Source organism: Pseudoxanthomonas taiwanensis (assembly GCF_010093135.1).
Lineage (GTDB): Bacteria > Pseudomonadota > Gammaproteobacteria > Xanthomonadales > Xanthomonadaceae > Pseudoxanthomonas > Pseudoxanthomonas taiwanensis.
Genome location: NZ_PDWK01000005.1, coordinates 1 through 55,905 on the forward strand (window position 1 = coordinate 1; position 55,905 = coordinate 55,905).

Annotated in this window: 48 protein-coding genes and 2 pseudogenes (1 of these 50 only partly in view); 33 read left to right on the top strand and 17 right to left on the bottom strand. The window is 71.6% G+C overall.

Annotation, left to right across the window (positions count from 1 at the left end; genetic code table 11):
* Nucleotides 1-164 (top strand): annotated as a pseudogene (locus tag CR938_RS01815) (IS1595 family transposase); the annotation flags it as partial.
* Nucleotides 165-247: 83 nt separating this feature from the next.
* Here CR938_RS01815 and CR938_RS01820 read toward each other — a convergent pair.
* Together CR938_RS01820 and CR938_RS01825 are read right to left on the bottom strand one after the other, a co-directional pair.
* The gene (locus CR938_RS01820; protein WP_162123378.1) at nt 248-1,099 is read right to left on the bottom strand and encodes an endonuclease/exonuclease/phosphatase family protein; all 852 of its coding nucleotides are present in this window, start codon (nt 1,097-1,099) and stop codon (nt 248-250) included.
* Nucleotides 1,096-2,892: a M14 family metallopeptidase gene (locus CR938_RS01825; RefSeq protein WP_162123379.1), complete on the bottom strand. Its 1,797-nt coding sequence runs from the start codon at nt 2,890-2,892 to the stop codon at nt 1,096-1,098. Before CR938_RS01825 ends, CR938_RS01820 begins: the two co-directional genes overlap by 4 nt.
* Before the next feature lie 128 nt (nt 2,893-3,020).
* Here CR938_RS01825 and CR938_RS01830 point away from each other — a divergent pair, with 128 nt between their 5' ends.
* The 3 genes from CR938_RS01830 to CR938_RS01840 all read left to right on the top strand — a co-directional run bounded on the left by CR938_RS01830 (nt 3,021) and on the right by CR938_RS01840 (nt 5,991).
* On the top strand, nt 3,021-4,589 hold the full coding sequence (locus CR938_RS01830; RefSeq protein ID WP_162123380.1) for a POT-type proton-dependent oligopeptide transporter: 1,569 nt from the start codon (nt 3,021-3,023) through the stop codon (nt 4,587-4,589).
* A 9-nt stretch (nt 4,590-4,598) separates the two neighbouring features.
* Complete coding sequence (locus tag CR938_RS01835; protein ID WP_162123381.1) at nt 4,599-5,216, top strand: rhomboid family intramembrane serine protease; 618 nt, start codon at nt 4,599-4,601, stop codon at nt 5,214-5,216.
* Between the two features lie 250 nt (nt 5,217-5,466).
* Nucleotides 5,467-5,991: a hypothetical protein gene (locus CR938_RS01840; RefSeq protein WP_162123382.1), complete on the top strand. Its 525-nt coding sequence runs from the start codon at nt 5,467-5,469 to the stop codon at nt 5,989-5,991.
* 44 nt (nt 5,992-6,035) lie between these two features.
* Here CR938_RS01840 and CR938_RS14365 read toward each other — a convergent pair whose 3' ends face one another.
* A complete protein-coding gene (locus CR938_RS14365; protein ID WP_170296512.1) occupies nt 6,036-6,197 on the bottom strand; it encodes a hypothetical protein in 162 nt (53 codons plus the stop codon).
* A 158-nt stretch (nt 6,198-6,355) separates the two neighbouring features.
* Here CR938_RS14365 and CR938_RS01845 point away from each other — a divergent pair, with 158 nt between their 5' ends.
* From CR938_RS01845 to cfa, 3 genes are read left to right on the top strand one after another with little or no spacing between them, the layout of a single operon-like run.
* Nucleotides 6,356-6,637 (top strand): GNAT family N-acetyltransferase, encoded by a 282-nt coding sequence (locus tag CR938_RS01845; protein ID WP_162123383.1) that lies wholly within the window; start codon nt 6,356-6,358, stop codon nt 6,635-6,637.
* A 60-nt stretch (nt 6,638-6,697) separates the two neighbouring features.
* Nucleotides 6,698-7,546, top strand: coding sequence for a DUF3298 and DUF4163 domain-containing protein (locus CR938_RS01850; RefSeq protein WP_162123384.1), 849 nt, complete (start codon nt 6,698-6,700; stop codon nt 7,544-7,546).
* Nucleotides 7,547-7,552: 6 nt separating this feature from the next.
* Nucleotides 7,553-8,674 carry a cyclopropane fatty acyl phospholipid synthase gene (cfa, locus tag CR938_RS01855; RefSeq protein ID WP_162123385.1) on the top strand — a complete coding sequence of 374 codons (1,122 nt, stop codon included), beginning with the start codon at nt 7,553-7,555 and terminating at the stop codon, nt 8,672-8,674.
* A 60-nt stretch (nt 8,675-8,734) separates the two neighbouring features.
* Here cfa and CR938_RS01860 read toward each other — a convergent pair whose 3' ends face one another.
* Nucleotides 8,735-10,909, bottom strand: a complete 2,175-nt coding sequence (locus CR938_RS01860; RefSeq protein WP_162123386.1) for a M3 family metallopeptidase — start codon at nt 10,907-10,909, stop codon at nt 8,735-8,737.
* A 126-nt stretch (nt 10,910-11,035) separates the two neighbouring features.
* On the opposite strand from CR938_RS01860, the gene CR938_RS01865 reads away from it, so the two are divergent.
* A complete protein-coding gene (locus CR938_RS01865) occupies nt 11,036-11,530 on the top strand; it encodes a glutathione peroxidase (protein ID WP_162123387.1) in 495 nt (164 codons plus the stop codon).
* Between the two features lie 15 nt (nt 11,531-11,545).
* Here CR938_RS01865 and CR938_RS01870 read toward each other — a convergent pair whose 3' ends face one another.
* From CR938_RS01870 to CR938_RS01890, 5 genes and pseudogenes are all read right to left on the bottom strand, one after another.
* On the bottom strand, nt 11,546-12,328 hold the full coding sequence (locus CR938_RS01870) for a ferredoxin--NADP reductase (protein ID WP_162123388.1): 783 nt from the start codon (nt 12,326-12,328) through the stop codon (nt 11,546-11,548).
* A 119-nt stretch (nt 12,329-12,447) separates the two neighbouring features.
* Nucleotides 12,448-13,662, bottom strand: a complete 1,215-nt coding sequence (locus CR938_RS01875) for a PQQ-dependent sugar dehydrogenase (protein WP_162123389.1) — start codon at nt 13,660-13,662, stop codon at nt 12,448-12,450.
* Between the two features lie 35 nt (nt 13,663-13,697).
* Nucleotides 13,698-15,571, bottom strand: a pseudogene (locus CR938_RS01880) (ABC transporter ATP-binding protein).
* Nucleotides 15,572-15,671: 100 nt separating this feature from the next.
* Nucleotides 15,672-16,115, bottom strand: coding sequence for a c-type cytochrome (locus CR938_RS01885; protein ID WP_162123390.1), 444 nt, complete (start codon nt 16,113-16,115; stop codon nt 15,672-15,674).
* A 9-nt stretch (nt 16,116-16,124) separates the two neighbouring features.
* Nucleotides 16,125-16,484: a c-type cytochrome gene (locus CR938_RS01890; protein ID WP_162123391.1), complete on the bottom strand. Its 360-nt coding sequence runs from the start codon at nt 16,482-16,484 to the stop codon at nt 16,125-16,127.
* A gap of 267 nt (nt 16,485-16,751) precedes the next feature.
* Between CR938_RS01890 and CR938_RS01895 the strand changes: the two genes are divergently transcribed.
* Genes CR938_RS01895 through CR938_RS01905 form a run of 3 tightly spaced genes read left to right on the top strand, consistent with a single transcriptional unit; the run spans nt 16,752 to nt 24,510 of the window.
* Nucleotides 16,752-17,897: an efflux RND transporter periplasmic adaptor subunit gene (locus CR938_RS01895; protein WP_425502405.1), complete on the top strand. Its 1,146-nt coding sequence runs from the start codon at nt 16,752-16,754 to the stop codon at nt 17,895-17,897.
* A 50-nt stretch (nt 17,898-17,947) separates the two neighbouring features.
* Entirely contained in the window at nt 17,948-21,418 is a 3,471-nt protein-coding gene (locus CR938_RS01900) for an efflux RND transporter permease subunit (protein WP_162123429.1), read from the top strand.
* Nucleotides 21,415-24,510: an efflux RND transporter permease subunit gene (locus CR938_RS01905; RefSeq protein WP_162123392.1), complete on the top strand. Its 3,096-nt coding sequence runs from the start codon at nt 21,415-21,417 to the stop codon at nt 24,508-24,510. The genes CR938_RS01900 and CR938_RS01905 overlap by 4 nt, the downstream gene beginning before the upstream one ends.
* Nucleotides 24,511-24,576: 66 nt before the next feature.
* On the opposite strand, the gene CR938_RS01910 is transcribed toward CR938_RS01905, so the two are convergent.
* The 5 genes from CR938_RS01910 to ykgO form a co-directional block, all read right to left on the bottom strand.
* Nucleotides 24,577-25,794 (bottom strand): TraB/GumN family protein, encoded by a 1,218-nt coding sequence (locus CR938_RS01910; protein WP_162123393.1) that lies wholly within the window; start codon nt 25,792-25,794, stop codon nt 24,577-24,579.
* Between the two features lie 32 nt (nt 25,795-25,826).
* Complete coding sequence (locus CR938_RS01915; protein ID WP_162123430.1) at nt 25,827-26,711, bottom strand: carbon-nitrogen hydrolase; 885 nt, start codon at nt 26,709-26,711, stop codon at nt 25,827-25,829.
* An 84-nt stretch (nt 26,712-26,795) separates the two neighbouring features.
* The gene (locus CR938_RS01920) at nt 26,796-27,827 is read right to left on the bottom strand and encodes an agmatine deiminase family protein (RefSeq protein ID WP_162123394.1); all 1,032 of its coding nucleotides are present in this window, start codon (nt 27,825-27,827) and stop codon (nt 26,796-26,798) included.
* Between the two features lie 113 nt (nt 27,828-27,940).
* Nucleotides 27,941-28,264, bottom strand: a complete 324-nt coding sequence (locus tag CR938_RS01925) for a hypothetical protein (RefSeq protein ID WP_162123395.1) — start codon at nt 28,262-28,264, stop codon at nt 27,941-27,943.
* Nucleotides 28,265-28,440: 176 nt separating this feature from the next.
* The gene (gene ykgO, locus CR938_RS01930; RefSeq protein WP_010342887.1) at nt 28,441-28,566 is read right to left on the bottom strand and encodes a type B 50S ribosomal protein L36; all 126 of its coding nucleotides are present in this window, start codon (nt 28,564-28,566) and stop codon (nt 28,441-28,443) included.
* A 175-nt stretch (nt 28,567-28,741) separates the two neighbouring features.
* Between ykgO and cmk the strand changes: the two genes are divergently transcribed.
* From cmk to galU, 8 genes are all read left to right on the top strand, one after another.
* On the top strand, nt 28,742-29,419 hold the full coding sequence (gene cmk, locus CR938_RS01935; protein ID WP_162123396.1) for a (d)CMP kinase: 678 nt from the start codon (nt 28,742-28,744) through the stop codon (nt 29,417-29,419).
* A 148-nt stretch (nt 29,420-29,567) separates the two neighbouring features.
* Complete coding sequence (gene rpsA, locus CR938_RS01940; RefSeq protein WP_162123397.1) at nt 29,568-31,244, top strand: 30S ribosomal protein S1; 1,677 nt, start codon at nt 29,568-29,570, stop codon at nt 31,242-31,244.
* A gap of 79 nt (nt 31,245-31,323) precedes the next feature.
* Complete coding sequence (locus CR938_RS01945) at nt 31,324-31,638, top strand: integration host factor subunit beta (protein WP_162123398.1); 315 nt, start codon at nt 31,324-31,326, stop codon at nt 31,636-31,638.
* 73 nt (nt 31,639-31,711) lie between these two features.
* Complete coding sequence (locus CR938_RS01950) at nt 31,712-32,002, top strand: hypothetical protein (RefSeq protein ID WP_162123399.1); 291 nt, start codon at nt 31,712-31,714, stop codon at nt 32,000-32,002.
* Between the two features lie 3 nt (nt 32,003-32,005).
* Nucleotides 32,006-33,184, top strand: a complete 1,179-nt coding sequence (lapB, locus tag CR938_RS01955) for a lipopolysaccharide assembly protein LapB (RefSeq protein WP_162123400.1) — start codon at nt 32,006-32,008, stop codon at nt 33,182-33,184.
* Nucleotides 33,184-34,161, top strand: coding sequence for an MraY family glycosyltransferase (locus CR938_RS01960; protein ID WP_162123401.1), 978 nt, complete (start codon nt 33,184-33,186; stop codon nt 34,159-34,161). Before lapB ends, CR938_RS01960 begins: the two co-directional genes overlap by 1 nt.
* An 11-nt stretch (nt 34,162-34,172) precedes the next feature.
* Nucleotides 34,173-36,086 (top strand): polysaccharide biosynthesis protein, encoded by a 1,914-nt coding sequence (locus tag CR938_RS01965; RefSeq protein ID WP_162123402.1) that lies wholly within the window; start codon nt 34,173-34,175, stop codon nt 36,084-36,086.
* Nucleotides 36,083-36,985, top strand: coding sequence for a UTP--glucose-1-phosphate uridylyltransferase GalU (gene galU / locus CR938_RS01970; RefSeq protein WP_162123403.1), 903 nt, complete (start codon nt 36,083-36,085; stop codon nt 36,983-36,985). Before CR938_RS01965 ends, galU begins: the two co-directional genes overlap by 4 nt.
* A gap of 78 nt (nt 36,986-37,063) precedes the next feature.
* Here the strand turns inward: galU and CR938_RS01975 are convergent, their stop codons facing one another.
* From CR938_RS01975 to CR938_RS01985, 3 genes are all read right to left on the bottom strand, one after another.
* On the bottom strand, nt 37,064-38,272 hold the full coding sequence (locus tag CR938_RS01975) for an acetyl-CoA C-acyltransferase (protein WP_162123404.1): 1,209 nt from the start codon (nt 38,270-38,272) through the stop codon (nt 37,064-37,066).
* A gap of 86 nt (nt 38,273-38,358) precedes the next feature.
* Entirely contained in the window at nt 38,359-40,731 is a 2,373-nt protein-coding gene (locus CR938_RS01980) for a 3-hydroxyacyl-CoA dehydrogenase/enoyl-CoA hydratase family protein (protein ID WP_162123405.1), read from the bottom strand.
* Between the two features lie 25 nt (nt 40,732-40,756).
* The gene (locus CR938_RS01985; protein WP_162123431.1) at nt 40,757-41,386 is read right to left on the bottom strand and encodes a TetR/AcrR family transcriptional regulator; all 630 of its coding nucleotides are present in this window, start codon (nt 41,384-41,386) and stop codon (nt 40,757-40,759) included.
* Nucleotides 41,387-41,604: 218 nt separating this feature from the next.
* Between CR938_RS01985 and ndk the strand changes: the two genes are divergently transcribed.
* The 14 genes from ndk to guaA all read left to right on the top strand — a co-directional run.
* Nucleotides 41,605-42,030 carry a nucleoside-diphosphate kinase gene (gene ndk, locus CR938_RS01990; protein ID WP_162123406.1) on the top strand — a complete coding sequence of 142 codons (426 nt, stop codon included), beginning with the start codon at nt 41,605-41,607 and terminating at the stop codon, nt 42,028-42,030.
* Nucleotides 42,031-42,060: 30 nt separating this feature from the next.
* Nucleotides 42,061-43,272, top strand: coding sequence for a dual-specificity RNA methyltransferase RlmN (rlmN, locus tag CR938_RS01995; RefSeq protein WP_211365153.1), 1,212 nt, complete (start codon nt 42,061-42,063; stop codon nt 43,270-43,272).
* Nucleotides 43,259-44,071, top strand: a complete 813-nt coding sequence (gene pilW / locus CR938_RS02000; RefSeq protein WP_162123407.1) for a type IV pilus biogenesis/stability protein PilW — start codon at nt 43,259-43,261, stop codon at nt 44,069-44,071. The genes rlmN and pilW overlap by 14 nt, the downstream gene beginning before the upstream one ends.
* Complete coding sequence (locus tag CR938_RS02005) at nt 44,068-44,898, top strand: RodZ domain-containing protein (RefSeq protein ID WP_425502406.1); 831 nt, start codon at nt 44,068-44,070, stop codon at nt 44,896-44,898. Before pilW ends, CR938_RS02005 begins: the two co-directional genes overlap by 4 nt.
* Before the next feature lie 72 nt (nt 44,899-44,970).
* Nucleotides 44,971-45,594, top strand: a complete 624-nt coding sequence (locus CR938_RS02010; RefSeq protein WP_162123409.1) for a YfgM family protein — start codon at nt 44,971-44,973, stop codon at nt 45,592-45,594.
* Between the two features lies 1 nt (nt 45,595).
* Nucleotides 45,596-46,810 (top strand): outer membrane protein assembly factor BamB, encoded by a 1,215-nt coding sequence (gene bamB, locus CR938_RS02015; protein ID WP_162123410.1) that lies wholly within the window; start codon nt 45,596-45,598, stop codon nt 46,808-46,810.
* A gap of 18 nt (nt 46,811-46,828) precedes the next feature.
* The gene (gene der, locus CR938_RS02020) at nt 46,829-48,229 is read left to right on the top strand and encodes a ribosome biogenesis GTPase Der (RefSeq protein ID WP_162123411.1); all 1,401 of its coding nucleotides are present in this window, start codon (nt 46,829-46,831) and stop codon (nt 48,227-48,229) included.
* Nucleotides 48,226-48,783, top strand: coding sequence for a molybdenum cofactor guanylyltransferase (locus CR938_RS02025; protein ID WP_162123412.1), 558 nt, complete (start codon nt 48,226-48,228; stop codon nt 48,781-48,783). The genes der and CR938_RS02025 overlap by 4 nt, the downstream gene beginning before the upstream one ends.
* A gap of 23 nt (nt 48,784-48,806) precedes the next feature.
* A complete protein-coding gene (locus tag CR938_RS02030) occupies nt 48,807-50,027 on the top strand; it encodes a molybdopterin molybdotransferase MoeA (protein WP_162123413.1) in 1,221 nt (406 codons plus the stop codon).
* A gap of 72 nt (nt 50,028-50,099) precedes the next feature.
* A complete protein-coding gene (gene moeB / locus CR938_RS02035; RefSeq protein ID WP_162123414.1) occupies nt 50,100-51,239 on the top strand; it encodes a molybdopterin-synthase adenylyltransferase MoeB in 1,140 nt (379 codons plus the stop codon).
* Between the two features lie 48 nt (nt 51,240-51,287).
* A complete protein-coding gene (locus tag CR938_RS02040) occupies nt 51,288-53,126 on the top strand; it encodes a monovalent cation:proton antiporter-2 (CPA2) family protein (protein WP_162123415.1) in 1,839 nt (612 codons plus the stop codon).
* A gap of 79 nt (nt 53,127-53,205) precedes the next feature.
* Complete coding sequence (gene folD / locus CR938_RS02045; RefSeq protein ID WP_211365151.1) at nt 53,206-54,063, top strand: bifunctional methylenetetrahydrofolate dehydrogenase/methenyltetrahydrofolate cyclohydrolase FolD; 858 nt, start codon at nt 53,206-53,208, stop codon at nt 54,061-54,063.
* A gap of 125 nt (nt 54,064-54,188) precedes the next feature.
* The gene (gene guaB / locus CR938_RS02050) at nt 54,189-55,649 is read left to right on the top strand and encodes an IMP dehydrogenase (protein ID WP_162123417.1); all 1,461 of its coding nucleotides are present in this window, start codon (nt 54,189-54,191) and stop codon (nt 55,647-55,649) included.
* Nucleotides 55,650-55,785: 136 nt separating this feature from the next.
* Nucleotides 55,786-55,905, top strand: the start of a protein-coding gene (gene guaA / locus CR938_RS02055) for a glutamine-hydrolyzing GMP synthase (protein WP_162123418.1). The gene runs 1,449 nt beyond the window's last position; the window shows 120 of its 1,569 coding nt (coding positions 1-120); it begins with the start codon at nt 55,786-55,788; its stop codon lies off the right edge, out of view.

The following is a 55,905-nucleotide window of genomic DNA, read 5'->3' on the forward strand; positions in this document are numbered from 1 at the left end:
TCCGCCAGGCCAAGTACGCGCGGCGCTACCTGGCCGAAGCCGCCTACCGGTTCAACCGTCGCTTCCGCCTGCATGAGATGCTGCCGCGACTGGCCACCGCCATGCTGCGCTGCAAGCCTTGCCCCGAGCCGGTCTTGCGCGCTGCGAGCAATTTTCATGGCTGAGGGTCGGGGCTAATCAGGAAACATTAAGCACCGGATGCTCCTGCGGGCGCGGAACGCGCGGCGCCGGCCATGCCGGCGCGCGGTCAGTCCGCCGGTTCGGGCAGCACGCGGAAGCGCACGTACAGGCCGAAGTGGTCGGAGGCCCACACGCCCCCGGCATCCGGCGCGGTGAACAGTCGCCGCGCCTCGACCGGCTGCAGGCGGCCGCGCTCCAGGAACACGTGGTCGATGCGGGCGCGGCGCTCGAAGTAGTGCGGGTTGAGCGTGGTGGCGCCGTCCGGCCGGGTGTGCGGATGCAGCGCCTGCCAGGCGTCCACGTGGCCGCGGTGCAGAGCGGCCAGCTCCGGCGCGTCGCTGGTGGCGTTGAAGTCGCCTGCGATCACCACGGGCAGGCCTTCGGAGGTGGCTTCGATCCAGGCCAGCAGGTCCTGCACCTGGCGTTCGCGGATGGCGCCGCCTTCGGGCGTCCAGTGCAGGTGGGTGACGTACAGGTTGAGCGGCCGGTCGCCGGCCAGCACCCGCACCAGGCCGGCCGTGCGATGGTCCTCGAGCGGGTGCAGCAGGGTTTCGCCGCGATCGAGCACGGTGCCGCGCACCAGCAGGGCGTTGCCGAAGCGGCGCGGGCTGCTGGGCGGATCGGTGGTGGTGAAGTGCCAGTCGTAGCCCAGCTCGCGCGCCAGCCAGACCGCCTGGTTGGGCAGGTCCTCGTGCTGCAGCACCTCCTGCAGGGCGATGGCGTCCGGCCGCAGGCGGCGCAGTTCCTCGACGATCTGCACGCGCCGCCGCGGCCAGTCGTCGCGGTCGTGGTAGAGGTTCAGCGTGACCAGGCTGAACTCGTGCGCCGGCACCCGGCCTCGCTGGCCGTCGTCCGCCGGCGCCGCGCCGGGGGCGGTGGCGATGGCCAGGAGGACCAGCAGGCGGCGCAGCGTGTTCATGGCGTCGGCGGCGGCGTGTCCAGGCGCAGCACCGGGTACAGGCCGTAGCGCTCGTCCCAGGCCGGGTGCAGGCGGTAGAAGAAGTCCAGGCGCGCCTGCGGGCTGGGGGCGAAGGCCGGGTCGCTGGCCAGGCGCTGCTCGAAGCGTGCGCGCAGGCCTGGATCGGCGGCCAGCATCTCCCGGGCCACGGCCTCGGCCACGTACGGCTCCATGTATTCCTTGCGCTCGAAGGCGTTGTTGAACAGTCCCCAGGCGGCCAGCGAGTCGGGTGCCTGCGGTTCCAGCAGGGCCACGGCCAGGCGCGACAGCGGCTGCTGCAGCGGCACGTACAGGGCGCCGGCGCCCACGTCGCGCGGCTCGGCCTGCCAGCGGCCCTGCAGCGCCAGGCGCTGGTGGCCCTCGGTGGTGCGGGCGGCGAAGCGGATCTCCTCCGCGCGGAAGGCCTGCACCGGCGCCTGCGGCCAGGCCGCGTCCAGGCGCCGGAAGCGCACGCCGTGGGTCTCCAGCAGCGGCTGCACCACCGGCACCCAGGCCGGCGGCACCAGGTAGCCGGCGCGCGGGGCGGTGACGGTGAGCGAGGGCACCACCTGGTCGCGCAGCGGCACCCGCCAGACTTGCGGGGTGGATTCGTCGTAGCGGGTCATCAGCGCGCCGGAGATTTCCGAGGGCGTGCGCGTGTAGGCGTAGCCGCGGAACTCGACCGTGCGCGCCTGCTCCGTGGCCTCGTATTCCAGTGCCACCTCGCTGCCGCCCAGGGCCGCGGCGCGACGGTCGGCGGCCTGCGCCTCGCGCAGCCAGTCCGCGCCGTGGCGGGCCACCTGCTCCAGCACCGCGACCACCGTGTTGCGGGTGGTGCGCACGCGCTCCGGGTACGGTTTCCAGGAGTGGGTTTCCACCAGCATGCCGAAGCGGTTGCGCAGCAGGAAGTAGCCGTGCGAGAAGCGCGGCGGGGAGACGTCGTCGGCGAAGCCCGAGGCCGGATCGTCCTCGACCACGAAGGAGGGGTAGTAGGGCAGCGGCAGCGAACCCTGCCGCTCCAGCTGCGCCAGCACCGCGTCGCGCAGCTTGCGGCCGATCCGGCCCAGCGCCGGGTCGCCGGCGCGCACCGGCTCCACCTGCACGGCGATGTCGTGCTCGAACTGGGCGCCGTCGGTGGCGTGCAGGTCCACATGGACCAGCGGATCCCAGGCGCGCACCAGGGCGAGCATGGCGCGCATCTCGGCCGAGTCGGCCTTCATGTAGTCGCGATTGAGGTTGTAGCCCTGGGCGGTGGTGCGCCAGCCCATCTCCTCCGGACCACGCTGGTTGGGCCGGTTCCAGGCGCCGAAGCGTTCGTGGCCGTCCACGTTGAACACCGGCACGAACAGCCACACCAGCTTCTCCAGCGCGCCGGGCGCGGCCCGGCCTTCGAGCACCTCGCGCAGGGCCAGGAAGCCGGCGTCCTTGCCGTCCACCTCGCCGGCGTGGATGCCGCCCTGGACCAGCACCACCGGCAGGCCGCGGCGGCGCGCCTCCTCCGGATCGAACACCCCGGTGGCGGTGGCCTCCAGCAGCTGCATCGGCCGGCCCTCCGGGGTGGTGCCGAAGCTGAGCGTGCGCACCTTGTCCGGCCATCGGGCCTGGAAGGCGGCAGCCAGCGCCGACACCTCGTCGTAGCGGCCGGTGCGGGCAAAGCCGGTCCGCTCGGCCAGTGTGGCCAGGCCGTCCTCCGTGGGCGCCGCGGCGGCCGCAGCGGGTACCGACAGGGCCAGGAGCAGGGGCAGGTGGCGGAGCGGCAGGGGGCGCAGGGGCATGCGGGGCTGAACGGGCAAAGAGACTACATGATGCCAGCGCCGCGCGCGGCCGTATGCGGGCCGGCCGGGTTCCGGTCGCCGCCGCGGATCGGGTACGCTCGCCTCTTTTGCGACGGACCCACAGAGCGATGACCGACACCGCCGCCGCCCAGGCGCGCATGCCGCGCCAGATCGCCAACATCATCGGCAACGAGGCCTGCGAGCGCTTCAGCTTCTACGGGATGCGCAACATCCTGGTGCAGTTCCTGATCACCTCGACGCTGCTGCAGTACATCGCCGAGGGGCCGGAGCGGGAACTGGCGGCCAAGGACGTGATGCACACCTTCATGATCGGTGTGTACTTCTTCCCGCTGCTGGGCGGCTGGCTGGCCGACCGCTTCTTCGGCAAATACCACACCATCCTCTGGTTCTCGCTGGTCTACTGCGCCGGCCACGCCTGCCTGGCGCTGTTCGAGCACAGCCGCGCCGGCTTCTTCACCGGCCTGGCCCTGATCGCGCTGGGCGCGGGCGGCATCAAGCCGCTGGTGGCCTCGTTCATGGGCGACCAGTTCACCCAGGCCAACAAGCACCTGGCCAGGGTCGTCTTCGACGCCTTCTACTGGATCATCAACTTCGGCTCACTGTTCGCCTCGCTGACCATGCCGCTGTTCCTGAAGAACCACGGCCCGGCGGTGGCGTTCGGCATCCCCGGCCTGCTGATGTTCGTGGCCACCTTCGTGTTCTGGCTGGGTCGCAAGCGCTACGTGATGCTGCCGCCGGCGCGCCCCGACGAGGATCCGCACGCGTTCTCGAAGGTGATCCGCACCGCGCTGCTGGCACGGGCGCCGGGGCAGGGCCGCCCGGGCCTGTGGCTGGCCTGGGCCGGCCTGGCGCTGGCGGCCGGCGCGCTGGCGCTGGCGCCGGCGCTGGGCATCGTCATCGCCCTGTGCCTGGCGCTGGTGCTGGTGCTGGCCGGCGTCGGCGGTGGCGCCTGGGTGCAGCTGGAGCGCGTCCGCGGCGTGCACCCGGACGCGGCGGTGGACGGGGTGCGCAACGTGCTGCGGGTGCTGGTGATCTTCGCCCTGACCACGCCGTTCTTCTCACTGTTCGACCAGAAGGCCTCGACCTGGGTGATCCAGGGCAACGCCATGACCAGGCCGGACTGGTTCGTGTCCTCGCAGATGCAGGCGCTGAACCCGGCGCTGGTGATGATCCTGATCCCGTTCAACAACCTGGTGCTGTACCCGCTGCTGCGCCGGCTGGGCTGCGAGCCGACCGCGCTGCGACGCATGACCGCGGGCATCGCCTTCAGTGGCCTGGCCTGGATCGTGGTCGGCACGCTCCAGGTGGTGATGGACGGCGGCCAGCCGATGAGCATCGCCTGGCAGATCCTGCCGTACGCGCTGCTGACCTTCGGCGAGGTGCTGGTCTCGGCCACCGGCCTGGAATTCGCCTACAGCCAGGCGCCGACGGCGATGAAGGGCGTGGTGATGAGCTTCTGGAACCTCACCACGACCATCGGCAACCTGTGGGTGCTGCTGGCCAACGCGGCGGTGCGCAACGAGGCGGTGCTGGAGGGCATCGCCGGCACCGGCCTGAGCACCACCGCCTTCCAGATGTTCTTCTTCGCCGCCTTCGCCCTGGTCGCGGCGCTGGTGTTCGGCCTGTACGCGCGCGGCTACCGCATGATCGACAACTACCGTTCCGCAGCGGCCTGAGGACGCGCCATGGACTATCCCGTCACGTTGCTGCTGATCGCCGTCACCTCCGTGGTGTCCTGGCTGGGCTTCGGCGACCGCCGCATCATCGACCGCATGATCCTGTGGCCGCCCGCGGTATCGCGCGGGCGGCAGTACTGGCGGCTGGTCAGCTACGGCTTCGTCCACGCCGACATGGCCCACCTGCTGTTCAACATGGTCACGCTGTTCTTCTTCGGACGGCTGATCGAGCAGGTCATGCTGCGATTGACCGGCGCCCTGCTGACCTTCCCGCTGTTCTACCTGGGGGCGCTGCTGGTCTCGATCCTGCCCAGCTACCTCAAGCACCAGCGCGATCCCCAGTACCTCAGCCTGGGCGCCTCGGGGGCGGTGTCGGCGGTGCTGTTCGCCTACATCCTGCTGGCACCGTGGTCGCTGATCTTCGTGTTCTTCATCCCGGCGCCGGCCGTGCTGTACGCGGTGTTCTACGTCGGCTACAGCCTGTGGATGGACCGGCGTGGTGGCGACCACGTGAACCACAGCGCGCACCTGGCCGGCGCCGCCTTCGGCGTGATGTTCATGCTGGCCATGGAGCCGCGGCTGCTGCAGGTGTTCCTGCACGAGCTGCTCAACCCGCGCCTGGGCTGAGCGCGCGCTCACCCGGCGCGAACGGCTGGCGTGCCAGCCTGCCTGCGTCGAACCAGGACGGAGGCAGGCGATGGCTACCCGATCCACGCGCAGGACCGCGGGCCGCGGCGTCGCGGCCGGTGCATCCGCGACCCCGGCGCGCAAGCGCGCCACGGCGGCGAAGAAGACCGTAAAGAAGGCCACGAAGAGGGCCACGGGCGTGCGTGCGGCGAAGACGGCGGCCGGCAGGACCCCCACGAACAAGGCCGCCATGAAGAGGGCCGCACCGAACGAGGCTGCCGCAAAAAAGCCCGCCGCGAAGAAGTCCACCACCCGGAAGGCGGCTGCGAAGAAGGCGGCCGCCACGACAGCCGCGGCGAGGAAGGGTGCGGCGGGGATGCCGGCCCCGGAGCGGACCACGGGCGCGGCCGGGAAGACGGCCGGTGGCGCGGCGGCGCGTGGCGGTGCCCGCAACGCAAGCGGACGCGCGGGCCGGGCGCAGGCGGCGCGTTCCGGTGGCCAGGGCAGGCGGCCGACGCCGGAGCAGTCCCTGGCGGCCAGCCGCGAGCTGCTGCAGGCACAGCGGCAACAGGCACGCCAGGTGTCGCCGTGGCGGCGGCTGGAACAGGGCGGCACCGCGGTGCCACAGGCCGGCGAGGCGGGGGGCGCGGCCACTCCCGCCGAGGGCGCCAGGGTGCAGGCGCTGCACGAGGCGGAGACCCGGTTGCCGGCGCAGCACGGCAGCACCGGCACGCACGACCGCCGCAACCAGCGCAAGCGCGACCGGCGCGGCTGAGCGGGCGGCGCGGGGAGCGGGCCGGGCCGCTCCCCCGGCGGGGGTCAGGCCGAGTAGGTGGCCGCCCGACGGTTGTACACCTCGGCGTTGAGGCGCTCGAACTCCCAGGTGTCGGTCTGGCCGTTGACGACCAGCTGGTAGAGGCCCTCCAGCAGGGAGGCGTCGTTGTTCTGCTCCGAAGAGGGCTGCAGATCCAGGATCTTCATGTGGCAACTCCCGATTGCGGACGTGCCTGGGATCAAGCAAGAAGCGTGCCGTTGCGGGCGGGTGCTAACCGATTGATTTCCCGTCACGCGGCCGCCACATGGCGTGGACGAGGATTCGACGCGCCGCGTCGGATTCCTGCCACCTTCCGGAGCCGTCCATGACCGAATCCCCGATCCTCCACCGGGCCGAGGCCCACTGTTTCGAAACCGAGGCCGAGGGGCACCTGGCCTGCCTGGAGTACCGGCTGGAGGCGGGGGTGATGCGGATCACCCATACCCACGTGCCGGAGGCGATCGGCGGCCGCGGCATCGCCGGCCGCCTGGTCCGCGCCGCCGTGGACCAGGCGCGGGCCTCGGGCTGGAAAGTGGTGCCGGCCTGCTCCTACGCGGCGGCCTGGATCACGCGCCATCCCGAATACTCGGACCTGGTCGCCGGCTGAGGCCGGCAACGCTACACTGGGCCCGGATGCCGGGCCGTCATTGCGCAAGGGAGATGCCGGATGCGCCGCAACAAGACCTGGATCGTCCTGTCCCTGATGCTGGTGCTGGTCGCCGGCTGCCGCCGTGAGGTGCCCGAGGCCGGCGCGCCCGCCGCCGCTTCCGCCGGCGCCCCGGATGTACCGCAGGCGGCCGGAGAGGACGCCGGGGACGCCGACACCGGCCCGCCACCGTCCATGGAGGACGTGATCGAGCACGACCCGCGCTACGTGGTCGGCATCAGCTATCCGCCGTCGGCGCGCGTGCATCCGGGCCTGGCCCGGGTGCTGTCCGACTACGCCCAGGCCGCCCGCCACGAGCTGATGGAGGCGGTGGAGGGTGTGGAGCCCGGGGTGATGCGCGCACCCTACGAGCTGTCCCTCGGCTTCCGCGACCTGGTCAACACCCCATCGGTGGTGGCGGTGGCCGCCGACGGCAGCCTGTACACGGGCGGCGCCCACGGCCAGCCGCTGGTGGCCCGCTTCGTGTGGTTGCCGCGCCAGGGCGAGCTGCTGACCTCCGAGCACCTGCTGTCGGCCGAGGGCTGGAAGGCGGTGGCCGACTACGCCGCCGAGCAGCTGGGCACCGCCGCGCACACCCGCGCCGCGGACGAGGCGCTGGACCCGGCGCAGCGCCGGCAGTTGCTGGAGGTGGCGCTGAAGATGATCGAGGAGGGCACGCAGCCGGAGCCGGAGAACTTCGCCCACTTCGAGCCGGTGATGGGGCCGGGTGGCCGGATCGCCGCGCTGCGCTTCGTGTTCCCGCCCTACCAGGTCGGGCCGTACGCCGACGGCGTGCAGTACGTGGAAGTGCCGGTGGCGGTGTTCGCGCCGCACCTGGCGCCGGCCTACCGCGGGCTGTTCCTCGAGTGAGGCGCCATGGCGGCCGCGTTCTCCAGGCGTCGTGTGGAGGCGTTGCTGGCGGCAGCCGACGTCCGCATCGGCGGAGACCGGGAATGGGACCTGCAGGTCCATGACGAGCGCTTCTACACCCGGGTCCTGGCGCAAGGGTCGCTCGGACTGGGCGAGTCCTACATGGACGGCTGGTGGGACGCGCGCTCGCTCGACGGCTTCCTGCTGCGGCTGATCCAGGCCGGCCTGGACGGCCGGGTGCGCGGCATCGGCGAGATCCTGGACGGGCTGCGCGCGCGCCTGCTCAACCTGCAGACCCGGCGCCGCGCGCGCGAGGTGGGCCTGCGCCACTACGACCTGGGCAACGACCTGTACGCGGCCATGCTCGGCAAGCGCCTGGTCTACAGCTGCGGCTACTGGCGCACCGCCGGCGACCTGGACGAGGCACAGCTGGCCAAGCTGGACCTGGTGTGCCGCAAGCTGCAGCTGCAGCCGGGCATGCGCGTGCTGGACATCGGCTGCGGCTGGGGCGAGGCGCTGAAGTACGCGGCTACCCGCTACGGGGTCAGCGGGGTGGGCGTGACCATCTCGCGCGAGCAGGCCGAGTACGCGCGCCGCCTGTGCGCCGACCTGCCGGTGGAGATCCGCCTGCAGGACTACCGCGACCTGGACGAGCGCTTCGACGCGGTGTTCTCCATCGGCATGTTCGAGCACGTCGGGGTGCGCAACTACCGGGCCTTCTTCGAGACCGCGCACCGCTGCCTGTTCCGCGATGGGCTGCTGCTGCTGCACACCATCGGCAGCAACATCTCGCGCAACCGCACCGATCCCTGGATCGCCCGCTACATCTTCCCCAACTCGATGCTGCCCTCGGCCGCGCAGATCACCCGCGCCAGCGAGGTTCTGTTCGTGCTGGAGGACTGGCACAACTTCGGCACCGACTACGACCGCACCCTGCAGGCCTGGCGCGACAACATCGAGTCGGCCTGGGAACGGCTGGACCCGCGGCGCTACGACGAGCGCTTCCGGCGGATGTGGCGCTTCTACCTGGCCGGTTCCATGGCCACCTTCCGCGCCCGCCGCGCGCAGCTGTGGCAGCTGGTGCTCTCGCCCGAGGGCGTGGCCGGCGGCTACGAGGCCCCCCGCTGAGCGGGGCGCGAAAAGGAAGGGCCGCCCGCAGGCGGCCCTTCCCGTGCATGCCGGCGCGGCTCAGTTGGCGGTCAGACCGCGCTTCTCCAGCAGCGGTTCGATCCGCGGCTCGTGGCCGGCGAAGTCGCGGAACAGCCCCAGCGCGTCCTTGCTGCCGCCGCGCGAGAGCAGGGTGGCGCGGAAGCGGTCGCCGTTCTCGCGCTTCAGGCCGCCGTTGGCCCGCATCCAGGCCTGGGTGTTGGCGTCCAGGATCTCCGACCAGATGTAGGCGTAGTAGCCGGCCGCGTAGCCGCCCATGATGTGGCTGAAGTACGGGGTGCGGTAGCGCGGCGGCACCGGCGGGTAGGCGATGCCGTCGGCGGCCAGCGCCTCGGCCTCGAACTTCATCACCCCGTCGGCCTCGGGCACCTGCTCGGCGCCGATCTGGTGCCAGCGCTGGTCGAGCATGGCCGCGCCCAGGTACTCGGTGGTGGCGAAGCCCTGGTTGAACTTGGATGCGGCCAGCACCTTGTCCAGCAGCGCCTGCGGCATCGGCTCGCCGGTTTCGTGGTGCTTGGCGTAGTTGGCCAGGATGCTCGGCCAGTCGGCCCACATCTCGTTGACCTGCGACGGGAACTCGACGAAGTCGCGCGGCACGCGGGTACCGGCGAAGTACGGGTAGGTCACGTCGGAGAACATGCCGTGCAGGGCATGGCCGAACTCGTGGAACGCGGTGGTCACCTCGTCCCAGGTCAGCAGGGTGGGCTGGCCGGCCGGCGGCTTCGGGATGTTGAGGTGGTTGGCCACCACCGGCCTGGTGCCGCGCAGCTTCGACTGCGAGACGTAGGAGTTCATCCAGGCGCCGCCGCGCTTGGACGGGCGCGCGTACGGGTCGAAGATGAAGATCGCCAGCTGGCTGCCGTCGGCATCGAACACGTCGTACACCCAGGTGTCCGGGTGGTACTTGGGCAGGTCGGTGCGCTCCTTGAAGCTGATGCCGTACAGCTGGTTGGCGGCGTAGAACACGCCGTTCTCCAGCACGTTCTTCAGCTCGAAGTACGGCTTGAGCTGCGACTCGTCGAAGTCGTAGCGGGCCTTGCGCACCTTCTCGGCGTAGAAGGCCCAGTCCCACGGCTCCAGCTGGAAGCTCGGCTCGCCCCTGGCGGCCTGCTCCTGGTCGATCATCTTCTGCAGATCGGCCGCTTCGCGCCTGGCATTGGCCACCGCGGCGGGGGCCAGCTTGCGCAGCATCTCGTTGACCGCCTGCGGGGTGCGGGCGGTGGCCTCCTCCAGGGCGTAGGTGGCGTGGTCGGGGTAGCCCAACAGCCTGGCCCGCTCGGCGCGCAGCTTCATCACCCGGGAGATGATCGCGGTGTTGTCGAACTCGTTGCCGCGGCTGCCGCGGGACACGGAGGCCTCGAAGATGCGGCGGCGGGACTCGCGGTTCTCCAGCCAGGCCAGCGGCGGCTGGCCGGTGGTGTTGAGCAGGGTGATCACGTACTTGCCGTCCAGCCCGCGCTTCTTCGCTTCCTCGGCGGCGGCGGCGATCTGCGCCTCGGTGGCGCCGGCCAGCTCCTCGGCGCTGTCGAACACCACCGCCGAGGCGTTGACCTCGTTGAGCACGTTCTGGTCGAACTGGGTGCCCAGGCGCGCCAGCTCGGCGTTGAGCTCCTTCAGGCGCTCCTTGTCCGCGTCGGACAGCTTGGCGCCGGCGCGCACGAAATCGGTGTAGTAGCGCTCGACCAGGCGCACGCCCTCGGCGTCCAGGCCCAGGCTGTCGCGCTTGTCGTACAGGGCCTGGATGCGCGCGAACAGCTTCGGGTTGAGCATGATCGCGTCGCGGTGGGCCGCGAAGCGGGGCGAGTACTCGGCCTGGATCTTCCTGCGGGTGTCGTTGGTGTCGGCGCCGACCAGGTTGAAGAACACCGTGGTCGCACGCTCCAGCAGCCGGCCGCTGTTCTCCAGCGCCAGGATGGTGTTCTCGAAGGTCGGCGGCTCGCTGTTGTCGGCGATGGCCTCGATCTCGCGCAGCGCCTCGGCCATGCCGGCGTCGAAGGCCGGGGCGAAGTGCTCGTCGCGGATCAGGTCGAAGCGCGGATACTGCAGCGGCAGGTCGCTGGCGACGAACAGCGGGTTGTCCTGGGTGGCGGCGGCCTGTTCGCCGGCCGGGGTGGCGGAGGGATCGGTGGCGCGGTCACACGCGGCCAGGCCCAGTCCGAGGACGGCGGCGATGGCCAGGTAAAGTCCGGTTCGCATGTCGGAGGCGGTTCCTGCGGTTCAGGGGGAGCCCGCATCTTAACCGCACGGGCGCGGGGAAGGCATGCCGCAGGCCCGCTTCCGCGGCTATCCTCCCCGGCTTCGGTCCCGCTTCCGCCCGTCGCCATGGCCAGCTTCCACGACTTCACCGCCACCACCCTGGAGGGCCGGCCGCAGCCGCTGTCGGACTACCGCGGCCAGGTGCTGCTGGTGGTCAACGTTGCCTCGCGCTGCGGCTTCACCCCGCAGTACGCCGGCCTGGAGCGGCTGTGGCGGCGCTGGCGCGACCGGGGCTTCGCGGTGCTGGGCTTCCCCTGCGACCAGTTCGGCCGCCAAGAGCCGGGCGGCGCGGAGGAGATCCGCCGGTTCTGCACCCTGCACTACGAGGTCAGCTTCCCGATGTTCGCCAAGGTCGAGGTCAACGGCCGCGGCGCGCATCCGCTGTGGCGCTGGCTGAAGGCGCAGAAGCCGGGGGTGCTGGGCACCCGCGCGATCAAGTGGAACTTCACCAAGTTCCTGGTCGGCCGCGACGGCGGGGTGCTGGCGCGCTACGCGCCGCGGGTCAGGCCCGAGGTGCTGGAGGCGGACATCGGGCAGGCGCTGCGCGCCCCGGCGCCGTGAGGCGCGGGGCGGGGCTCACTTCTCGACGAAGGCGCGCTCGAACACGTACTCGCCGGGGCTGCCGATGCGCGGCGAGGCGGTGAAGCCGCGCGAGTCGAGCAGGGCGCGGAAGTCGGCCAGCATGGCCGGGCTGCCGCACAGCATGGCGCGGTCGTGCTTCGGATCCAGCGGCTCGATGCCGAGGGTGCGCATCATCTGGCAGCTGTCCATCAGCGTGGTCAGGCGGCCGTGGTTGGGGAACGGCTCGCGGCTGACGGCCGGGTAGTACAGGAGCTTCTGGCGGATGACCTCGCCCAGGTACTCATGCCGGGGCAGTTCCTTCTCGAAGTAGTCGCGGTAGGCCAGGTCCTGGACGTGGCGCACGCCGTGGCACAGGATTACGCGCTCGAAGCGCTCGTAGGTTTCCGGGTCCTTGATGATGGACAGCCACGGCGCCAGGCCGGTGCCGGTGCCCAGCAGGTACAGGTTGCGGCCCGGGTGCAGGTCGCTGATCAGCAGCGTGCCGGTGGGCTTGCGACCGATGATGATGCTGTCGCCGGGCTTGATGTGCTGCAGGCGCGAGGTCAGCGGGCCGTTGGGCACCTTGATGCTGAAGAACTCCAGCTGCTCCTCCCAGTTGGCGCTGGCGATGGAGTAGGCGCGCAGCAGCGGTTTGCCGTTCTCCATCGGCAGGCCGATCATCACGAACTGGCCGTTCTCGAAGCGGAAACCGTCGTCGCGGGTGGTGGTGAAGCTGAAGTAGGCGTCGGTCCAGTGGCGGACGTCGAGCCCCGTTTCGGTGCCGTAGGCGGAAGACATCGAGGTGGGCGGGGAGGGAATGGGAATGGAACGAATCCCATATTGTAGCCCACCCCGTCCGCCCGCCTTGAGCCGGATCAAGGCGGGGGCGGCGCCGGCCCCCGCCCGGGCGGACCGGCTCAGGCCTGGGGCGGCTCCAGGCGCAGCAGCTTGCCGTCCTTCTCGTCGGTGACCAGGTACAGGTTCCCGTCGGGCCCCAGGCGCACGTCGCGGATGCGCTCGCCGAAGTCCTCCAGCAGACGCTCCTCGCCGACCACCCGGTCCCCGTCCAGCTGCAGCCGGATCAGGCAACGGTGGGCCAGCGCGCCCAGGAACAGGCTGTCGTTCCAGGGCCGGCCGGGGCGGCCGGTGTAGAAGGCCATGCCGGACAGGCCCGGCGAGACCTCGAACACGTGGTGCGGCTGCTCCATGCCTTCCTTTTCGCGGCCCACCGCCTCCGGGATCGGCTGGCCGGAGTAGTTGATGCCGTGGGTGACGATCGGCCAGCCGTAGTTGCGGCCGGGTTCGGGCAGGTTGATCTCGTCGCCGCCGCGCGGGCCGTGCTCGCTCTCCCACAGCCGGCCGGTGCGCGGATCGATGGCCAGGCCCTGCGAGTTGCGGTGGCCGTAGCTCCAGATCTCCGGGCGGGCGTCGGCGCGGCCGACGAAGGGGTTGTCCTCCGGGATGCTGCCGTCCAGGTTCAGGCGCACCAGCTTGCCCTGCAGCTTGGTCAGGTCCTGGGCCAGCGGGCGCAGGGTGCGCTCGCCCTGGCTGATGAAGACGTGGCCCTGGCCGTCGAAGGCGAAGCGCGAGCCGAAGTGGTTCTCCGTGTCCACCTTGGGCTCTTGCCGGTAGAACACGGTCAGGCCCTCCAGGCGGTCTTCGGCCAGGGTGGCATAGGCCGCGGCGGTGCCGGCCAGGCCGCCCTCGCCGGGCTCGGCGTAGCTGAGGTAGATGCGCCGGCTGGTTTCGAAGTCCGGGGCCAGGGCCACGTCCAGCAGGCCGCCCTGGCCGCGCGCGAACACCTCCGGCACGCCGGCCAGCGGCGCGGAGACCTGGCCGTCGGCGCCGATCCGGCGCAGCCGGCCGTCGCGCTCGGTGACCAGGAAGCCGCCGTCCGGCAGCGGCGCCACCGCCCAGGGGTGGGACAGGCCGCTGGCGACCACGGTCAGCCGCGCCTGGCCCTGCTGCGAGGCGACGGCGATGCCGGGCTGCGGCGCCGGGGCGGCGTCCGCCGGCGCGGCGACGGTCGGGGCGTCGGCGGTCGGGGCGTCGGCGGGCTGGCAGGCCGCCAGCCCCATGCACAGGCTCAGGGACAGGCCCAGCAGGGCGGGCACGTGCAGGCTTCGGCGCATGGGTCTTGCTCCGTGGTCCGGGATCGGGGGAAGGATCAACGATAGCCGGCGGCCTGCAGCTCGAACAACTCGGCGTAGCGGCCGCCGGCGGCCATCAGCTCCTCGTGGGTGCCGGAGGCCTCGACCCGGCCTCCGGACAGCACCAGGATGCGGTCGGCCATGCGCACGCTGGAGAAGCGGTGCGAGATCAGCACCGCGGTGCGGCCGGCCGACAGCTCCTTGAAGCGCTGGAACACCTCGAACTCGCTGCGCGCGTCCAGCGCGGCGGTGGGCTCGTCCAGGATCATTACCTGCGCGTCGCGCATGTAGGCACGGGCGATGGCGATCTTCTGCCACTGCCCGCCGGACAGGTCCACGCCGCTGTGGAAGCGACGGCCGACCAGCTGGTCGTAGCCCAGCGGCAGGCCCTCGATGACCTCGTCGGCCATGGCCCGGCGTGCGGCGTCGCGGATCCGCTCCATGTCGTGCATGGCCTCGACCCGGCCCACGCCGATGTTCTCGCCGGCGGTCAGGTGGTAGCGCACGAAGTCCTGGAAGATCACCCCGGTGTTGGCGCGCAGGTCGTCCAGGTCGTAGTCGCGCAGGTCGCGCCCGTCCAGCAGGATGCGGCCCTCGTCCGGGTCGTACAGGCGGGCCAGCAGCTTGACCAGGGTGGTCTTGCCGGCGCCGTTCTCGCCGACCAGGGCCAGCACCTCGCCGGCACGCAGCTGGAAGCTCAGGCCGCGCAGGGCCCAGTGCTCGTTGCCGGGGTAGCGGAAGCCGACGTTCTCGAACACGAAGCCTTCGCGGATCGGGCGCGGCACCGGCAGCGCGTCCGGGCGCGAGACGATCTCCGGCTCGATCTCGAAGAAGGAATACAGGTCGTCCAGGTACAGGGCCTGGCCGGCCACCTGGGAGAACCCCACCAGCAGGCCCTCCAGCAGCTGGCGCAGGCGCATGAAACTGCCGGACAGGAAGGTCAGGTCGCCGATGCTGAAGTCGCCGCGCACGGTGCGCCAGGCGATGTAGGCGTAGGCCACGTAGTAGCCCAGGGTGCCCAGCGCGGCCAGCACCGTGCCCCACAGCGCCCGCCGCCGCGCCAGGGCGCGGTTGGCCAGGTAGAACTTCTCGGCCAGGGTCCGGTAGCGGTCGATCAGGAAGCGGTGGAGGTTGAAGATCTTCACCTCCTTGGCCGTCTCCACGCTGGCGCCGGTCTGGCGCAGGTACTCCAGCTGGCGCCGCTCCGGAGTCCACTGGAAATTGAGGGTGTAGCCCAGGGCGTTGAAGTGGGCCTCGCCGATGAACGCCGGCACCAGGGCCACGGCCAGCAGCAGGATCAGCCAGGGCGCGTACACCAGCAGGCCCACGCCGAAGCTGACCACGGTGATGGCGTCCTGGACCTGGCCAACAGCTGGCTCATCAGGTTCATCCGGCTCATGGTCTGGCGCCGGGCGCGGTCCAGCCGGTCCTGCAGGTCCGGATCCTCGAAGTCCTCCAGGTCCAGGGTGGCGGCGTGCTCCATCAGGCGCACGCTGCTGGCATTGGTGAACAGTTCAGAGAGCAGGCCGTCGGCGTAGCTGACCATCCGGCCCAGCAGGTCCGAGCCCACCGCCACCGCCAGCTCCAGCGCCAGCAGGGCCAGCAGCGTCCCGAGCTGGCCCGAGCGCAGCGCGTCGCCGAGCCGGTCCAGGCCCAGCCCCAGCCCGGCCAGCCGCACCACCTCGTCGATGATCAGCTTGCCGATGTAGAGCATCAGCACCGGCAGCACGGCGCGGACCAGGCGCAGGCCGAGGCTGGCCAGGGTCAGGCCGGGGCTGGTGGCCCAGATCTGGCGCAGGAACGGCGGGATGTTGCGCATGGCGTGGAAACGCTCGCGCAGAGTGGGGTTGCTGCGTTCCCGCTGGGGCTTGCCGGATGCGGTGTTGGCCATGGCAAGCATTGTGCCGTGCCCGGCGCCGGCCGGCCTTCACCGGCCGGAAACGGCGGAGGCCCGCTTGCGCGGGCCTCCGGGGTGGCGCGGGGAGGCCGGCTCAGTACACGCCGTGCAGGTCGCGCAGCTGCGACGGGCGCGAGGCGAAGTACGCGGCCAGGTCGGCGATGTCCTGGTCGCTCAGGCCGGCGGCCTGCGGGGTCATGAGCGGGTGCTGGCGCTCGCCCTTGCGGTAGGACAGCAGCGCGTAGGCCAGGTAGTCGGCGTACTGGCCGCCCAGCTTCGGGTAGCTGGCGTCGATCGGCACATTGCCGTCCGGGCCATGGCAGTCCACGCAGCTCTGGCCGGTGGCCTTGCCCTTGGCGGCGGCGAGCTGTTCGCCCGCGGCCACGCGGCCGGGCGGCAGGCCCACCGGGGAGCTGGTCGCGGCGGCGCCTTCGCTGGCGGCCTCCGGGGAGCTGGCTTCCTGCCCGCAGGCGGCCAGGAACAGGGCCGCGGCCAGGGCGGCGGCGGCAAGACGCAGGGCGTGCACGGCTGTCGTCATGTTGGCTGCTTACTTGAGGGTGGACAGGAAGGCGGCGATGTCGGCGATGTCCTGGTCGGAGAAGCTCTGGGCCTGCGCGCGCATGGTCGGATGCCGGCGCTTGCCCTCGCGGTACTCGTGCAGGGCCTGGGCCAGGTACTCGGCCGACTGGCCGCCGATCTTGGGCACCTTGTAGCTGGGGTAGGCGTTCTTGTAGCCGGTGATGCCATGGCATCCCTGGCAGGTGTAGACCAGCTGGCGGCCGCTCTCCGGGTTGCCGGTGGCGGGGGCGGCCTCCGCGGCGAGGGCCGGTTGCCCGGCGTCCTGGGCGGCGGCGAAGGGCAGGGGGGAGACCAAGGCAAGGCAGGCGACTAGCGGCAGCGGGCGCATCATTCGATCAGTCCGGTCTGTCTGGATTGGGAATGAGGTCGTGCCGGTCTACCCCTCCGGACACGAAATCCGCCGCAGTATAGCCGCGGCTTAACAGAACCGTGAACCGCCCGCATTGAGCTGGATCAATGCCGGGCAGGCCGGGCCCCCGCCACCCCGGCCGACCATGACCTTCGGCGCATGGCGGACTGCCGATTTGGTGATGTACTTGCATACAACACCTAGTCACGTCCCCCAGGACCCCCTCAAACGAGCATGGACACCGCTATGTCCCGTCCCCACGTTGGCATGTCCGCCCGCGCCGGCCTGAAGGCCGCCGCCATCGCCGTGGCGCTGGCCGCCGCCCTGTCCGCGTGCAAGGGGCCCGATCCGGCCCAGGCCCAGGCGCAGAAGCCCGGCAAGCCGGAGGAGGCCGCCGTCGACGCCGTCCCGGTGGAGGTGGTGCCGGCCAGCCGCCGCGCCATCGCCGCCAGCTACACCGGCACCGCGGCGCTGGAGCCCCGCGCCGAGTCGCAGGTGGTGGCCAAGACCTCCGGGGTGGCCCTGGAGGTGCTGGTGGAGGAGGGCCAGCACGTCAAGGCCGGCCAGCCGCTGGTGCGCCTGGACCCGGACCGCGCCCGCCTGGCCGTGGCCCAGGCCGAGGCCCAGCTGCGCAAGCTGGAGAACAACTACCACCGCGCCCGCCAGCTGGCCGAGCAGCAGCTGATCAGCGCCGGCGAGGTCGACCAGATGCGCTACGACCTGGAAAACGCCCGCGCCCACTACAACATGACCCGCCTGGAGCTGTCCTACACCACGGTGGTGGCGCCGATCTCCGGCGTGGTCGCCTCGCGCTCGATCAAGGCCGGCAACTTCGTCCAGATCAACACGCCGATCTTCCGCATCGTGGACACCTCCCGCCTGGAGGCCACGCTCAATGTGCCCGAGCGCGAGCTGTCCACCCTCAAGGCCGGCCAGCCGGTGAGCCTGCAGGTGGACGCCCTGCCGGGCCGCACCTTCCAGGGCGTGGTGGACCGCGTGGCGCCGGTGGTGGATTCCGGCAGCGGCACCTTCCGCGTGGTCTGTGCCTTCGCCGGCGACGACGGCCTGCAGCCGGGCATGTTCGGCCGCCTGCGCATCGACTACGACCAGCGCGCCGACGCCCTGGTGGTGCCGCGTGTGGCCCTGCTGGACGACCAGGCCGAGCCGGCGGTCTACACCGTGCGCGACAGCAAGGCCGTGCGCGTGCCGGTCAAGCTGGGCTACTCCGACGGCGAGTGGAGCGAGATCCGCGACGGCCTCGAGGAGGGCGAGCCGGTGGTCACCGCCGGCAAGGTCGCGCTGCGCGACGGCAGCGTGGTGCACGTCATCGGCGGCAGCGACGGCATGGCGGGCAAGGCCACCGCCGCGGCCAGCGCGGGCAGCCGGCAATGAGCGGGCACAGGCAGGAGGGCGCGCCGCCGTCCGGCGGCGCCGGTCACGGCATGCAGGCGGGCCTGCGCGGCGGCCTGGTCGAGTTCTCGGTGCGGCGCCGGGTGACGGTGGCGATGTTCACCATCACCCTGGTGCTGTTCGGCCTGATCGCGCTGGGCGGGCTCAAGGTCAACCTGCTGCCGGACCTGAGCTACCCGACCCTGACCGTGCGCACCGAGTACACGGGCGCGGCGCCGTCGGAGATCGAGACCCTGATCACCGAGCCGGTCGAGGAGGCCGTGGGCGTGGTCAAGGGCCTGCGCAAGCTCAAGTCCGTCTCGCGCACCGGCCAGAGCGACGTGGTCCTGGAGTTCGCCTGGGGCACCGACATGGACCAGGCCAGCCTGGAGGTGCGCGACAAGATCGAGGCCCTGTCGCTGCCGCTGGAGGCCGATCCGCCGCTGCTGCTGCGCTTCAACCCGTCCACCGAGCCGATCATGCGCCTGGCGCTGACGGCCAGGCAGCCGCCGGCCGACGAGGCCGAGGCGGTGCGCCAGCTGATCGCGCTGCGCCGCTTCGCCGACGACGACCTGAAGAAGCGGCTGGAGCCGGTGCCGGGCGTGGCCGCGGTCAAGGTCGGCGGCGGCCTGGAGGACGAGATCCAGGTGGACATCGACCAGCAGAAGCTGGCCCAGCTCAACCTGCCCATCGACACCGTCATCCAGCGCCTACAGCAGGAGAACATCAACCTCTCCGGCGGCCGCCTGGAGCAGGGCAGCCAGCGCTACCTGGTGCGCACGGTCAACCAGTTCTCCGCGGTCGAGGAGATGCGCGAGATGCTGCTGACCACGCAGAGCGGCGGCAACAGCGCCGCCGAGATCGCCCTGCAGCAGATGTTCGCCATCGCCGCCGCCACCGGCTCGGACGCGGCGGTGGCCGCCGCCGCCAACGCGCGCAGCGCGGCCGGGTCCGGCTCCACCGCCATCGCCGGCGGCATGCCCGTGCGCCTGAAGGACGTGGCCGAGGGTCGCCAGGGCTACAAGGAGCGCGAGGCGATCATCCGCCTGGCCGGCAAGGAGGCGGTGGAGCTGGCCATCTACAAGGAGGGCGACGCCAACACCGTGGCCACCGCCGACGCGGTCAAGGCGCGCCTGGAACACATCCGCCGCCAGTTCCCGGGCGACATGGAGCTGACCGTCATCGACGACCAGTCCAAGTTCATCCGCAGCGCCATCAGCGAGGTGAAGAAGGACGCGGTGCTGGGCGGCGTGCTGGCGGTGCTGGTGATCTTCCTGTTCCTGCGCAACGGCTGGAGCACGCTGGTGGTCAGCCTGTCGCTGCCGGTGTCGATCATCGCCACGTTCTTCTTCATGGACCAGTTGGACCTGAGCCTGAACGTGATGTCGCTCGGCGGCCTGGCCCTGGCCACCGGCCTGGTGGTGGACGACTCGATCGTGGTCCTGGAGAGCATCGCCAAGGCGCGCGAGCGCGGCCTGGGGGTGATCGAGGCGGCGATCGAGGGCACCCGCGAGGTCAGCATGGCGGTGGTCGCCTCGACCCTGACCACCATCGCCGTGTTCCTGCCGCTGGTGTTCGTCGAGGGCGTGGCCGGCCAGCTGTTCCGCGACCAGGCGCTGACCATCGCCCTGGCGGTGGGCGTGTCGCTGGTGGTGGCCATGACCCTGATCCCGACCCTGTCGGCGTGGCGGGGCCGCGCGCCGCTCGGCTTCCCGGGGGAGCCGGAGCGCCCGCGCTGGCAGCCGGCCTCCCGCCTGCAGAAGCCCTTCGCACTGGCCGGGCGCGGCATCGGCGCGCTGTTCCGCGGCGTGGTGTTCGGCGTGGCCGGGCTGGCCGTGCGTGCCTGGCGCCTGCTGGCGAGGCTGGTCGGCCCGCTGATGTACCGCCTCAGCGACCTGGCGATGAAGCCGTACCACGCCGCCGAGCGGCGCTACCTGGACCTGCTGCCGGCGGCACTGGAACGGCCGCGGCGGGTGCTGCTGTTCGCCGCCGTGGCCTTCGCCGCGGCGCTGGTGGTGCTGCCGTTCCTGGGCACGGACCTGATCCCGCAGCTGGCGCAGGACCGCTTCGAGATGACCGTGCGGCTGCCGCCCGGCACCCCGCTGCGCGAGACCGACCGGGTGGTGCGCGAGCTGCAGCAGGCACACGCGGGCGACGCCGGCGTGGAGACGCTGTTCGGCGTCAGCGGCAGCGGCACCCGCCTGGACGCCAACCCCACCGAGAGCGGCGAGAACATCGCCAAGCTCACCGTGGTCATGGCCGGCGGCGGCAGCCGCCAGTTCGAGGCCGAGCAGAGCGACCGCATGCGCGCGACCATGGCCCGCTACCCGGGCGCGCAGGTGGACTTCAGCCGGCCGCAGCTGTTCAGCTTCTCCACGCCGCTGGAGGTGGAGCTGCGCGGCAACGACCTGCAGGAGCTGGAGCGGGCCGGGCAGAAGCTGGCGGCCATGCTGCGCGGCAACCCGCACTACACCGACGTCAAGTCCACGGTGGAGCAGGGCTTCCCGGAGATCCAGATCCGCTTCGACCAGGAGCGGGCCGCGGCGCTGGGCCTGACCACCCGCCAGGTCGCCGACGCGGTGGTGAAGAAGGTCCGCGGCGAGGTGGCCACCCGCTACAACTTCCGCGACCGCAAGATCGACGTGCTGGTGCGCGCGCAGGAGTCCGACCGCGCCTCGGTCGAGGACATCCGCAACCTGATCGTGAACCCCGGCAACGGCCGCGCCGTGCGCCTGGCCGCGGTGGCCGACGTGGTCGCCACCACCGGCCCGAGCGAGATCCACCGCGCCGACCAGGCGCGCGTGGCGGTCGTCTCGGCCAACCTGCGCGGCATCGACCTGGGTTCGGCGGTGGAGGAGGTGCGTGCGATGGTCGCGGCCGACCCGCTGGGCGCCGGCGTGGGCATGCACATCGGCGGGCAGGGCGAGGAGCTGGCCGCGTCGGTGCGCTCGCTGCTGTTCGCCTTCGCCCTGGCCGTGTTCCTGGTCTACCTGGTGATGGCCTCGCAGTTCGAGTCGCTGCTGCACCCGTTCGTGATCCTGTTCACCATCCCGCTGGCGCTGGTCGGCGCAGTGCTGGCCCTGGCCATCACCGGCAACACCATCTCGGTGGTGGTGTTCATCGGCCTGATCCTGATGGTGGGCCTGGTGACCAAGAACGCGATCATCCTGATCGACAAGGTCAACCAGTTGCGCGAGGCCGGCGTGGCCAAGCGCCAGGCGCTGGTCGAGGGCGCGCGCTCGCGCCTGCGCCCGATCACCATGACCACCATGGCCACGCTGTTCGGCTTCCTGCCCCTGGCCATCGCCCTGGGCGACGGCGCCGAGGTGCGTTCGCCGATGGCCATCACCGTGATCGGCGGCCTGCTGGTGTCGACCCTGCTGACCCTGTTCGTGATCCCGGTCGTGTACGACCTGATGGACCGGCGCGCCGACGCCTATTACGTCGAGCGCGGCCGCCTCGCCCGTGCCGGCGGCGAGCAGGGCGGCGGCCTGGACGGCGACGAAGGGCTGGAGAGCGCATGAGCAGCGTTTCCGAATTCAGCATCCGGCGGCCGGTCACCACGATCATGTGCTTCGTGTCGCTGTTCGTGATCGGCCTGATCGCGTCGGTGCGCCTGCCGCTGGAGGCGCTTCCGGACGTGTCGGCGCCCTTCATGTTCGTGCAGCTGCCGTACACCGGCTCCACCCCGGAGGAGGTGGAGCGCACGGTGCTGCGGCCGGCCGAGGAGGCGCTGTCCACGCTCAGCGGCATCAAGCGCATGCGCAGCCAGGCCACCGCCAATGGCGCCGCCATCTTCATCGAGTTCTCCGACTGGGAGCGCGACATCTCCATCGCCGCCTCGGAGGCGCGCGAGCGGCTGGACGCCATCCGCAAGGATCTGCCGGACGACTTCCAGCGCTACTACGTGCACAAGTGGTCCACCAGCGACGAGGCGATCCTGCGCGTGCGCCTGGCCGGCGACACCGACCTGACCCGCGCCTACGACATGCTCGACCGCGACATGAAACGGCGCCTGGAGCGTATCCCGGGCGTGGCGCGGGTGGAGATCAGCGGCGCGCCGCCCAGCGAGGTCGAGGTGGCCATCGATCCGAACCGGCTGACCGCGCACAACCTGGGCCTCAACGAGCTGGCCGAGCGCCTGCGCCAGGTCAACTTCTCGGTCTCGGCCGGGCACGTCGAGGACGGCGGCCGGCGCCTGCGGCTGCAGCCGATCGGCGAGCTGACCGACCTGCAGGAGCTGCGCGACATGGCGCTGAACTCCCAGGGCCTGCGCCTGGGCGACATCGCCGACGTGCGCCTGAAGGGGCAGCGCATGAACTACGGTCGCCGCCTGGACGGTCGTGCCGCGGTGGGCCTGGACATCTACAAGGAGCGCAACGCCAACCTCGTGGAGGTCTCGCGCGCCGCGCTGCGCGAGATCGAGGCGATCCGCCAGCAGCCCGGCCTGCGCGACATCGATTTCAAGATCATCCAGAACATGGGCCAGGACGTCACCGACTCGCTGCTGGAACTGGCCGAGGCCGGCGTGATCGGCCTGGTGCTGTCGGTGGCGGTGCTGTTCTTCTTCCTGCGCCACTGGCCCTCGACCCTGATGGTCACTCTGGCCATCCCGATCTGCTTCGTGGTGACGCTGGGCTTCATGTACTTCGCCGGCGTGACCCTGAACGTGCTGACCCTGATGGGCCTGCTGCTGGCGGTGGGCATGCTGGTGGACAACGCCGTGGTCGTGGTGGAGAGCATCTACCAGGAGCGTGAGCGCATGCCCGGGCAGCCGCGCCTGGCTTCGATCGTCGGCACCCGCAACGTGGCCATCGCCCTGTCGGCGGGTACTCTGTCGCACTGCATCGTGTTCCTGCCCAACCTGCTGGGCGAGGTCAACAACATCAGCATCTTCATGGCCCAGCTGGCCATCACCATCACGGTGTCGCTGCTGGCCTCGTGGCTGGTCGCGGTCAGCCTGATCCCGATGCTGTCCTCCCGCCTGCAGACCCCGCCGGCGGTGTACCGGCCCGACGGCATCATCCCGCGCATGCAGCGCGGCTACGCCCGCCTGCTGCGCTGGAGCCTGCAGCACCGCGGCTGGAGTGTGCTGGGCATCGTGCTGATCATCGTGGTCAGCTTCGTGCCGATGGCCGGGACCAAGGTGGACTTCTTTGGCGGAGGCGGCTCCGGCGAGATCCAGATCGTGTACCAGTGGAAGGGCAGCTACAGCCTGGAGCAGATCTCCGAGGAGGTGGCCAGGGTCGAGCGCTTCCTGCACGAGAACCGCGAGCGGTTCCGCATCGTCCAGACGTACTCGTGGTTCAACGAGTCGAACGACGGGTCGGCCACCATGGTCACCTTCGACAAGTCGGTCAAGGACAACACGGCACTGTCGGACATGATCAGCCGCGAGCTGCCCAAGTCGGCCCGCGCCAACATCAGCGTGCGCAGGGCCTCCGACGGCGGCGGGGGCTCGCCGGGCCAGAACGTGCAGGTGCAGCTGGTGGGGGACTCCACCCAGGTGCTGGCCGAGCTGGCCGGGCAGGTGATCCCGCTGCTGGCGGCGCGCAGGGAGCTGCGCGACGTGCGAGTGGAGGGCGGCGACAGCAACAGCGAGCTGTCCGTGCGGGTGGACCGCGAGCGCGCCGCCGCCTACGGCTTCTCCGCGCAGGAGGTGTCCAACTTCATCGGCCTGGCCCTGCGTGGCACGCAGCTGCGCGAGTTCCGCCGTGGCCAGACCGAGGTGCCGGTGACGGTGCGCTTCCAGGGTGCCGAGGAGTACGGGCTGGAGGACATCGCCAGCCTCATGGTGCGCGCCGCGGACGGGCGCATGGTGCCGCTGATGAGCATGGTGGACGTGTCGGTGCGGCCGGCCGCCAGCACGATCAGCCGCTACAACCGGCAGACCGTGCTGACCCTGCAGGCCGACCTGACCGACGGCACCACCCGGCCCGAGGCACGCAAGGCCATGGAGGAGACGCTCAAGTCGGTGCAGTTCCCGCCCGGCTACACCTACTCGTTCGACGGCTCGGCCTTCCAGGAGGACGAGGAGGGCATGAAGCAGATGATGTTCAACCTGCTGCTGGCCCTGGTGATGATCTACGTGCTGATGGCGGCGGTGTTCGAGTCGCTGCTGTTCCCGTCGGCGATCATGAGCTGCGTGCTGTTCTCGGTGTTCGGCGTGTACTGGCTGTTCTGGCTCACCGGCACCCCGTTCACGGTCATGGCCTTCATTGGCGTGCTGGTGCTGATGGGCGTGGTCGTGAACAACGGCATCATCATGATCGAGCACATCAACAACCTGCGCCGGCGCGGCCTGTCCAGGCTGGACGCGCTGGTGGAGGGCAGCCGCGAGCGCCTGCGCCCGATCATGATGACCATGGGCACGGCGATCCTGGCGATGGTGCCGATCTCGCTCAGCGACACGGTGATCCTGGGCGGCCTGGAGTACTCGCCGATGGCCCGCGCGGTCGCCGGCGGCCTGGCGTTCTCGACGGTGGTCAGCCTGCTGTTCCTGCCGACCATCTACGCCATCCTGGACGACATGCGCGCGGGCATGGCGCGGCTGCTGCGCCGGGCGCGCGGGTTGCCGCCGGCCGCCACGGCGCCGGTGGCGGTGCGGCCGGAATGAGCGGCGGAAGGCGCCGGCAGAAGCAAGGAGACGGGGAACGGCGGCCGCAGGGCCGCCGTTCCTTGTTCAGCCGACCAGCCGGCCGAGCATGCGCAGCCCGCCGGTCCACACGCCGATGGCGGTGCCCAGGCTGGTCAGGAAGAAGTTGAGCAGCACCCGCGCCACGCGGTTGCGCCACCAGCCGGCCAGTCCCTGGACGTCGTCGCGCAGGGCCATGAAGTCGGCGTAGGTGGGCTTGCGCAGGGTGGCCTCGACCAGGGCGCTGACCGTCCCCGAGGCCAGGGCCGGATGCAGCGGGGTCAGCGGCGAGGCGACGAAGGCGGCCAGGATGCTCAGCGGATGGCCGCCGGCGATGGCGCAGCCGAGCGCGCCGAGCAGGCCGGTGGCCAGCACCCACTGCAGCAGCAGGTCCGAGCCCACGTCGATGCCGCCCTGCCAGAAGCCCCAGGCGAAGCCGCCCAGCAGGAAGGCGCCGATCACGACCTCCATCCACGGGAAGCGCGACTTCTCGCGCACCGTCTCCAGTTCGCGCTGGACCTGTGCCGGGTCGTCCCGGTCCTCGGCCAGGTGCCGGGCCAGACCGGGCAGGTGGCCCGCGCCGACCACGGCCAGGACGTTGCGCGCATCGCCCGCGCACTGGCGCAGGCGCGCGGCCATGTAGCGGTCGCGTTCGGCGATCACCGCCTCGTACAGGGCCGGGCTGTGGCTGGCGAACTCGCCGAAGCTGGCCTCCAGCATGTCGCCCTGCTTGAGCTTTTCGATCTCCTCGTCGCCGACCTGCTCGTCGGCAAACATCGCCAGCAGGATGCCGGCGCCGGTCCTGGCCCGGCCCCACCAGCCCAGCTTCTGCATGGCGCGGCGGAAGGTCAGGCCGACCTCGCGATCCACCAGGTGCACCGGCAGGCCGCGGGCGCGGGCACCCTCCACCGCCGCCTTCAGCTCGGCGCCCGGCTCCACGTCCAGCTGCTCGGCCAGGCGGCGCTGGTACGCCGACAGGGCCAGGTTGGCGGCGAACAGGTGGGTCTTGCCCTCGCGCAAAACGCGCACGATGTCCAGCTGTGCCAGCGTGTCCGGGTCGGACAGCGACTGCAGCCGGCCCGGGTCCAGCTCCACCGCGACCGCGTCGTAGGCGCCACTGGCCACCGCCGCGCGCACCGCCTCGACCGAGGCGCGGGAGACATGGGCGGTGCCCAGCAGCGTGTAGCGCACGCCGTCCCGCTCGACCACGCGCACGGGCTGGTCCTGCAGCGGCTCGGCGCGGGCGGGCAGGGAGGTGTCGTTCATCGGGCCGGCTCCGGGAGGTGTGGCTGCCGCCGTCAGTCGAGGTAGCGCTTCAGCAGGCCGTCGTAGGCGTCGATACGGCGGTCGCGCAGGAACGGCCAGATCCGGCGCACGTGCTCGCTGCGCTGCAGGTCCACCTCGCACAGCAGCAGGGTCGGCTCGGTGCCAGCCTCGGCGATGAACTCGCCCTGCGGGCCGAGCACGTGGCTGTTGCCCCAGAAGTCGATGCCCGAGGCACCCAGCGGCGAGGGCTCGTGGCCGACACGGTTGCACGAGAGCACCGGCAGGCCGTTGGCCACGGCATGGCCGCGGTGGCTCAGCACCCAGGCGTCGCGCTGGCGGATCTTCTCGTCCTGGGCGTCGTCCGGGTCCCAGCCGATGGCGGTCGGGTACAGCAGCAGCTCGGCGCCGGCCAGGGCCATCAGGCGCGCGGCCTCCGGATACCACTGGTCCCAGCACACCAGCACGCCCAGGCGGCCGACCGAGGTGTCCACCGGGCGGAAGCCCAGGTCGCCCGGGGTGAAGTAGAACTTCTCGTAGAAGCCCGGATCGTCGGGGATGTGCATCTTGCGGTACTTGCCGGCGATGCTGCCGTCCTTCTCGAATACCACGGCGGTGTTGTGGTACAGGCCGGCCGCGCGGCGCTCGAACAGCGAGCCGACCAGCACCACGCCGTGTTTCCGGGCCAGCGCGCCCAGGCGCTCGGTGCTGGGGCCGGGGATCGGCTCGGCGCGCTCGAACTCGGCCACCGACTCGTGCTGGCAGAAGTAGGCGCCGTTGTGCAGTTCCTGCAGCAGCACCAGGCGCGCGCCCTGGGCGGCGGCCTCGGCCACGCGCTGCTCGATCACGGCCAGGTTGGCCTCGGCGTCGCCGTGGTTGCGCTCCTGGACGAGCGCGACGGGAAGGGGGTTGGTCTTCAGCGGGGCAATTGTAGGGTCAGGGGGCTGCACGCAGGCCAACCCGCGCGGTGGCGCGGGCGGCGGCGGATGCGGACGGGACCGGGTTCAGGCCGGCAGGCCGGCGGGCAGCTGCATGGTGATGCAGTGCAGGCTGCCGTTCTGCCAGATCAGCGGGCGGCAGGGCACCTGCACGACCTCGCGGCCGGGGTAGGCGCGGGCCAGCACGTCCGCGGCCAGGGCGTCGGCCGGGTCGCCGTAGGCCGGCATCAGCACCGCACCGTTGAGCACCAGGAAGTTGGCGTAGGAGGCGGCCAGGCGCCGGCCACCGTCGAGAATCGGGCGCGCCCACGGCAGCGGGAACAGGCGGTAGGGGCGGCCGTCGCGCGTGCGCAGCGCGGCGATCTCGCCGGCCATCGCCTGCAGTTCGGCGTAGTGCGTGTCGGCCGGGTCGTCGCAGGCCTGGAACACGATGGCATCGTCCGGGGCGAAGCGGGCCAGGGTGTCGATGTGGGCGTCGGTGTCGTCGCCCTCCAGACCGCCGTGGTCCAGCCACAGCACGCGGTCCTGGGCCAGCCAGCCGGACAGCTTCGCGGTCAGCTCCTCGCGGCTGGCCTGCGGGTGGCGCTCGTGCAGGCAGCGCCAGGTGGTCAGCAGGGTGCCGGCGCCGTCGGTCTCGATGGCGCCGCCCTCCAGGGCGAAGTCGATGCGCTGGCGCGGGGTGGCGCCGAACAGGCCCTGGGCGCACAGTGCCTCGACCAGGCGGTCGTCGCGGCCGGCCTCGAACTTGCCGCCCCAGGCGGTGAAGCGGAAGTCCAGGATGCGGAAGCCTCCGCCCTCGCGCAGGGTGATCGGGCCGGAGTCGCGCAGCCAGGTGTCGTCGTAGTCGAACGGAATGAAGCGCACCCGGCGCATGTCCACCCGCGCCGAGCGCAGGCGCGCCTCGGCGTAGGTCTCCACGTCGTCGTCGGCCACGCAGATCCAGCAGTCCTGGAAGCGGGTGACGGCGGCGACCAGGGCGATGTAGGTCTCCTCGACCTCGCCCAGGCGTTCGGCCCAGTCGGTGCCGGCGTGGGGCCAGGCGATGAGGATCGCGGACTGGGGTTCCCACTCCGCGGGGAAGCGCAGCTTGTCGGTCATGTGCGGGGGAAGGCGTCGGGCGCCGGTGGCCGGCGCGGGAAAAAGAGGGCGCGCCGGCCGGCGGCGCGCCACGGGCATGGATGCGGTGCGCCCCGCGGGTGCGGGGCGGCCGGTCAGCGGACCGGCGGCTTGGGGCCGACCTCGTTCGGGCTGGCCTGGCGGGCGACCACGTCGATCACGCGGTCCTTCTCGAAGTAGACCACGTAGTCGGGGTACACCCAGCGGTGGATCACCGGCCACTGCTTCTTCTGCCCGCCGCGCGGCTCCAGCTTCTCCTGCGGTGGTCCGAAGCGGGCCTCGACCTGGGCCATGGTCTGGCCGCGCGCGGGCTGGGCGGTGTCCGGCTTCTGCACCCGTTCGATCAGCAGGGTGTCGGCCCGGGCGGTAAGCCACGGGAGCGACAGCAGCAGGGACAGGGTGTACAGACGGTGCTTCATCGCGATGCTCTCCCCGTTTGGCGGCCGCCGGCGGCGGTGTCGCCGCCGATTGTAAGCAGAACCGTGGCGGCCGGGGCAGGGCGCCGGCCTGCCGGCGGGCGGCCCGGAAACGCGGAAGGCCGCATCGCTGCGGCCTTCACGTCGTCAAGTCCGGCCTCCTGCGGGGCGGCGCCGGCTCAGCGCTGGCGGGCCTTGAAGCGCGGGTTGGACTTGCAGATCACGAAGACCTTGCCGCGACGGCGGACCACCTTGCAGTCGCGGTGACGGGCCTTCGCCGACTTCAGGGAGGACAGGACTTTCATGACAGACCTCGAAGGACGACGGTAAAGGGAAGCCAGGGCCGGTGGCCCGGGCGTGCAAACAAGCCCGTTATTCTAGCGGCGTTTCCTTCGCTGTTTCAAGCGGTTGCGCCGGCTGTCCCGGCGGCGGCGGGACGGGGGCTACAATTTCCGTCCCCACGTGCACAGGAATGCGCCCATGTCCGAATCCGCCCCGGTCCTCACCATCGATGGCCCCTCCGGGGCGGGGAAGGGTACGGTCAGCCGGCTGGTGGCCTCGCGCCTGGGCTGGCACTACCTGGATTCGGGCGCACTGTACCGGGCGGTCGGGGTGGCCGCCAGCTGGGCCGGCCTGGACCCGTCCGACCAGGGCGCCCTGGTCCGCTGCGCCTTCGACACCCGGATCGAATTCAGGGACGGCCCGGGCGGCCTGCGGGTGCTGGTCAACGGCACCGACGCCACCGACGAGCTGCGCCTGGAGACCACCGGGGCCCTGGCCTCGGCCATCGCCGCCATCCCGGAGGTGCGGGCGGCCCTGCGCGAGCGCCAGCGGGCCTTCCGCCGGCCGCCGGGGCTGGTCGCGGACGGCCGCGACATGGGCACGGTGATCTTCCCCGACGCCACCGTGAAGGTGTTCCTGACCGCCAGCGCCGAGGAGCGCGCCCGGCGGCGGCATAACCAGTTGAAGGAAAAAGGGGTTTCGGTTACATTTGACGACCTGCTGCGGGAGATCCTTGCCCGCGATGCCCGCGATGCGCAGCGCGCGGTGGCGCCGCTGAAGCCGGCCGAAGACGCCGTGTCGATCGACACCACCGGCCTGACCATCGAGGAAGTCGTCGAGCGCGTGCTGGCCCTGGTGCCGGCACGCGCCGGTTGATTTTCTGCCGCAGCAGGCGAGCCCCGCCGCAGTCCATCGCGGCGGTCCCATCCACAACCATCATCACACAGGATCCTGCGGGATCCGACAGGGGGGCGAGGCACGGCGCGGCCGGCTTCGTCCGTGTGTTCAACCGAGTAACCAACTAATGACCGAATCTTTTGCCGAGCTGTTCGAACAGAGCCAGAGCAACCTGGCCAAGCTGAAGCCGGGCGCCATCGTCACCGGTACCGTCGTGGACATCCGCGGCGACGTGGTGGTGATCAACGCCGGCCTGAAGTCCGAAGGCATCGTGCCGATCGAGCAGTTCCGGAACGACGCCGGTGAGATCGAGGTGAAGGTGGGCGACGAGGTCAAGGTCGCCCTGGACGCCATCGAAAACGGCTTCGGCGAGACCGTGCTGTCGCGCGAGAAGGCCAAGCGCGCGATGGTGTGGGACGAGCTGGAGAAGGCGCTCGAGAACAACGAGACCGTCACCGGCAAGATCAGCGGCAAGGTCAAGGGCGGCTTCACCGTCGACATCAAGGACGTCCGCGCGTTCCTGCCGGGCTCGCTGGTCGACGTGCGCCCGGTGCGCGACCCGGCCTACCTGGAAGGCAAGGAGCTGGAGTTCAAGCTCATCAAGCTGGACCGCAAGCGCAACAACGTGGTCGTCTCCCGCCGTGCGGTGGTCGAGAGCGAGCACAGCGAGGAGCGCGAGCAGCTGCTGGAGAAGCTGCAGGAAGGCGCGGTGCTGCGCGGCGTGGTCAAGAACCTCACCGACTACGGCGCCTTCGTCGACCTGGGCGGCATCGACGGCCTGCTGCACATCACCGACATGGCCTGGAAGCGCGTGCGCCATCCGTCCGAGGTGGTCAACGTCGGCGACGAGCTGGACGTGCGCGTGCTGAAGTTCGATCGCGAGCGCAACCGCGTCTCGCTGGGCCTGAAGCAGCTGGGCGAGGATCCGTGGGAGAACATCTCCCGCCGCTACCCGGCCAACAGCCGCGTGTTCGGCCGCGTCTCCAACGTCACCGACTACGGCGCGTTCGTCGAGATCGAGCCGGGCGTCGAGGGCCTGGTGCACGTGTCCGAGATGGACTGGACCAACAAGAACGTCAACCCGTCGAAGGTCGTGCAGGTCGGCGACGAGGTCGAGGTCATGGTCCTGGACGTGGACGAGGAGCGCCGCCGCATCTCGCTGGGCATGAAGCAGGTCGCCGCCAACCCGTGGGAGACCTTCGCGGCCACCCACAAGAAGGGCGACAAGGTCACCGGCCAGATCAAGTCCATCACCGACTTCGGCATCTTCATCGGCCTGGAAGGCGGCATCGACGGCCTGGTGCACCTGTCCGACATCAGCTGGAACACCTCCGGCGAGGACGTGCTGCGCAACTTCAAGAAGGGTGACACCCTCGAGGCCGTGGTCCTGGCCGTGGACCCGGAGCGCGAGCGCATCAGCCTGGGCCTGAAGCAGATGGAGCAGGATCCGTTCGGCCAGTTCATGGCCGCCCACCCCAAGGGCTCCAAGGTCGAGGGCGTGGTGAAGGAGGTCGACGCCAGGGGGGCCGTGGTCGAGCTGGCCGAGGGCATCGAGGGCTACGTGGCCGCGCGCGACATCAGCCACGAGCGCGTCGACGACGCCACCCAGCACCTGAAGGTCGGCGACCGGATCGAGGCCAAGTTCGTGGGCATGGACCGCAAGGGCCGCACCCTGCAGCTGTCGATCAAGGCCAAGGACGAGGCCGAGATGCGCGAGGTGCTGGAGGAGTACCAGTCGACGGCCGGTGGTACCACCAAGCTTGGCGCGCTGCTGCGCGAGCAGCTCGGCGCCAAGTCCGAGTAAGCCTTAACCGCGATTGGCACCGCGGCGGCCCGGACCTCCGGGCCGCCGCGGCGTATGAGGCCCGTCCATACCGTCCGTGATGACCAAGTCTGAACTGATCGAGATACTGGCCCGCCGCCAGTCGCACCTGAAGGCCGAGGACGTGGACCTCGCCGTCAAGGCGTTGCTGGAGATGATGGCCGGCTCGCTGGCCTCGGGCGACCGCATCGAGATCCGCGGTTTCGGCAGTTTTTCGCTCCACTACCGCCCGCCGCGCCTGGGCCGCAATCCCAAGACCGGGGATTCGGTCGCGCTGCCGGGCAAGTACGTCCCGCACTTCAAGCCGGGCAAGGAACTGCGCGAGCGCGTGAGCAACGTGCTGCCGGTCCCGAACGGCACCCCCGACGCCGGCTGATCCGCCCGGCGTCTCCCGCCTCCCGTGCGGCCTCGGCTAAGCTTGGCGGCGGCCGTTGCCGGAGACCGGGCCCATGAACATCCTTCGCCTGCTGGCCCTGCTCGCGTTCCTCGTCGCGGGGCTGGTGGTCGGATCACTCAATTCACAGCGCATCCTGATCAATCTCGGCGTGGCCGAGGTGGTGACCACCTCGGGCATCGCCGTGGTGGTCGCACTGCTGGCCGGCGTGCTGCTCGGCGGCGGCCTGGTGTTGGCCACGACCGTCATTCCCCTGCAGGCGCGCCTGCGCCGCGCCGAACGCGCCGCCGCGCAGTCCGCCGCGCCCGCGCCGGTGCCGCCCCCCGATTGCGGGCAAGGATCCTGACACATGGAATTCCTCAACGAGTGGTTCTGGTTCTTCCTGTTCCTGCCCCTGGCCGCGGTGAGCGGCTGGGTGGTGGGCCGCCGTGGCGGGCAACGCCACGGCGACACCCAGGTCAGCCGCCTGTCCGGCACCTACTTCCGCGGCCTGAACTACCTGCTCAACGAGCAGCCGGACAAGGCCATCGAACTGTTCCTGCACATCGCCGAACTGGACAAGGAGACCTTCGAGACCCAGCTGGCGCTGGGCCACCTGTTCCGGCGTCGCGGCGAGGTCGACCGCGCCATCCGCCTGCACCAGGGACTGGTGCAACGCACCGACCTGAGCGACGCGCAGCGCGTGCAGGCGCTGCTGGCGCTGGGCGAGGACTACATGAAGTCCGGCCTGCTGGACCGCGCCGAGACGGTGTTCACCGATCTGGCCCGCATCGACCAGCGCGCCCCGCAGGCGCTGCGCCACCTGATCGGCATCTACCAGGCCGAGCGCGACTGGGAGAAGGCGATCGACAATGCCACCCGCTACGAGGAGGTGACCGGTGAGCCGATGGGCAAGCTGATCGCCCAGTTCGAGTGCGAGCTGGCCGAGCGCCACCGCGCCAACGGCGACCTGGAAGCCGCCCGCCAGGCCATCGCGCGGGCCTACCAGGCCGACGCCACCTGCGTGCGCGCGGGCATCCTGGAAGGGCGCATCGAGGCCGACGCCGGCCATCCGGAGGGCGCCATCCGCGCCTTCGAGCGCGCCGCCCGCCACGACCCGGATTACCTGCCGGAGCTGCTGCCCGGCCTGCTGGCCTGCTACCAGCAGGCCGGCGACAGCGCCGGCGCACGCGCCTTCCTGGCCGAGATGACCGAGCACTACCGCGGCATCGCGCCGGTGCTGGCGCTGACCCGGCTGATCGAAACGCAGGAAGGCCCGAAGGCGGCGCGCGACTACCTCGGCCGCCAGCTCAAGGACCGCCCGTCGGTGCGCGGCGAGGCCGCGCTGATCGACCTGACCCTGGCCGTCGGCGCCGATCCCACGGCCACATTGCACGACCTCAAGCACATCACCGACCAGCTGCTGGTGCGCAACCCCAGCTACCGCTGCACCCGCTGCGGCTTCGGCGCGCGCACCCACCACTGGCAGTGCCCGAGCTGCAAGGAGTGGGGCACGGTCAAGCCGCTGCTGAACTACGCGGTGGTGTGATGTCCGGCGTGGTCGGGCTGGCGGCGCTGGCGGCCCTGGCGGGGCTGGCCACCTGGCTGACGCTGCGCTACGCGCGGCACCGCCTGGTGGACGAACCGGGCGAGCGCCGCAGCCACACCGTGCCCACACCGCGTGGCGGCGGCCTGGGCATCGTCGTCGCCCTGCTGGCGGCCGTGGCGGTGGCCGCGTGGCAGTCCATGTACCCGGCGCCGATGCTGGCCGGATTCGCCGCCGGTCTGCTGCTGGTCGCCGGCATCGGCTGGATCGACGACCACAGGCCCCTGTCGCCGTGGCTGCGCCTGGGCGTGCAGGGCCTGGCCGGCATCGTGCTGGCGGCCGGCTTCCACTTCACGGGCCTGCCGTGGCCGGCGGTGCTGCTGGCGCTGGTGGCCGTGCCGGTGCTGGTCAACGTCTGGAACTTCATGGACGGCATCAACGGGCTGGCCGCCTCGCAGGCGGCCATCGCCGCGGCCGGGCTGGCGTTGCTGGCCGCTCCGGCGCTGGCGCCGGCTTGCCTCGCATTGGCGGCTGCGTGCGCCGGTTTCCTTCCGTTCAACTTTCCTCGTGCACGCATCTTCCTCGGCGACGTCGGCAGCGGCGCGCTCGGTTTCGTGCTGGCGGCGCTGGCCGTGCCCGTGGCCGTGGGGATGCGGGATGTCGGCCATTCGCTACTGGTCCTAATGCCTTTTTCGGCATTTCTTGTAGACGCTTCGTTCACTCTCCTGAGGCGGATGCTGGTTGGTGAGCGTTGGTGGCTGCCGCATGTGACGCACCTGTATCAGACCTGGGTCAGGGCTGGACGCACCCACGCCTTCGTCACATCCGTCTACGGAACATTCAGTATCATAGCTGTAATTGTGTCGCCCCAGTTGCGTGGGACCGAGCCTTGGCTGGCGGCGGTAGGCGCTTTCGGCTGGCTGGCTGTTTCGGGCCTTGGATGGCTCGTGTTGCGTCGTCTCCTACAACGACCAGCGTAATCGAGTAACGGATGAACCTCAGGAGCAACCTGCCAACCGTCCTGCCCCGCATCGCTGTGGTGGTCCACGACCTGGTCGTGGTCGCGTTCTGCTGGCAGGCGCTCCACGTACTGCGCTATGCGTCACAAGAGGGCGCCTACGACTGGACCTCGCCCGCGGCGACGCTGCTCATTGTGCTGATTGCCCAGGGCCTGGTGTTTTGGAAGGTGGGCCTGTACCGCGGGGTGTGGCGCTTCGCGAGCATCCCGGACCTGTGGAACATCCTCAGGGCCTCCCTGTTCGGCCTGCTGGCCATCGTCCTGGGCCTGGCCATCTACAACCGCCTGGAGTCGGTGTCGCGCAGCGCGCTGGTGCTGTATCCGTTCGCCCTGACCGTGCTGCTGGGCATGCCGCGCATGCTCTACCGCATGTGGAAGGACTACCACGTCGGCAGTGGCGACATGGTCCTGCGCCGCGTGCTGATCCTGGGCGCCGGGCGCGCCGGCGAGGCGCTGGTGCGCGATCTGCGCCGGTCCGGGGCCTACCAGCCGGTGGGCTTCCTCGACGATTCCCCCAAGCTCAAGGGTTCCTTCCTGCAGGGCCTGCCCGTGCTGGGCCGCCTCGAGGACGCCCCGGCCGTGGCCAAGGATGTGGCCGCCGGTATGCTGGTCATCGCCATGCCCTCGCTGGACGCGGCCGGCATGCAGCGGGTGGTGTCCATCTGCGAGCGCACCGGCCTGCCGTTCCGCACCGTGCCGCGCCTGACCGACGTGCTGGAGGGGCGTGCGCTGCCGGGCGAGCTGAAGGAGGTGGCCATCGAGGACCTGCTGGGCCGCAAGCCGGTGACGCCGGACTGGAAGCTGATCCGCGGCTGGCTTGGCGGGCGCACGGTGCTAGTCACCGGTGCCGGCGGTTCCATCGGCGCGGAGCTGTGCCGCCAGTGCGCCCGCCACGGCGCGCGCAAGATCGTGCTGCTGGAGATCGACGAGCTGGCGCTGATCACCATCGACGCCGAGCTGCGCCGCGCCTTCCCGGACCTGGAGGTGCACGCGGTGCTCGGCGACTGCGGTGATCCGGCGGTGACGGCGCACGCGCTGCGTCTGGCCCAGCCCGACGCCGTGTTCCATGCCGCCGCGTACAAGCAGGTGCCGCTGCTGGAGAGCCAGCTGCGCGAGGCGGTGCGCAACAACGTGCTGGCCACGCACACCGTCGCCGACCTGTGCCGCGAGTACCAGGTGGGCACCTTCGTGCTGATCTCCACCGACAAGGCGGTCAATCCGGCCAACGTGCTCGGCGCCACCAAGCGCTTCGCCGAGATGATCGCCCAGTCGCTGGATGCCCGCGTCGAGGGCACGCGCTACGTGACCGTGCGCTTCGGCAACGTGCTGGACTCGGCCGGCAGCGTGGTGCCACTGTTCCGCGAGCAGATCCGCCAGGGCGGGCCGGTGACGGTCACCGACCCGGAGGTGACCCGCTACTTCATGACCATCCCGGAGGCCTGCCAGCTGATCGTGCAGGCGGCCGCCTCCGGCTCGCACGCGGCCATCTACACCCTGGACATGGGCGAGCCGGTGTCCATCCGCATGCTGGCCGAGCAGATGATCCGCCTGGCGGGCAAGCAGCCCGGCCGCGACATCGCCATCGTCTACACCGGCCTGCGCCCGGGCGAGAAGCTGCATGAGACCCTGTTCTACGCCGACGAGCAGTACCGGCCTACTTCCCATTCCAAGATCCTGGAGGCTGGTGGTCGGCAATATTCGCCTGATCTGGTCCGCACCGGCGTCGAGCGCATGCGGGAGGCCGTCGTGCGCTATGATGAGGCGGCCCTTCGCGAGATCCTCCGCGAGGTGGTTCCCGAGTACAAGCCGGTAACGGCGGCAGATTCCGGTGACGGTGGCACGACTGTGGTGCCGTTTCCGGCGCGTGAGGCCAGGACGATCCGATGACCAGGAGAGTACGCAAAGCTGTATTTCCCGTGGCCGGCCTGGGTACCCGTTTCCTGCCGGCAACCAAGACGGTCCCCAAGGAGATGATGCCGATCGTGGATCGGCCACTGATCCAGTACGCCGTCGACGAGGCCATCGAGGCCGGGTGCGACACCCTGGTGTTCATCACCAACCGGTACAAGCATGCGGTGGCCGACTACTTCGACAAGGCCTACGAGCTGGAGCAGAAGCTCGAGCGCGCGGGCAAGCTCGAACAGCTGGAGCTGGTGCGCAACCCTCTGCCGGAGGGCGTGCGCGCGGTGTTCGTCACCCAGGCCGAGGCCCTCGGCCTGGGCCATGCGGTGCTGTGCGCCAGGGAGATCGTCGGCGACGAGCCGTTCGCGGTGCTGCTGCCCGACGACCTGATCTGGAACCGCGGCGGCCCCGGCGCGCTGCGGCAGATGGCCGACGTGGCCGCGGCCACCGGCGGCAGCGTCATCGCGGTGGAGGACGTGCCGGCCGAGAACACCGGCAGCTACGGCATCGTGGCCACCGACGCCTTCGACGGCCGCCAGGGACGGATCCGCCGGATCGTCGAGAAGCCCAGGCCGGAGGAGGCGCCCAGCACCCTGGCGGTGGTGGGGCGCTACGTGCTCAGCCCGCGCATCTTCCCGCTGCTGGAGGCGACCACGCCCGGGGCCGGCGGCGAGATCCAGCTGACCGACGCCATCGCCGCGCTGCTGGAGCAGGAGCCGGTGCATGCCTACCGTTTCCAGGGCACGCGCTTCGACTGCGGCACCCACCTGGGCCTGGTCGAGGCCACCATCCGTTACGCGCTCGACAACGAGAAGCTCAGCGATGCCGCCCGGCAGATGATGCAGGACGCCCTGCGGGAGCTGGGCGTGCGCGAGCCGGACTGAGCCCGCCACCCGGACCAGGAAAAGACGAGCGGCGCCCGCGGGGCGCCGTTCGTTTCCGTGGCCGGCGGGTGGGGGCGGTCAGCCCGCCTCGAAGATGCCCGCCGCGCCCATGCCGGTGCCGATGCACATGGTCACCATGCCGTACTTCTGCTTGCGGCGGCGCAGGCCGTGCACCAGGGTGGCGGTACGGATGGCGCCGGTGGCACCCAGCGGATGGCCCAGGGCGATCGCGCCGCCCAGCGGGTTGACCTTGGCCGGGTCCAGGCCCAGGTCGCGGATCACCGCCAGCGCCTGCGCGGCGAAGGCCTCGTTGAGCTCGATCCAGTCCAGCTGCTCCTGGCTGATGCCGGCCTGCTTGAGCGCCTTCGGGATCGCGGCGATCGGGCCGATACCCATGACCTCCGGACGCACGCCGGCCACCGAGAAGCCGACGAAGCGGGCCAGCGGGGTCAGGCCGTACTCCTTGATGGCCTTCTCCGAGGCCAGCAGCACCGCGCCGGCGCCGTCGCTCATCTGCGAGGCGTTGCCGGCGGTGACGGTGCCGCCGAACTGGCCGTTGCGGAACACCGGGCGCAGCCTGGCCAGGCTCTCCAGCGAGGTGTCCGGGCGCGGGCCTTCGTCGGTGTCCACCAGCCTGCGCTTCTCGACGATGGTGTGGCCGGCCAGGTCGGGCACGTGCGAGACCACCTCGTACGGGGTGATCTCGTCGCGGAACTCGCCGGCGGCGATGGCGGCCAGCGCCTTCTGGTGGGAGGCGAGGGCGAAGGCGTCCTGGTCCTCGCGGCTGACCTTCCATTCCTCGGCCACCTTCTCGGCGGTGATGCCCATGCCGTAGGCGATGGCCACGTTCTCGTCGCGGGCGAAGACCTGCGGGCTGAGCGCGACCTTGTTGCCCATCATCGGCACCATGGACATGGACTCGGTGCCGCCGGCCAGCATCAGGTCGGCGTTGCCCAGGCGGATCTGGTCCGCGGCCAGGGCCACGGCCTGCAGGCCGGAGGAGCAGAAGCGGTTGATCGTCTGCGCGGCGATGGTGTTGGGCAGGCCGGCCAGCAGCAGGCCGATGCGGGCCACGTTCATGCCCTGCTCGGCCTCGGGCATGGCGCAGCCGATGATGGCGTCGTCGATGCGGTTGACGTCGATGCCCGGAGCCTGCGCGACCACGGCCTTCAGCACGTGGGCCAGCATCTCGTCCGGCCGGGTGTTGCGGAACACGCCCTTGGGCGCCTTGCCCACCGGGGTGCGGGTGGCGGCGACGATGTAGGCGTCCTGGATCTGCTTGCTCATGTTCTTTGTCTCGGTTGGGAGGATGAGTCGGCGGGCCTGGCGCCGGGGCGTGCCCGGCGCCACGCGCGGGGTGCGCGGTCGTCCGCTCAGTTCCTCAGGGGCTTGCCCGTCTTGAGCATGTGCGCGATGCGCGCCTGGGTCTTCTCCTGCTGCGCCAGCTCGACGAAGTGCTTGCGCTCCAAGCGCAGCAGCCACTCCTCGTCCACCTGGCTGCCGCGGTCGACCTGGCCGCCGCACAGCACGGTGGCGATGCGGGTGGCGATCTGGTCGTCGTGCTCGCTGATGAAGCGGCCCTCCAGCATGTTGACCAGCAGCATGCGGAAGGTGGCGATGCCGACGTCGCCGGCCACGGTGATGCTGCGCGCCGGTAGCGGCGGGCGGTAGCCGGCCTCGGCCAGGGCGCGCGCCTCGGCCTTGGCCACGTGCAGCAGCTCGAAGGCGTTGAACACGACCTTGTCGTCCGGGCGCAGCAGGCCCAGCTCCTTGGCCTCGATGGCCGAGGTGGACACCTTGGCCATGGCCACGGTCTCGAACACCTTCTTCAGCTCGGCGAACACGTCGCCGCCCGGGCCGGCCGCGCGCGCGGCGCGCACCGCCAGCTCCTTCAGGCCGCCACCGGCCGGCAGCAGGCCCACGCCGGCCTCGACCAGGCCGATGTAGCTCTCCAGGTGGGCCACGGTGCGGGCGCTGTGCATCTGGAACTCGCAGCCGCCGCCCAGGGCCATGCCGCGCACGGCGGCCACCACCGGCACCAGCGCGTACTTGATGCGCTGGCTGGTGCGCTGGAAATTGGCGACCAGGGCGTCGAACTCCTCCACCTTGCCGGCCTGCAGCAGGCCCAGCGCGCCGGCCAGGTCGGCGCCGGCGGAGAAGGGCTCCCTGTGCTGCCAGATCACCAGGCCCTGGAAGTCGCGCTCGGCGATGGAGATCGCCTCCTGCAGGCCGTTGAGCACGTGGTCGGAGACGGTGTTCATCTTGGTCTTGAACGAGACCACGGCGATGCCGTCGCCGTCGTGCCACATGCGCACGCCGTCGTTCTCGAACACGGTGGTGCCCGCGTCGAACTTCTCGCCCAGCAGCGGGTCGGGGAAGCGCTGGCGCTTGTACGCGGCCAGCGAGGAGCGCGGCACCATGGCGTTGCGCGCCGGGCTGTAGCTGCCCTCGGCGGCGTGCACGCCGTCACGGCCGTCCAGCACCCAGGCCGGCAGCGGGGCGTCGCTCATGGCCTTGCCGGCGGCGATGTCCTCTGCGATCCACTGCGCCACCTGCTTCCAGCCGGCGGCCTGCCAGGTCTCGAACGGACCCATGCTCCAGCCGTAGCCCCAGCGGATGGCCAGGTCCACGTCGCGGGCGGTGTCGGCGATGTCGGCCAGGTGGTAGGCCGCGTAGTGGAACAGGTCGCGGAACGCGGCCCACAGGAACTGCGCCTGCGGGTGGTTGCTCTCGCGCAGCCTGCGGAACTTCTCGGCCGGGTCCTTCGTCTTGAGGATCTCGACCACCTCGTCGGCGGCCTTGCGGTCGGCCGGGCGGTAGTCCTGCTTCTCCAGGTCCAGGACCAGGATGTCCTTGCCCACCTTGCGGAACACGCCGGCGCCGGCCTTCTGGCCCAGCGCGCCCTTGGCGATCAGCGCGGCCAGCCAGTCGGGCGACTGGAAGTACCTGTGCCACGGATCCTGCGGCAGGGTATCGGCCATGGTCTTGATGACGTGGGCCATGGTGTCCAGGCCGACGACGTCGGAGGTGCGGTAGGTGGCCGACTTCGGCCGGCCCACCAGCGGGCCGGTCAGCGCGTCCACCTCGTCGAAGCCCAGACCGAACTGGCGGGTGTGGTGGATGATGGACAGGATCGAGAACACGCCGATGCGGTTGCCGATGAAGTTCGGCGTGTCCTTGGCGTAGATCACGCCCTTGCCGATCTGGGTGGTGAGGAAGCCTTCCAGGCCCTCGAGCACCTTGCGGTCGGTGGTGTCGGCCGGGATCAGCTCGGCCAGGTGCATGTAGCGCGGCGGGTTGAAGAAGTGCACGCCGCAGAAGCGGTGGCGCAGCTGTTCCGGCAGCGCCTGGGCAAGCTTGTTGATGCCCAGGCCGGAGGTGTTGGAGGCCAGCACCGCGTGGTCGGCCACGTACGGGGCGATCTTGCGGTACAGGTCCTGCTTCCAGTCCATCCGCTCGGCGATGGCCTCGATCACCAGGTCGCAGCCGCGCAGCAGCTCCAGGCCGGTCTCGTAGTTGGCCGGGGTGATGGCGCCGGCCAGCGACCTGCTGGCCAGCGGTGCCGGGCTGAGCTTGCCCAGGTTGGCGATGGCCTTCAGGACCACCCCGTTGGGATCGCCCTCCCTGGCGGGCAGGTCGAACAGCACGGTATCCACGCCCGCATTGGTCAGGTGGGCGGCGATCTGGGCGCCCATCACGCCGGCGCCCAGGACGGCGGCGCGGCGCACAAGCAGTTTCTCGGACATTGTCGTTACCTCGAGGTGGCGGATGTCACTGCGCCGGGGCCTGCAGGCCCGCGGCGGCGAAACGGATCAGTTCCCGCGCCGCGCGGGCGCGGTGGGCGGCCTCGCTGGCGCCGGGCGGGCGCTTGATGAGACCGAAGTCGGACATGGCGTAGGTCAGGGCACCGGCAAGGAAGTCCAGGCGCCAGTACAGCGTTTCCTTGTCCAGGCCGGGCAGGCACCCGGCCATGGCCTTGCCGAACTCGCGCAGGACGTGGCCGTAGTGGTCGGACAGGAACCTGCGCAGGCTCTCGTTGTGCTCGGCGTAGGCCCGGGCGATGACCCGGACGAAGGCGGCGCCTCCGTTGCGATCCTGCGCCAGGGCCAGTGCCGGTTCGATGAAGGCGGCCAGGATCGGCTCCAGCTGGCCGGGGTGGTCGCGCACGGCCGCCTCCAGCTGCTGCAGGCGCTGGGCGCTCATCGCGTCCATGCGCCGGCGGAAGACCTCGTTGATCAGGTGCTCCTTGGAGCCGAAGTGGTAGTTGACCGCGGCGATGTTGACCGCGGCCAGGCTGGTGACCTGGCGCAGCGAAGTGCCGGCGAAGCCGTGCTGGGCGAACAGCTCCTCGGCGGCGCTGAGGATCCGGTCCTTGGTGGAGAAGTGTGCCGGCCTGCCCACGGTCGGGCCCTTCAATCAAACGATTGTTTTATCCTAGGCCCGGCCCGGCGGCCCGGTCATTTTGCATTGCAGCATGGCGGCCCCGCCGGGCCGGCGGGCATGCTAGAATCGCGTCACGATTCCCAGCTAAGCCCGCGCCCCGCCGCGGGTTTTTCTGTTAACCTCGGGCCGGTTGGCCCGGGATGCCGTCCCATCCATCCGAGAAAAGAAGAACGCACATGGCGCTGGAGCGCACCCTGTCCATCATCAAGCCCGATGCCGTCGCCAAGAACGTCATCGGCGAGATCTACACCCGTTTCGAGAAGGCCGGCCTGAAGATCGTGGCCGCCAAGTACAAGCTGCTGACCCGCCGCGAGGCCGAGGGCTTCTATGCGGTGCACCGCGAGCGCCCGTTCTTCAACGCCCTGGTCGAGTTCATGACCTCCGGCCCGGTGATGATCCAGGTGCTGGAGGGCGAGAACGCGGTGGCCAAGCACCGCGAGATCCTGGGCGCCACCAACCCGAAGGAGGCCGCGCCGGGCACCATCCGTGCCGACTTCGCCGAGTCGATCGACGCCAACGCCGCGCACGGCTCTGACTCGGTCGAGAACGCCAACATCGAGATCGCCTACTTCTTCGCGGCGACCGAAGTGGTCTCGCGCTGAGGACGCAGCGACGTGGCCGGGCTCCAGCCGATTCCCAGCGTGACCATCACCGGCGGCGGCAGCGCCGCCGGCGGCGCCGCGCGCCAGAACCTGCTGGAGCTCGACCGCGCGGGCCTGGAGCGTTTCTTCGAGGAGGTCCTCGGCGAGAAGCGCTACCGCGCCCACCAGGTGATGAAGTGGATCCACCACCGCTACGTCACCGACTTCGACCAGATGACCGACCTCGGCAAGGCGCTGCGCGCCAAGCTCAGGGAGCACGCCGAGGTCGTCGTCCCCAACGTGGTGTTCGACAAGCCCTCCGCCGACGGTACCCACAAGTGGCTGCTGGCGATGGACGCCGACGGCCGCAACGCCGTGGAGACGGTGTTCATCCCGGACAAGGGGCGCGGCACCCTGTGCGTGTCCTCGCAGGTCGGTTGCGGCCTGAACTGCACCTTCTGTTCGACCGCCACCCAGGGCTTCAACCGCAACCTGACCACCGCCGAGATCATCGGCCAGGTCTGGACCGCCGCCCGCCACCTGGGCAACGTGCCGCACCAGCAGCGCAAGCTCACCAACGTGGTGATGATGGGCATGGGCGAGCCGCTGATGAACTTCGACAACGTCGTGCGCGCGATGAGCGTGATGCGCGACGACCTGGGCTACGGCCTGGCGAACAAGCGGGTGACCCTGTCCACCTCCGGCCTGGTGCCGATGATCGACCGGCTCTCGGCCGAGAGCGACGTGTCCCTGGCCGTGTCGCTGCATGCGCCCAACGACGAGCTGCGCGAGCAGCTGGTCCCGCTGAACAGGAAGTACCCGATCGCCGAGCTGATGGCCGCCTGCGTGCGCTACCTGCGCGCCAACCGCCGCCGCGAGTCGGTCACCTTCGAGTACACCCTGATCAAGGGGGTCAACGACCAGCCCGAGCATGCCCGCCAGCTGGCCAGGCTGATGCGCCAGTTCGACAACGCGGTGCAGGCGCGCGATTCGGGCAAGGTCAACCTGATCCCGTTCAATCCCTTCCCGGGCACCCGCTACGAACGCCCGGACGAGGCGACCATCCGCGCCTTCCAGAAGATCCTGCTCGACGCCCAGGTGCTGACCATGGTGCGGCGGACCCGCGGCGACGACATCGACGCCGCCTGCGGGCAGCTCAAGGGGCAGGTCATGGACCGGACCCGGCGGCAGGCGGAGTTCCGGCGCAGTCTGCAGGGGGGGCAGCAGGCCCCCGCCAGGGCCGAGGGGCATGCGGCGGCCTGAGTTGCCGCTGATCCTGGCCTGCTGCGCGCTGCTGCTGGCAGCGTGCTCGAAGTCGCCGACGGTAAAACCCGTGAAGATCCGCGGCACCGAGCAGGTGGCGCCCGTGTACCGCGTCCAGGACGGCCCGGAGACCAAGCGCCGGGTGCGCGTGCGCGACATACTCAGCCTGGCCGCGCAGCGGCTGGCGGCCGGCGACGTGGAGGCGGCCGGCCGCGAGGCGGCCAGGGCGCTGAAGCTGGATCCGGCCTCGGCCGAGGCCCACACCCTGCTGGCGGCGGTGGCCACCGCCCAGGGCCGCGACCAGGCGGCCGGCGAGCACTACCGGCGGGCGGCCGAGCTGGCCCCCGACCGCGGCGAGATGCTCAACAATTACGGCGCCTGGCTGTGCGCCAACGGCTACCCGGCCGAGTCCCTGGTCTGGTTCGACCGGGCCCTGGTCACGCCGGGCTACGCCTCGCCGGCCGCGGCGCTGGCCAACGCCGGCGGCTGCGCCCTGCGCAGCGGGCAGCTGGAGCGCGCGGTGCACGACCTGCGTGCGGCGATCGAGCTGGATCCGGTCAACGCCTACGCGCTGGCCAGCCTGGCCGAATACGAATTCCGCCAGGGACGGTACCTGCAGGCGAGGGCGTTCGTGGAGCGCCGGCTGGCCGCTGCGCCGGCCGACGCTTCCGTGCTACAACTCGCTGCCGACATAGAGCAACGGCTCGGCGATGGGGTAGCCGCAAGCCGGTACCTACAGCGGCTGAGGACGGAGTTTCCGCAGGCCGCCAGTGCCAATTCCGGGGGCAACCAACAGTGATGCAGGATTCCAAGGCGAACATCCTCAGCGATGCGCAGGAGTGCGGGCGGCGTCTGCAGGAGGCCCGCACGTCGGCAGGTTTCTCTCTGGAGGAAGCGGCCCGGCGCCTGCACATGCCGGTGCACGTGGTGCGGGCCCTGGAGGAGGGGCGCTGGGAAGTGGTCGGCGCCCAGGTGTTCGTGCGCGGCCAGATCCGCAGCTACGCCAGGCTGGTCGGGCTGGATCCGGGCGAGCTGCTGAAGGAGGAGCTGCTGCCGCCCTCCGCGCCGGTGGAGCTGGTCAGCCACGCCCACACCCCGCGCCTGCAGCGGGTGATGGAGGGCATGGGCCGGCGCGTGGTGTACGTGGTGATCACCGCCGCGATCGCCGTGCCGGCCTGGCTGGCCACCCGTTCGCATTTTTCCCAGGTGCCGCCGGTGGCCGCCTCGCTGGACGTGGTGCCGCCGGCCGCCACCGACGCCGTGGTCCCGCCGGCGGGCGAAACCCGCGCGCCGGCGCACGCCAACGCCCCGTACGTGGCCTCGCTGGCGCCGCGGGTCAAGCCGCAGGCCGAGGCGCCGCGGGCTGCGGCGCTGCAGTTCGATTTCGAAGGCGAGAGCTGGCTGCAGGTCGTGGGCCGCGATGGCCAGGTGCTGGAGCAGGGCCTGATGCGCGCCGGCGAGGCGCGCAGCTTCCCGCTGGCGGAGGTGGCGCGGGTGGTGCTGGGCAACGCCGCCGCCGTGCGCGTTCAGCAGGGCGACAGCATCGTTGACCTGACGCCGTTCCGGCGGGCGAACGTCGCCCGCTTTGCGGTATCCTCTGACGGTTCCGTGACCGCGGCCGAGTAAGGCCGCGCGCGGTCCGCCACTTCCCGGTTCACCACGACCCCGGCGCCGCTCCGGCGCGGGGCAGGATCACGCATGGCAATCGACGACCTTCTGGACGAGCACGAACAGGGCGAACGCGTCCGCAACTGGCTGCGCAGGAACGCGCTGGGCCTGGTGGGCGGCGTCGCCCTCGGCATCGCCGCGATCTACGGCTGGCAGTGGTGGCAGGGCCACCAGCTGCGCCAGGCGCAGCAGGCACACGCGGCCTACGAACAGGCGATGCGCGACATCGAGGCCGGCACCGACAACGCCGGCGCCGCGCTGGCCGGGCAGAAGGGCGTGTACGCCCAGCTGGCCGCGCTGCGCGTGGCCAAGGCCCAGGTCGAGGCCGGCAAGCTCGACGATGCCATCGCCACCCTGCGCGGCATCGAGGCCGACCCGGAGCTGGCGCCGGTGGTGCAGCAGCGCCTGGCCCAACTGCTGCTCGCCTCGGGCAGGCACGAGGAGGCGCTGAAGGCGCTGGAGGGTGCGGGCGAGCCGGCGGCGATGGAGCTGCGCGGCGACGCGCTGCTGGCCGCCGGCCAGCGCGAGCAGGCGCGCGGGGAATACGAGCGGGCGCTGACCGCGCTGGACGTCGCCTCGCCGGCCCGCCGCCGCCTGGAACTGAAGCTGCAGGAAGCCGGCGGCCGCGTGCCCGACCCGGCGGAAGCGATCTGACATGAGGCGCCTGGACATGTGGAAGCGGATGGCGGCCATGGCCGCGCTGGTGTCGGCGCTGGCCGGCTGTTCGACCGTCAAGGGCTGGTTCGCCGGCAAGAACGCGGAGGCCAAGAAGGCCACCGAGCCGGCCGAGCTGGTGGACTTCGAACCCACCGTGCGGCCGTCGCGGCTGTGGTCGGTAGACCTGGGCGACGGCGAGCGCCGCGTCGGCACCCGCCAGGTGCCGGCCATCGCCGACGGCCGCGTGTACGCCGCGGCCGGCGAGAACGAGCTGTTCGCCCTGGACCTGCACACCGGCAAGCAGGTGTGGCGCCACCGCGTCGAGTACGACAAGAAGACCGACAAGGGCGGCCCGATGCGCCTGGCCGGCAGCCCCGGCGTGGGCGAGGGCCTGGTGGCCGTCGGCAGCCTGGGTGGCGACGTGCTGGTGCTGGACGCGGCCACCGGCGCCGAGCGCTGGCGCGCCCGCGTCAGTTCCGAGGTGATCGCGCCGCCGGCCATCGCCATGGGCCTGGTGTTCGTGCGCAGCAACGACGGCCGCATCAGCGCCTTCGACGCGGCCACCGGCGAGCGCCGCTGGTTCCGCGACCACGAGCTGCCGAGCCTGACCGTGCGCGGCAACGCGCCGCTGACCATCGGCCCGGGCGTGCTGTTCTCCGGCAACGACGACGGCACCGTGACCGCGATGGCCATGAACGACGGCCGCGTGCTGTGGGAGCTGCCGGTCGGCCTGCCCGAGGGCCGCAGCGAGCTGGAGCGCATGGCCGACGTGGACGGCGCCCCGGTCCTGGAGGACACCACGCTGTACGCCTCCAGCTACAAGAACCGCACCCTGGCCATCGACGGTCCCAGCGGCCGGCCGATGTGGCAGAGCGAGCACGGCGGCGCCGGCGGCATCGGTGTGTCCGCCTCCTACCTGGTGGTGGCCAACGCCTCCGGCACCGTTTACGCCCTGGACAAGAACAGCGGCGCGGCGATGTGGTCGCAGGACGCGCTGGCGCGCCGTTCGCTGACCGGCCCGGCGGTGCACGGCGACTACGCCGTGGTGGGCGACTTCGAGGGCTACCTGCACTGGCTGCGCCTGGAGGACGGTGCCCTGGCCGCGCGTGCGCGCGTGGGCCGCAAGGCCATCAAGGGCCAGCCGCAGGTGGCCGACGGCATCCTGGTGGTGCAGAACATCCGGGGCGACCTGGCCGCGTTCCGCCTCGACTGACCGACACGGGAATCCCACATGCTGCCGCTGGTTGCGCTGGTCGGACGGCCGAACGTCGGCAAGTCCACGTTGTTCAATGCGCTTACCCGCAGCCGGGACGCGCTGGTCCACGACCAGCCGGGCGTGACCCGTGACCGCCACTACGGGGTGTGCCGGCTCGACCCGGAGCGCCCGTTCCTGCTGGTGGACACCGGCGGCATCGCCGGCGAGGAGGAGGGCCTGGCCGGCGCCACCGCGCGCCAGGCGCGCGCCGCCGCCGCCGAGGCCGACCTGATCCTGTTCGTGGTGGACGGCCGCGACGGCCCCTCGGCCCTGGACGACGAGATCCTGGCCTGGCTGCGCAAGCTGGACCGGCCCACGCTGCTGGTCGTCAACAAGATCGACGGCACCTTCGAGGAGGCCGTGCGCGCCGAGTTCGCGCACTACGGCTTCCCGGAGATGCTGGCGGTCTCGGCCGCGCACCGCCAGGGCCTGGACGACCTGCACGAGGAGGTGCAGGCGCGGCTGCCGGAGCAGGGCAGCGGCGAGGCGCTGGACGAGGACCCGGAGCGCCTGCGCATCGCCTTCGTCGGCCGCCCGAACGTGGGCAAGTCCACCCTGGTCAACCGCCTGCTGGGCGAGGAGCGGGTGATCGCCTCGGAGGTGCCGGGCACCACCCGCGACGCCATCGCCGTGGACCTGGAGCGCGACGGCCGCCGCTACCGCCTGGTGGACACCGCCGGCATCCGCCGCCGTTCGCGCGTCGAGGAGGCGGTGGAGAAGTTCAGCGTGGTCAAGACGCTGCAGGCCATCGAGCAGTGCCAGGTGGCGGTGGTGATGCTGGACGCCTCCGAGGGCGTGACCGACCAGGATGCCACCGTGCTGGGCGCGGTGCTGGACGCCGGCCGCGCCCTGGTGGTGGCGGTCAACAAGTGGGACGGCCTGACGCCCTACCAGCGCGAGCAGGCCGAGGTGGCCCTGCAGCGCAAGCTGGCCTTCGTGCCGTGGGCGGAGCCGGTGCGCATCTCGGCCCTGCACGGCTCGGGCCTGCGCGAGCTGTTCCGCGCCATCCACCGCGCCCATGCCTCGGCCACCCGCACCTTCAGCACCAGTGAGGTCAACCGGGCGCTGGAGGCGGCCTACCAGGCCAACCCGCCGCCGAGCATCCGCGGCCACGTCTCCAAGCTGCGCTACGCCCACCCGGGCGGCGAGAACCCGCCGACCTTCGTCATCCACGGCACCCGACTCAAGGAGCTGCCGGACTCGTACAAGCGCTACCTCGAGAACTTCTTCCGCAAGCGCTTCAAGCTGGTCGGCACGCCGGTGCGGCTGGAGTTCCGCGAGGGCAGCAACCCGTTCGAGGGCCGCAGGAACGAGCTGACCGAGCGGCAGATCAAGCGCCGCCGCCGGCTGCTGCGCCACGTCAAGCGCGGCAAGTGAGCGCCGCCCCCGACGCCGCGGGCATCACCCTGGGCCTGCTGGCCGCCGGCGGTGCGGCCGGCGCAGCCTGGCGCAAGCGCGACGGCCGGCCGCAGGTGCTGCGCCTGGCCCGGCGCTTCCCGGGCGAGGTGGCGGCGGTCCGGGTCGCGGCCGATGCCGACTTCGACCGCTATGCCGCGGCGGGCCTGTGGGCGGTGCCGGCCGGGCCGGATGCCGCCGCCACCCTGGCCGCGCTGGTGGCCGCCTGCGCCACGCCCTGGCTCCTGACCCTGCCGGTGGACCTGTTCGACACCAACGACTGCCTGGTGCGCACCCTGGCCGCCTGTCGCGGCGAGGACGGCGCGGTGGCGGTGGACGCCGACGGTGTGCAGCCGCGCGTGGCCCTGTACCGGGTGGAGGCGCTGCGCGGGGCGCTGCCGGCGGCGCTGGCCGCGGGCGAGGGCGTGGAGGCGCTGCAGGCGCGGCTGCGCCTGGCCGCGGTGCCCTTCGCCGGCGTACGCTTCGGCCGTCTGCCGCCGGCGGCGGGCCTGCCGCCGCTGGTGCCGCCGCGCTGATCCCGTTCCGCCGAGGGCCCGCGATGACCGAATCCTTCCCCGGCCACATCCCCGTCCGGCAGGCGCTGGAACTGGTGCGCCAGGCCGCCGCGGCGCGGCGCGGCGAGGCCGGGCAGGGGCCGACCCGCCAGGCCGACGGCCGCGTGCTGGCCGCCGACATCGCCGCGCCGATCCCGCTGCCGCCGTTTGCCAACAGCGCGATGGACGGCTTCGCCTTCCGCCACGCCGACCTGGCCCGGGCCGGGGAGGCGGGGCTGGAACTGGCCGGCGCCCAGTACGCCGGCCGGGACCTGGGCCTGCACCTGCGGCCGGGGCAGTGCGCGCGCGTCGCCACCGGCGCGCCGCTGCCGGCCGGCGCCGACACCGTGGTGCCGCGCGAGCACGCGCAGGAGCGCGCCGGCCGCGTCCGCCTCCCCGCCGACGCGGCGCCCGGCGCCTTCGTCCGCCACGCCGGCGAGGACGTGCGGGCCGGCGAGGTGGTGCTGCATGCCGGACAGGTGCTGCCCCCGGCGCGGATCGGCCTGTGCATGGCGCTGGGCCTGGACCGCCTGCCGGTGTTCCCGCGCCCGACCGTGGCGGTGCTGACCGGCGGCGACGAGCTGGTCGAGCCGGGCCTGCCGCTGGCGCCGGGCCAGGGCTACGACAGCAACCGCGGCCTGCTGATGGCGCAGCTGCGGGCGCTGGGCCTGGAGCCGGTGGCCTGGCCGGCCATGCCCGACGATCCGGCTCTGCTGGATTCCCTGCTGCGCGACGCTACCGCCAGCTTCGACGTGGTGCTGGCCTGCGGCGGCGTCTCCGCCGGTGACCGCGACTTCCTGCCCGGCTGGCTGGCCGCGCATGGCCGGGTGCACTTCTGGCGGGTGCGCCTGCGCCCGGGCATGCCGGGGCTGTTCGGCCAGGCCGGCCGGGCGCTGGTGCTGGGCCTGCCCGGCAATCCGGTCTCGGTGCTGGCCTCCTTCACCGTGCTCGGCCGGCCGCTGCTGGATGCCCTGCAGGGGCGGACCGAGCCGCGGCCGCGCTGGCGCGCGCGCCTGGCCGCGCCCTGGCGCAAGCGCCACGACCGCGCCGAGTTCCTGCGCGGGCGCCTGGAGGTGGACGACGGGGCCACGCTGCGCGTGCACCCGGACCCGGCCGAGGGCTCGCACCGCCTGCGCGCCGCGGCCGCCGCCGACGTGCTCATCGCTCTGGAGGAGGGCGCCCGCGAGTACGCCGCCGGCGAGCTGGTGGACGTCCTGCCGCTGTGAAGGCGGCATCCCTGGCCACACTGTCCCGCCAGTGGGCCGTGCGTGCGCGGCGCGCATCCGCATAATGCCCGCATGGGCATCACCGAACTGACACCGGAACAGGCACGCGAGCGCCAGCGCCACGGCGCGCTGCTGATCGACATCCGCGAGGCGCACGAGCGCGTCTCCGGCCAGGCGGAGGGTGCGCTGGGCATCGCCCGCGCCGAGCTGGAGGCGGCGCCGGAGCGGCACCTGCCGTCGCCGGACGCCGAGGTGCTGCTGATCTGCCAGGCCGGCAAGCGCTCGCGCGAGGCCGGCGCGGCGCTGCGTGCGGCCGGCTACCGCAACGTGCACTCGGTGGCCGGCGGCACCACGCGCTGGATCGAGGCCGGGCTGCCGGTGGTGCGCCCGCGGCTGGACCCGGACGAGGCCGACTTCCTCGAGCGCTACTCGCGCCACCTGCGCCTGCCCGAGGTGGGCGTGGCCGGGCAGCGGCGCCTGCAGCAGGCACGCGTGCTGCTGGTCGGCGCCGGGGGGCTGGGCTCGCCGGCGGCCTATTACCTGGCCGCGGCCGGCGTGGGTCACCTGCGCATCGTGGACGACGACCACGTGGACCGCTCCAACCTGCAGCGGCAGATCCTGCACACCGAGGACGCCGTGGGCACGCCCAAGGTCGAATCGGCCGCCGCGCGCCTGCGCGCGCTCAACCCGCGGGTGCGGATCGAGCCGGTGGCCGCGCGGGTGGTTTCGGACAACGTCGAGGCCCTGCTCGAGGGCATGGACGTGGGGGTGGACGGCTCGGACAACTTCCCGCTGCGCTACCTGCTCAACGACGCCTGCGTGAAGCTGGGCAAGCCGCTGGTGTACGGCGCGGTGCAGCGCTTCGAGGGCCAGGTGAGCGTGTTCGACGCCGGCCGCCGGCGCGGCCAGGCGCCGTGCTACCGCTGCCTGTTCCCGGAACCGCCGCCGCCGGAGTTCGCGCCCAACTGCGCCGAGGCCGGCGTGCTGGGCGTGCTGCCGGGGATCATCGGCCTGCTCCAGGCCACCGAGGCGGTCAAGCTGCTGCTGGGCATCGGCACGCCGTTGACGGGGCGCCTGCTGCAGTTCGACGCGCTGGGCATGCGCTTCCGCGAGACCCGCCCGGCCGCCGACCCGGGCTGCCCGGTGTGGGCGGCCGGGCGGCCGTTCCCCGGCTACATCGACTACGCCCGGTTCTGCAGCGCCGGCGGCTGAGCTTCCCACGCCGGCGCACGCCCGGCACGCACACCCAGGAGGTCCCCGATGGCGGTCGAAGCCGCTCCCGGCAGCGAGCTGGTCCTGGTCAAGGTGGTCGCGCTGCTGGGCGCGGCGGTGGTGACGGTGCCGTTGTTCCGGCGCCTGGGTCTGGGCCCGGTGCTCGGCTACCTGGCCGCCGGCCTGCTGGTCGGGCCGTTCGGGCTGGGCTGGTTCTCCGATCCGCAGGCCATCCTGCACGTGGCCGAACTGGGCGTGGTCATGTTCCTGTTCCTGGTGGGGCTGGAGATGCGTCCGGCGCACCTGTGGAACCTGCGCGGGCAGATCTTCGGCCTGGGCGCCCTGCAGATCGGCGCCTGCACCGCGGCCCTGACCGGGGTGGGGCTGCTGGCCGGCCTGCCGCCGGCGGCGGCCTTCATCGGTGCGGCCGGCTTCGTGCTCACCTCCACGGCCATCGTCATGCAGCTGCTGGGCGAGCGCGGCGACATCGCCCTGCCGCACGGCCAGCGCATCGTCTCCATCCTCCTGTTCGAGGACCTGCTGATCGTGCCGCTGCTGGCGCTGGTGGCGTTCATGGCGCCGCTGCCGGCCGGGGAGGGCGGGGTGCGCTGGCGCGACGTGGCCACCGGCGTGGCGGCGCTGGCCGGGCTGGTGGTGGCCGGGGTGTGGCTGCTCAACCCGATGTTCCGCCTGCTGGCCGGCGCCCGCGCGCGCGAGCTGATGACCGCCGCCGCGCTGCTGGTGGTGCTGGGCGCGGCGCTGCTGATGGAGGTGGGCGGCCTGTCCATGGCCATGGGCGCGTTCCTGGCCGGTGTGCTGCTGTCCGGCTCCAGCTTCCGCCACCAGCTGGAGGCGGACATCGAGCCGTTCCGCGGCCTGCTGCTGGGCCTGTTCTTCCTGGGCGTGGGCATGGCCCTGGACCTGCGCGTGGTGGCGGCCGAGGCGCGCCTGGTGCTGCTGCTGGTGCCGGCGATGATGCTGGCCAAGGGCCTGTGCATCTACGCGGTGGCCCGGCTGCTGCGCAGCCCGCACGCCGAGGCCCTGGACCGGGCCGGGCTGATGGCGCAGGGCGGCGAGTTCGCCTTCGTGCTGTTCGCCGCCGCGGCCGGCACCGGGCTGGGGGACGCGCGCACCTCGGCCACGCTGACCGCGGTGGTGGTGTTGTCCATGGTGCTCACGCCGCTGGTGCAGGTGGCGGTGGGCCGGTTCCTCCCGGCGCGCGCGCGGCCGTCCATGGACGGCATCGACGTGCCCAGGGGGCTGGACGGCAGCGTGCTGATCATCGGCTTCGGCCGCTTCGGCCAGGTGATGAGCCAGGCGCTGCTGGCCCGCGACGTGGACGTGACCATCATCGACACCGACGTGGACATGATCCGCAGCGCCGCCGAGTTCGGCTTCAAGGTCTACTACGGCGACGGTACCCGCCTGGACGTGCTGCACGCCTCCGGTGCCGGGCGGGCGCGGGCGGTGGCGGTGTGCGTGGACGACCGCGATGCGGCCACCCGCATCGCTACCCTGGTGCGCGAGTCCTTCCCGCAGGCCAGGGTGCTGGTGCGCGCCTACGACCGCGAGCACGCCCGCCAGCTGGTGGAGGCGGGCGTGGACTTCCAGGTGCGCGAGACCTTCGCCGCGGCGGTGGAGTTCGGCGAGGCCGCGCTGCGCGCGGTGGGCGTACCGGAGAACGAGGCCGCCGCCATCGCCGAGGAGGTGCGCCGGCTGGACGCCGAGCGCTTCGCCCTGGAACTGGCCTCCGGCAGCCTGGAGGGCGGCAAGCGGATGCTGCGCACCAACGTGCCCCAGCCCACGCCGCTGCGGCCGCCGCAGCGCCGGGGCCAGCGCCTGGACGGCGCGGCGGAGGCGGACGGGGCGGGGCCGCCCGCGGCCTGAGCGCGCCGTGCCCTACCGGGAAGGGCGACGGATGGACGACAATACCGTCTTCCCTTCCGCCACGCCGGACTCCCGCCCGATGACCGCCCGCATCCTCGATGGCCGCCGCGTCGCCGACGCGCTGCTGGACGAACTCCGGACCCGTGTCGAAGCCCGCGTCGCCGCCGGCCGCTCCCGGCCCGGCCTGGCCGTGGTGCTGGTGGGCAACGACCCGGCCTCGGCCGTGTACGTGCGCAACAAGCGCCGCGCCGCGGAGAAGGTGGGCATCGAGGCCTTCGACTACGACCTGCCGGCCGGCACCCGCGAGGAGGAGCTGCTGGCCCTGGTGGACAGGCTCAACGCCGACCCGAAGGTGCACGGCATCCTGGTGCAGCTGCCACTGCCGGGCATCCCCGACGCCAGCCGCCTGATCGAGCGGATCGACCCGCGCAAGGACGTCGACGGCTTCCACCCCTCCAACGTCGGCCACCTGGCCCTGCGCCAGTTCGGCCTGCGCCCGTGCACCCCGCGCGGCATCATGACCCTGCTGGCCCACACTGACCGCCCGGTGCGCGGCCGCAACGCCACCGTGGTGGGGGTGAGCAACCACGTCGGCCGGCCGATGGTGCTGGAGCTGCTGATCGCCGGCTGCACCGTGACCGCCTGCCACAAGTTCACCCCGCGCGAGGTGCTGGAGCAGTCGGTGCGCAGCGCCGACATCCTGGTGGTGGCGGTGGGCCGGCCGGGCATCGTCCCGGGCGAGTGGGTCAAGCCCGGGGCGGTGGTGATCGACGTGGGCATCAACCGCCTGGACGACGGCCGTCTGGTCGGCGACGTGGGCTACGAGGCCGCGGCCGGGCGCGCCAGCTGGATCACCCCGGTCCCGGGCGGGGTGGGCCCGATGACCGTGGCCACCCTGATGCAGAACACCATCGAGGCGGCCGAGGCGGCCGACTGAGCCGGCGTCCCGGCCGGGCAGGGCGCCCGGCCGGGCCAGGGATGGGATGCAGCGTGCCCGGCGGGGCCGGCGGCGGTGCCGGATCGGGTTTATAATGACGCGCTTCCCCACTTCCGGGTATGCCGATGCTGCGCATCCAGGCCGAAGCACTCACCTACGACGACGTCTCGCTCGTTCCCGCCCACTCCACCGTGCTGCCGAAGGACGTGTCCCTGCGGACCCGCCTGACGCGCGAGCTGTACATCAACCTGCCGATCGTCTCGGCGGCGATGGACACGGTGACCGAGGCCCGCCTGGCCGTGGCCATGGCCCAGCTCGGCGGCATCGGCATCCTGCACAAGAACATGACCGTCGAGCAGCAGGCGGCGGAGGTGGCCAAGGTCAAGAAGTTCGAGTCCGGCGTCATCCGCGACCCGATCACGGTCCGCCCCGACACCACCATCCGGGAGGTGCTGGCGCTGACCCACGCCCAGAACATCTCCGGCGTGCCGGTGGTGGACGAGTCCGGCCAGCTGGTGGGCATCGTCACCCGCCGCGACATGCGCTTCGAGACCGAGCTGGACGACCCGGTCCGCAACATCATGACCAAGCGTGACCGCCTGGTCACGGTGCAGGAGGGCGCCAGCGACGAGGAAGTGCTGCGCCTGCTGCACAAGCACCGCATCGAGAAGGTGCTGGTGGTCAACGGCGACAACGAGCTGCGCGGCCTGATCACCGTCAAGGACATCCAGAAGAAGACCGACAACCCCAACGCCTCCAAGGACGCCGCCTCGCGCCTGCTGGTCGGCGCGGCGGTGGGCGTGGGCGGCGACACCGAGCAGCGCGTCGAGGCCCTGGTGGCCGCCGGCGTGGACGTGATCGTGGTGGACACCGCCCACGGCCATTCCCAGGGCGTGCTGGACCGCGTGGCCTGGGTCAAGAAGAACTTCCCGCAGGTGCAGGTGGTCGGCGGCAACATCGTCACCGGGGATGCCGCGCTGGCCCTGATGGACGCCGGCGCCGACGCGGTGAAGGTGGGCGTGGGCCCCGGCTCGATCTGCACCACGCGCGTGGTCGCCGGCGTGGGCGTGCCGCAGATCACCGCCATCGACATGGTGGCCGAGGCCCTGCAGGACCGCATCCCGCTGATCGCCGACGGCGGCATCCGCTACTCCGGCGACATCGGCAAGGCCATCGCCGCCGGCGCCTCCAGCGTGATGATCGGCGGCCTGTTCGCCGGCACCGACGAGTCCCCGGGCGAGATCGAGCTGTTCCAGGGCCGCAGCTACAAGAGCTACCGCGGCATGGGCTCGCTGGGCGCGATGGAGAAGGGCTCCAAGGACCGCTACTTCCAGGACGCCTCCGACGCCGACAAGCTGGTGCCGGAAGGCATCGAGGGCCGGGTGCCGCTGCGCGGCCCGCTGGCCAACGTCGTCCACCAGCTGGTCGGCGGCCTGCGCGCCACCATGGGCTACGTGGGCTGCGCCACCATCGAGGAGATGCGCAAGAAGCCGCGCTTCGTGGTGATCACCGGCGCCGGCCAGCGCGAGAGCCACGTGCACGACGTGCAGATCACCAAGGAACCGCCCAACTACCGCATGGGCTGAGCGGCCACCCCTCGCGGGGGCAAGGCCCCGCGCGCGCCGCCAGCGCCCGGCCACGGCAGCGGCCGGGCAGGGCACCCGCAGGCTCCCACACACCCGCCACACAATCCGATCCAACACCGCCGAGCGCCGGCCGCCGATGACCGACATCCACAGCGACAAGATCCTCATCCTCGACTTCGGCGCGCAGTACACCCAGCTGATCGCCCGGCGCATCCGCGAGATCGGCGTGTACTGCGAGATCTGGGCCTGGGACCAC

Excerpts from the sequence above, each read along its gene's own strand:
- CR938_RS01820 (WP_162123378.1), bottom strand. The coding sequence starts at position 1,099 with ATGAACACGCTGCGCCGCCTGCTGGTCCTCCTGGCCATCGCCACCGCC.
- CR938_RS01825 (WP_162123379.1), bottom strand. The coding sequence starts at position 2,892 with ATGCCCCTGCGCCCCCTGCCGCTCCGCCACCTGCCCCTGCTCCTGGCC.
- CR938_RS01830 (WP_162123380.1), top strand. The coding sequence starts at position 3,021 with ATGACCGACACCGCCGCCGCCCAGGCGCGCATGCCGCGCCAGATCGCC.
- CR938_RS01835 (WP_162123381.1), top strand. The coding sequence starts at position 4,599 with ATGGACTATCCCGTCACGTTGCTGCTGATCGCCGTCACCTCCGTGGTG.
- CR938_RS01840 (WP_162123382.1), top strand. The coding sequence starts at position 5,467 with ATGAAGAGGGCCGCACCGAACGAGGCTGCCGCAAAAAAGCCCGCCGCG.
- CR938_RS14365 (WP_170296512.1), bottom strand. The coding sequence starts at position 6,197 with ATGAAGATCCTGGATCTGCAGCCCTCTTCGGAGCAGAACAACGACGCC.
- CR938_RS01845 (WP_162123383.1), top strand. The coding sequence starts at position 6,356 with ATGACCGAATCCCCGATCCTCCACCGGGCCGAGGCCCACTGTTTCGAA.
- CR938_RS01850 (WP_162123384.1), top strand. The coding sequence starts at position 6,698 with ATGCGCCGCAACAAGACCTGGATCGTCCTGTCCCTGATGCTGGTGCTG.
- cfa (WP_162123385.1), top strand. The coding sequence starts at position 7,553 with ATGGCGGCCGCGTTCTCCAGGCGTCGTGTGGAGGCGTTGCTGGCGGCA.
- CR938_RS01860 (WP_162123386.1), bottom strand. The coding sequence starts at position 10,909 with ATGCGAACCGGACTTTACCTGGCCATCGCCGCCGTCCTCGGACTGGGC.
- CR938_RS01865 (WP_162123387.1), top strand. The coding sequence starts at position 11,036 with ATGGCCAGCTTCCACGACTTCACCGCCACCACCCTGGAGGGCCGGCCG.
- CR938_RS01870 (WP_162123388.1), bottom strand. The coding sequence starts at position 12,328 with ATGTCTTCCGCCTACGGCACCGAAACGGGGCTCGACGTCCGCCACTGG.
- CR938_RS01875 (WP_162123389.1), bottom strand. The coding sequence starts at position 13,662 with ATGCGCCGAAGCCTGCACGTGCCCGCCCTGCTGGGCCTGTCCCTGAGC.
- CR938_RS01885 (WP_162123390.1), bottom strand. The coding sequence starts at position 16,115 with ATGACGACAGCCGTGCACGCCCTGCGTCTTGCCGCCGCCGCCCTGGCC.
- CR938_RS01890 (WP_162123391.1), bottom strand. The coding sequence starts at position 16,484 with ATGCGCCCGCTGCCGCTAGTCGCCTGCCTTGCCTTGGTCTCCCCCCTG.
- CR938_RS01895 (WP_425502405.1), top strand. The coding sequence starts at position 16,752 with ATGTCCCGTCCCCACGTTGGCATGTCCGCCCGCGCCGGCCTGAAGGCC.
- CR938_RS01900 (WP_162123429.1), top strand. The coding sequence starts at position 17,948 with ATGCAGGCGGGCCTGCGCGGCGGCCTGGTCGAGTTCTCGGTGCGGCGC.
- CR938_RS01905 (WP_162123392.1), top strand. The coding sequence starts at position 21,415 with ATGAGCAGCGTTTCCGAATTCAGCATCCGGCGGCCGGTCACCACGATC.
- CR938_RS01910 (WP_162123393.1), bottom strand. The coding sequence starts at position 25,794 with ATGAACGACACCTCCCTGCCCGCCCGCGCCGAGCCGCTGCAGGACCAG.
- CR938_RS01920 (WP_162123394.1), bottom strand. The coding sequence starts at position 27,827 with ATGACCGACAAGCTGCGCTTCCCCGCGGAGTGGGAACCCCAGTCCGCG.
- CR938_RS01925 (WP_162123395.1), bottom strand. The coding sequence starts at position 28,264 with ATGAAGCACCGTCTGTACACCCTGTCCCTGCTGCTGTCGCTCCCGTGG.
- ykgO (WP_010342887.1), bottom strand. The coding sequence starts at position 28,566 with ATGAAAGTCCTGTCCTCCCTGAAGTCGGCGAAGGCCCGTCACCGCGAC.
- cmk (WP_162123396.1), top strand. The coding sequence starts at position 28,742 with ATGTCCGAATCCGCCCCGGTCCTCACCATCGATGGCCCCTCCGGGGCG.
- rpsA (WP_162123397.1), top strand. The coding sequence starts at position 29,568 with ATGACCGAATCTTTTGCCGAGCTGTTCGAACAGAGCCAGAGCAACCTG.
- CR938_RS01945 (WP_162123398.1), top strand. The coding sequence starts at position 31,324 with ATGACCAAGTCTGAACTGATCGAGATACTGGCCCGCCGCCAGTCGCAC.
- CR938_RS01950 (WP_162123399.1), top strand. The coding sequence starts at position 31,712 with ATGAACATCCTTCGCCTGCTGGCCCTGCTCGCGTTCCTCGTCGCGGGG.
- lapB (WP_162123400.1), top strand. The coding sequence starts at position 32,006 with ATGGAATTCCTCAACGAGTGGTTCTGGTTCTTCCTGTTCCTGCCCCTG.
- CR938_RS01960 (WP_162123401.1), top strand. The coding sequence starts at position 33,184 with ATGTCCGGCGTGGTCGGGCTGGCGGCGCTGGCGGCCCTGGCGGGGCTG.
- CR938_RS01965 (WP_162123402.1), top strand. The coding sequence starts at position 34,173 with ATGAACCTCAGGAGCAACCTGCCAACCGTCCTGCCCCGCATCGCTGTG.
- galU (WP_162123403.1), top strand. The coding sequence starts at position 36,083 with ATGACCAGGAGAGTACGCAAAGCTGTATTTCCCGTGGCCGGCCTGGGT.
- CR938_RS01975 (WP_162123404.1), bottom strand. The coding sequence starts at position 38,272 with ATGAGCAAGCAGATCCAGGACGCCTACATCGTCGCCGCCACCCGCACC.
- CR938_RS01980 (WP_162123405.1), bottom strand. The coding sequence starts at position 40,731 with ATGTCCGAGAAACTGCTTGTGCGCCGCGCCGCCGTCCTGGGCGCCGGC.
- ndk (WP_162123406.1), top strand. The coding sequence starts at position 41,605 with ATGGCGCTGGAGCGCACCCTGTCCATCATCAAGCCCGATGCCGTCGCC.
- pilW (WP_162123407.1), top strand. The coding sequence starts at position 43,259 with ATGCGGCGGCCTGAGTTGCCGCTGATCCTGGCCTGCTGCGCGCTGCTG.
- CR938_RS02010 (WP_162123409.1), top strand. The coding sequence starts at position 44,971 with ATGGCAATCGACGACCTTCTGGACGAGCACGAACAGGGCGAACGCGTC.
- bamB (WP_162123410.1), top strand. The coding sequence starts at position 45,596 with ATGAGGCGCCTGGACATGTGGAAGCGGATGGCGGCCATGGCCGCGCTG.
- der (WP_162123411.1), top strand. The coding sequence starts at position 46,829 with ATGCTGCCGCTGGTTGCGCTGGTCGGACGGCCGAACGTCGGCAAGTCC.
- CR938_RS02030 (WP_162123413.1), top strand. The coding sequence starts at position 48,807 with ATGACCGAATCCTTCCCCGGCCACATCCCCGTCCGGCAGGCGCTGGAA.
- moeB (WP_162123414.1), top strand. The coding sequence starts at position 50,100 with ATGGGCATCACCGAACTGACACCGGAACAGGCACGCGAGCGCCAGCGC.
- CR938_RS02040 (WP_162123415.1), top strand. The coding sequence starts at position 51,288 with ATGGCGGTCGAAGCCGCTCCCGGCAGCGAGCTGGTCCTGGTCAAGGTG.
- folD (WP_211365151.1), top strand. The coding sequence starts at position 53,206 with ATGACCGCCCGCATCCTCGATGGCCGCCGCGTCGCCGACGCGCTGCTG.
- guaB (WP_162123417.1), top strand. The coding sequence starts at position 54,189 with ATGCTGCGCATCCAGGCCGAAGCACTCACCTACGACGACGTCTCGCTC.